The sequence below is a fragment of the Cupriavidus gilardii genome (assembly GCF_017598945.1).
In the GTDB taxonomy this organism is placed as follows: Bacteria; Pseudomonadota; Gammaproteobacteria; order Burkholderiales; family Burkholderiaceae; genus Cupriavidus; species Cupriavidus gilardii_E.
In genome coordinates this window covers 56450-114120 of record NZ_JAGFTW010000003.1, presented here as the reverse complement: position 1 = coordinate 114120, position 57671 = coordinate 56450, and the positions used below count along the sequence as shown (strand labels likewise).

Below are 57671 nucleotides of genomic sequence, written 5' to 3'. Positions count from 1 at the left end.
CCGGCCTTCAGCGTGGCGAAGTGCACCTGCGCGATCGAGGCGCTGGCCACCGGCTGGTGCTCGAAGGTCTCGAACAGGTGCGTCAGCGGCCGGCCCAGCGAGCGTTCGATGATGGCGACCGCGACGGCCGGATCGAACGGCGGCACCTGGTCCTGCAGCAGCGCCAGTTCATCGGCGATATCGGCGGGCAGCAGATCGCGCCGGGTCGACAGCACCTGGCCGAACTTGACGAAGATCGGTCCCAGCCGGGTCAGCGCCAGCCGCAGCCGCACGCCGCGCGGCACCGTGTCGAGCTTGCGGCCGATGGTGATGACCCTGACCAGCAGGCGGATATGCCGGTTCTGGAAACCGGACAGCACCAGCTCGTCCAGGCCGTAATAGAAGATGACAAAGGCGATCTTGCAAAGGCGCAGGAAACGGGTCATGCAGGTCTTTTTGGTAAGCCGGCCGGATCGGGGCGCGCTGTTTGCGCGGCCTCGCCGCCGGCCAGGCGGATTCGTTCAGCGGTTCGGCGGTTCGGCGGCTCAGCGATGCGCGGACGGCAACCTGGCCTGGCCTGGACCCGCGCCGCGCTCCAGCTTCTCCAGCCGCTTCTCCAGCCGTGCCAGATCGTCACGCAACGCGGCCACATCGGCGCGGAAATCGTCCAGCGCGGCATGGCGGACCAGCGTCGGCTGTTCGTCGAGCAGATATTCGGTCACGTTGTCGACCAGCGCCCGTCCGACCCGGAGCGCGCCGGCATGGGCCTGCTGCGCGCCGTCGACCAGCCGCTGCGCGACGCTGTCGCCGACGGTGCCGCCCATCACGGCACGCAAGGCCCGGGCCAGATCCTCCGCGGCATCCCAGCGCAGGCTGCGCGCCAGCGTCGACACGGTATTGGCCAGCTCGGCATCGCCCTCGAGCCGCACATGGCGCATCGCGGCGGCCTGTCCGCCGGCGGCGACGTCGGCCACCACCAGCGGCCACTGCTGCAGCGGCACGGCGATGGTCACCGCGGGCGGCGGCGCATCGGCGGCGGCCAGCGCCACCATGCCTTGCGCGTCGATCCGCAAGGCCATCGCGAAGGCGGCGGCATCGAAGCCGATCACGCGGCCGGCATAGGGCGTCAGCAGCTTGCGCGCCCACGGCTCCTGTTCCAGCAGATGATTGAGCGCGGCGACGATGGGGCCGGCCAGCGCGGAAGGAAGAGTGTTCATGGCGTGATGGGGCGGACCACGCCGGCCAGGCCGGCGCCAATGAAAAAGGCCCACGCGCGTTGGCGCGTGGGCCTCCATTCTAAGCCAGCGCCGGGCACATCACGCCGCACCCGGGCATCGGCTCTCAGCAGCGCATCGGCGAACTCAGGATTCCTGCTGGATCCCCGCCAGCACCCAACCGCCGGCGCCGCTGGCCGGCTTGGCCAGGTTCCACACCTCGGCGAACGGCTGGGCGGCCTCGCCTTCGTTCTCGCGGATCATGCCGCTGAAGCGCACGCTGGCCACATGCTGGCTGTCGGTGGTTTCGATGCCCAGCAGCGTCGCGTCGAGCGTGACCACGTCGGTGTGGTTGCCCTGCGCGCCGCGATCGCCCAGATCCATCTTGATCTCGGCAAACATTTCCGGCGTGGTGAACTCGCGGATGTCGTCGAGGTTGCCGGCGTCCCAGGCGGCCTGCAGACGCACGAAGTACACCTTGGCGTTGCGCAGGAAGGCTTCGGTATCGAAGTCGGCGGGCACGCCCCAGGGCTGGACGCCCTGCGGCTGCTGTTCGGCGGCCGGCTGCAGCGCTGCCTGGGTCGACGGTTGCGCCGACGGTTGCAGCACCGGCTCGCGCATCATCGGCTCCTGGCCGCGGTCGAAGCCGCTGCGGCCGAGATCGGCCCGGCCGGCGCCCGGCGCGGCACCCGCACCGGCACCCGCATACGCCGGCTGCGGACGCTTGGCGCCGCCGCGGAACTTGCGGATCAGCCAGATCGCGATAAAGGCCAGCGCCGCGATCAGGATCAGGTTGGACAGGAAGGTCAGCGCGGCGCCGCCCAGGCCGAACTGCGACAGCAGCCAGCCGATACCCAGGCCGGCGGCGATGCCGCCGAGGATGCCGCCCCAGTTGCGGCGCGGCGCGGCGGCTGCGGCGGCGCCGGCACCGGCCGTGGCCGGCGCCGCCTGCTGCGCCGGCTGCTGTGCCTGTTGCTGAGCCGGCGTCTGCGGCGCCTGCTGGCGCTGCTGGGTCACGTTGGACGACTGCTTGCCGAAGCTGCGCGAACCGCCCATGCGCTTGGCTTCCGCATCGAAGACCATCCCGAAGGCCAGCATGCCGGCCAGCGACCCCGCCAGGAATTTTCCGCGAATATTGGACATGATTCCTTATCCCCTTTTATTGCGCCGCAATTGGCGCTGATTCAGTACTTCCTGCCGACGTGCAAAGCCACGACGCCAGCCGTCAGGTTGAAGTATTCGACGTTTTCCAGCCCCGCTTGTTCCATCAACCGCACAAGAGAATCCTGGTCGGGGTGCATGCGGATCGACTCGGCCAGGTAGCGGTAGCTGTGGGCGTCGCCCGCGACACGCTGGCCCAGCCACGGCAGCACCTTGAACGAGTAGACATCGTACGCCTTCTCCAGCGGCTTCCAGACCTTGGAGAATTCCAGCACCATCACCTTGCCGCCCGGCTTGGTGACGCGCCGCATCTCGGCCAGCGCCCGCTCCTTGTGCGTCATGTTGCGCAGGCCGAAAGCCACGGTGACCAGGTCGAAATGGTTGTCGGGAAACGGGATCCGCTCGGCGTCGCACAGGCAGGTCGGCGTCACGATGCCGTCGTTCAGCAGCCGGTCGCGGCCGACGCGCAGCATCGATTCGTTGATGTCGGTCAGCCAGACCTCGCCGCTCGGGCCCGCCTGGCGGGCGAAGGCCTTGGCCAGGTCGCCGGTGCCGCCGGCGATGTCGAGCACCTTGTAGCCCGGGCGCACGCCCGCCTGGGCGATCGTGAACAGCTTCCACAGCCGGTGCATGCCGCCCGACATCAGGTCGTTCATCAGGTCGTACTTCGACGCGACCGAGTGGAACACGCCGGCAACCTTGCTCGCCTTCTCGGTCTCGTCGACCTTCTCGAACCCGAAGTGGGTCTCGCTCATCGCTGGGCTCCAGAAATCCAGTGTGGGGCAGTGGGGGACGGCCGGCGGCTCAGTGATGGCCGCAGCCGTGGCCGTGTGCCGCGGCGGGCGCCATCGGCGTGTCGCGATCGGCGCCGGCGGCCTCCAGCCGCCGCAGATAGTCCTGCCACAGCGCGTCCTGCTCGGCGCCGAGGCGGTACAGGAGGTCCCACGAATAGATGCCGCTGTCGTGGCCGTCGGAGAAGCGGATCAGGATCGCATAGTTGCCCACCGGCTCGACCGCGGTCACGGTGACATCGCGCTTGCCGGTCTGCAGCACCTCCTGGCCCGGGCCGTGGCCCTGCACTTCGGCGGACGGCGAGTAGACCCGCAGGTATTCGAACGGCAGCCGGAAGCTGGCGCCATTGTCGAAGCCGATTTCCAGCACGCGCGATTGCGTGTGGACCGTCAGCGCGGTGGGATGCGGGGTATCTTTTTCCAGTCCTGCCATGATTGTCGGCGCTAGCCGTGTTGGCGCAGACCCGGGCCGAGCGAGGGGCTCACGCGCCGAGTTCACGCTTCTTGTACGACCCGATAGCTTACCGCACGCGACCCGCCTTGCCCATCCTCGAGCGCCGGACGGGGCGCGCCGGCCTCTGCCGCCCGGTCATCGGGCTGCACGCTCCCGCGCTCGGGCAGGTAGCGCAGCCGGCGGTTGTGGAAGGCCGCGACCGTGCTCCGATGCGCGATGCTGACGATCGCCGCGCCGGGCAGCGCATCGACCATCAGCTGGTACATCGCGCGCTCGGTCTCCTCGTCCAGCGCGCTGGTGGCCTCGTCGAGGAACAGGAAATCGGGCTTGCACAGCAGCGCGCGCGCAAACGCCAGCCGCTGCTGCTCGCCGGGCGAGAGCCGCAGCGCCCAGTTGTCGAATACATCGAGCTGGTTGGCCAGCGCGCCGAGCTGGGCCTGGCGCAGCGCGTCGCGCAACGCCTCGGCCGGGTACGCGTCGCCGGCCTGCGGATAGGACAGCGCGTCGGCCAGCGTGCCGATCGGCAGATAGCTGCGCTGCGGCAGGAACAGCGTGCGCGAGGCCGGCGGCATCGACACCGTGCCGCTGCCGTACGGCCAGATCCCGGCCAGCGCGCGGAACAGCACGCTCTTGCCGCAGCCCGACGGGCCGGTCACCAGCCAGCGCTCGCCGCGCGCGATCGTCAGCGAGAACGCCGACACCAGCGGCCGCTTGACCACCGGCAGGCCCGGGCCGCCGATGACCGGCAGCGCCAGCGCGAGCGCATCGATCTCGATCCGGTCGCGCTCGCCGGCGCGCGCGTCGCCGACGTTGACCTGAATATCGTGCTCGCCGTCGTGCAGCCGCTCCTGCCGCTGCGCCTCGCGAATCGCGTGCTGGAAATCGATCAGACGGTTCGACGCGGCCTTCCAGCCGACCAGCGTCGCGTAGTTGTCGACGAACCAGGACAGCGCGCCCTGGACCTGGGCGAACGCGGTCGACATCTGCATCAGCCCGCCCAGCGTCATCTTGCCGGCGAAATAGCGCGGCGCGGCCACCAGGATCGGGAAGATGATGGCGAACTGGCCGTAGCCGGAACTGATGAAGGTCAGCCGCCGCGTATAGAACATCAGCTGGTTCCAGTTGACGCGGATCTGCTCGAAGCGCGCGCGCAGCCCGGCCTGCTCGGTCGGCTCGCCGCGATAGAGCGCGACCGGCTCGGCGTTTTCGCGCAGCCGCACCAGCGAGAAACGGAAGTTCGCCTCGTATTGCTCCTGCTGGAAGTTCAGGCCGATCAGCGGGCGGCCGATCCAGTGCGTCAGCAGCGAGCCCAGCACCGCGTAGCCGCCGGCGAACCAGACCATATAGCCGGAAATCGTCATCGTCGAGCCGCCCAGCGCGAAGCTGATCGGCCCGGACACGGCCCACAGGATGCCGACGAAGGACACCAGCGTGACCACCGAATTGAGCAGGCCGAGCGACAGCGACAGCGCGCCGTCGGTAAACAGCCGCAGATCGTCGGCCAGGCGCTGGTCGGGGTTGTCGGTCGCGTGGGTCTGTTCGATGCGGTAGTAGGCCTGCCAGGCCAGCCACTTGCCGAGGAACTGGTTGGTCATCCAGGTCCGCCAGCGCATCTGCAGCATCATCGTGTAGTACTGGCGGAAGATCGCCGCGACGATGAAGCAGGCCGCGATCATGCTGAACCGCAGCAGCAGCTCCTTGAAGGAGGCGTAGTCGCGCTGCTCCAGCGCGTTGTAGAACACGCGGTTCCACTCGTTGAGCAGCACGTTGATGTAGACGATGCCCAGGTTCAGCGCCACCAGCAGCAGCAACAGCCCGAGCCCGGCCTTGCGGTCCTCGGATTTCCAGTAGGGCTTGATCAGCGCCCAGGTCGCGCGAAAGCGCAGGCGGCTCTGGATCTGCAGCTCGCGGGCCGGAACGGCCGGACCGGGCACGGTGGCGGTGGTAGGCGTGGACATGAATGACGGCAGGCGTTAGGAACAACAGGCATCAGACGGCGGCGAAACCGCCCGGGTTCCGCGCGGCGGACCGGCGGGCATTCAGGGCCCAATCAGCACGCAGTCACCACGCAAGCAGAACGCGTCGCCTGCTCACTCGGCTGACAGCGCGGCCAGCGCGGCGCGCAGCGCCGGCAGGCGCGCCTGCAGCGCCGCGATGCGGCCGGCGTCGGGCTCGCGCTGCGGCGCGGCCCAGACCGCCTCGGGGAAATGGGTGTCCCAGCGATAGCGCGGAATGATATGCCAGTGCAGGTGCGGCACCATATTGCCGAAGGCGGCCAGATTGATCTTGTCGGGCGCCATCGCGTCGCGCACGGTGCGCTCGACCCGGGCCACCAGCCGCATCAGCCAGGCCTGGTCGGCCTCGGACAGATCGGTCTGCTCGGCCACGTGGTCCTGCCAGACCACGCGGCAGAAGCCGGGAAAGCGCTCGTGCTCGACCAGGATCACGCGAGCGCGCTGGGCCGGATCCTGCCAGACCAGCTCGCCGCCCTCGCCTTCGCACAGCGGGCAGCCCGCCACGCGAGCCGGGCCCTGCCCCACGGCGCTCACACCAGAACCCGTTCGATGCCGCCCGCGTTGGCCGCGGCGACGTAGTCGGGCATCCAGTTCTCGCCCAGCAGATGGCGCGCCATCTCGACCACGATGTAGTCGGCCTGCACCGAGGCGTCCTCGTTGTAGCGCGACAGCCCCTGCAGGCACGACGGGCAGCTGGTCAGGATCTTGACGTCGCCGTCGAAGCCGTCGGCGCGCAGCTTGCCGGCGCCCTTGCGCATTTCCTCTTCCTTGCGGAAGCGGACCTGCGTGGAAACGTCCGGACGCGTGACCGCCAGCGTGCCCGATTCCCCGCAGCAGCGCTCGTTCTTCTCGATGTTGCCGGCCTCGCCGTTGCCGCCCATCAGCTGGTTGACCAGCCTGGTCGGGTCCATCGTCTTGATCGGCGTGTGGCAGGGGTCGTGATACATGTAGCGCGCCCCGGTCACGCCCTCGAGCTTGACGCCCTTCTCCAGCAGATATTCGTGGATATCGACGATGCGGCAGCCCGGGAAGATCTTCTCGAATTCATAGCCGGCGAGCTGGTCGTAGCAGGTGCCGCAGCTGACCACCACCGTCTTGATGTCGAGGTAGTTCAGCGTGTTGGCGACCCGGTGGAACAGCACGCGGTTGTCGGTGACGATCTTCTCGGCCTTGTCGAACTGGCCGGTGCCGCGCTGCGGATAGCCGCAGCACAGATAGCCCGGCGGCAGCACGGTCTGCACGCCGACGTGCCACAGCATCGCCTGCGTGGCCAGCCCCACCTGCGAGAACAGCCGCTCCGAACCGCAGCCCGGGAAGTAGAACACCGCCTCGCTCTCGACCGACGTGGCCTTCGGATTGCGGATGATCGGCACGATCTCGTTGTCTTCGATATCGAGCAGCGCGCGCGCGGTCTTCTTGGGCAGGTTGCCCGGCATCTTCTTGTTGACGAAGTGGATCACCTGCTCGCGCACCGGCGGCTTGCCGACCGTGGCGGGCGGATGCGCGGTCTGCTTGCGCGCCAGCGTCTTCATCAGCTCGTTGCCGGCGCGCTGCGCCTTGTAGCCCCAGTCCATCATGACCTTGCGGGTCATGTTGATGGTCTGCGGATTGGTCGCGTTCAGGAAGAACATCGCCGCCGCGGTGCCGGGGTTGAACTTCTTCTGCCCCATCTTGCGCAGCAGGTTGCGCATGTTCATCGACACGTCGCCGAAGTCGATCTTGACCGGGCACGGCGTCACGCACTTGTGGCAGACGGTGCAGTGGTCGGCCACGTCCGAGAACTCGTCCCAGTGCTTGATCGACACGCCGCGGCGGGTCTGCTCCTCGTACAGGAAGGCCTCGATCAGCAGCGAGGTCGCCAGGATCTTGTTGCGCGGGCTGTACAGCAGATTGGCGCGCGGCACGTGGGTCGCGCACACCGGCTTGCACTTGCCGCAGCGCAGGCAGTCCTTGACGCTGTCCGCGATCGCGCCGATGTCGCTCTGCTGCATGATCAGCGACTCGTGCCCCATCAGGCCGAACGACGGCGTGTAGGCATTGCGCAGGTCGGCGCCGGGCAGCAGCTTGCCCTTGTTGAAGCGGCCCTGCGGATCGACGCGCTGCTTGTACTGGCGGAAGTCGCCGATCTCTTCCTCGGTCAGGAACTCGAGCTTGGTGATGCCGATGCCGTGCTCGCCGGAAATCACGCCGTCGAGCGAACGCGCCAGCGCCATGATGCGGGCCACCGCCTTGTGGGCGTCCTGCAGCATGTCGTAGTCGTCGGAGTTGACCGGGATGTTGGTGTGCACGTTGCCGTCGCCGGCGTGCATGTGCAGCGCGACGAAGACGCGGCCGCGCAGCACCTGCTTGTGGATCTTCTGCGCCTCGTCGAGGATCGGCTTGAACTCGCCGCCGTTGAAGATCTTGCGCAGCTCCGCGCGCAGCTCGTTCTTCCACGACACGCGGATCGTGCGGTCCTGCAGCAGATGGAACACCGCGGCATCGGGCTGCTGCGCCAGGCGCGCCTCGAAGGCCGGTCCCAGCAGGCCCAGGCCGTGGCCGATCAGCGCGGCGCGCGCCTGCGTCAGCGGCGTGTCGAGGTTGTCGCGCAGATACATCCAGCGCGCGCGCACGTCGCGCAGCAGCGTCAGCGCCTGCTGCACGCGGTCTTCCAGCAGCTCGGCGCTCGGGATCTCGTTGGCGTCGTCGCTGCGGCCCAGCGGCAGGTTGCCGCGCGCGAAGAACGTTTCGAGCTCGTCGGCGAGCTTGAGCTTGTTCTTGATCGACAGCTCGATGTTGATGCGCTCGATGCCGTCGGTGTATTCGCCCATCCGGTTCAGCGGAATCACCACGTCTTCGTTGATCTTGAAGGCATTGGTGTGCCGCGCGATCGCGGCGGTGCGCGAACGGTCCAGCCAGAACTTCTTGCGCGCCTCGGGGCTGATCGCGACGAAGCCCTCGCCGCTCTTGCCGTTGGCCATGCGAATCACTTCCGAGGTGGCGCGCGCGACCGCGTTCTCGTCGTCGCCGACGATATCGCCGATCAGCACCATCTTCGGGAAGGCGTTGCGCTTGCTCTTGGTGGCATAGCCGACCGCGCGCAGATAGCGCTCGTCCAGATGCTCGAGGCCGGCGAGAATCGCGCCGCCCGGCGTCTTCGACTCGATATCGAGGAAGTCCTTGATCTCGACGATGCTCGGAATCGCGTCGCGGGCCTGGCCGAAGAACTCCAGGCAAACGGTGCGGATATGGCGCGGCATCCGATGCAGGATCCAGCGGGCGCTGGTGATGATGCCGTCGCAGCCCTCCTTCTGCACGCCCGGCAGGCCGGCCAGGAACTTGTCGGTGACGTCCTTGCCCAGCCCTTCCTTGCGGAACTTGCGGCCCTCGATCGCCAGCGTCTCGCTGCGCAGCAGCTTCTCGCCCGGCGCGCGATTGCCGTCGAACCACTTCAGCTCGAAGGTGGCGACCGGCACGTCGTGGATCTTGCCCAGGTTGTGGTCCACGCGCGTGACCTCGAGCCAGTTGCCCTCGGGATCCACCATGCGCCACCAGGCCAGGTTGTCCAGCGCGGTGCCCCACAGCACGGCCTTCTTGCCGCCGGCGTTCATCGCGACGTTGCCGCCGATGCAGGACGCGTCGATCGAGGTCGGATCGACCGCGAACACCAGGCCGGCCTTGTCGGCGGCATCGGCGACGCGGCGCGTCACCACGCCGGCGCCCGAGAAGATGGTGGCGACCTTGCCCTGCACGCCAGGCAGCTCGGTCTCTTCGACCGGCCCCAGCTGCTCGAGCTTCTCGGTATTGATCACCGCGGACAGCGGCGTCAGCGGCACGGCGCCGCCGGTATAGCCGGTGCCGCCTCCGCGCGGAATGATGGTCAGGCCCAGTTCGAAGCAGCCCTTGACCAGCCCGGCGATCTCTTCCTCGGTGTCGGGGGTCAGCACCACGAACGGGTATTCGACGCGCCAGTCGGTGGCGTCGGTCACGTGCGACACGCGCGAGAGCCCGTCGAACTTGATGTTGTCCTTCTGCGTGACGCGGCCCAGCACGCGCAGCGCGCGCTTGCGCAGCTCGTAGGCGTCGGTGAACTCGCGCTTGAATTCGTCGATCGCCTGGCGGGCGAAGGTGACCAGCTGCTCGACGCGATGCGAGCGGTCCTCGGCGGCCGGCTCGGCATGTTCGGCGCGGTCGGCGGCGCGGCGCTTCTCGATCTCGGCCAGGCGGTGATGCAGCGCGGAGATCAGCATCTCGCGGCGCTTGGGGTTCTCGAGCAGGTCGTCCTGCAGATACGGGTTGCGGCGTACCACCCAGATATCGCCCAGCACCTCGTACAGCATCCGCGCCGAACGGCCGGTGCGGCGCTCGCCGCGCAGCTCGTCCAGAATCCGCCAGGCCTCCTCGCCCAGCAGGCGGATCACGATCTCGCGGTCGGAAAAGGAGGTGTAGTTATAGGGGATCTCGCGCAGGCGCGGAGGGGCGTCCTGCGCGGCGAGCTTGGCGTCGAGCACGAGTGGGGCATTCATGGGCGGGACCGCGGCATGCGGCGCACGGGGACGGTGCGCCTGTCGTCAACTAAAGCGCGATTGTACTGCAAGGGGCCGTTTTGCCGCGGCGCAGCAATCCCATACCCGCGCTGGGGACAGGGCTGGCGGCCGCCCGTGGCGCCGCGCGGTCAGAACCAGGTCTTCATGCTGTCGCCCAGCCGCTGCCAGAAACTGTCCGGAATCCACAGCAGCGCGCTGGTCATCGCCAGATAGCGCAACAGCTTGCCGACCGCCATGTAGCCAAGGCTCCGCCAGAACGGCAGCCGCAGCCAACCGGCCAATGTGCATAGTGGATCACCTAACATCGGCAACCACGACAGCAGCAGCGTCTTCGGGCCGAGCCGGCGCATCCACCGGAAGTAGCGCGCGTCCAACGGCGGCTTGCGCGGCTTGCGCGGGTGCTTGCGATGCTCGGCATGCTCGCGCTCGTGCTCGCGGTGCTGGCGCCGCAGGTGGTAGCGCACCAGCGCCAGCTTGGCCGCATAGCCGAGCCACCAGTCGATGGCGCCGCCGGCCGTGTTGCCGGCGGTGGCCACCAGCAGGGCCGGCCAGAACATGTCGGGGTTGAGCTTGATATAGCCGAACACCGCGGGCTCGGAGCCGACCGGCAGCAGCGTCGCCGACAGCAGGCTGACGAGGAAGATCGCGCTCAGTCCTACCTTGGGCAGCGCGGCGGTTTCGAACAGCCAGTCGATCAGGCCTTCCATCAATGCGGTCGTTCGTTGGTGGGGTTCGAGACGGAGATGGCGGCCGGCGCGAACGAACGCGGCGGCGCGGATGTCCGCGGCTGCGTGCGGTCCCGCTCGCGGCCGGCCATTCTAGCAAGGCCCGGCGGGGCAACCCGCATGGCACACCCCATTGATTTGTGATTTACTGTTAGAGCCTTTGCCAGCCTATGGTTCACTGGCCGGCAGGTGCGACGGATCGCCCGTCGCCCGCAGTCGCCTGCAGTCGCTCTGGCACTCGATCGAGCAGTCGATCTGCCTGGACCGCTGCACGATCGCTGCACCAATCGCTGCACCAAAATCGCTGCACCACTATCACGAAATAGCCGCGTCCCAACAAGCGGCAGCCACGCGCCGTAGCCTGTTCCGGGCAGCCATCGCGCATTTTCGGGATACACGCGGGATGTTCGGAGCCGGCCATGTGCGTCCACCCACATGGAGACCAGCATGGCGATTCCGATCCGCCTGACCGTCAACGGCAAGTCCGTCGACGCCCAGGTAGAACCCCACACCCTTCTCGTCCAATTCCTGCGTGAACAGCTGCGCCTGACCGGCACCCATGTCGGCTGCGACACCGCGCAATGCGGCGCCTGCACCGTGCATCTGGACGGCCGGGCGGTGAAGTCGTGCAACCTGCTGGCGGTGCAGGCGGAAGGTAGCAAGGTGACCACCATCGAAGGGCTGGCCCCCGACGGTGAACTGCATCCGATGCAGGCCGCCTTCCGCGACTGCCACGGCCTGCAATGCGGTTTCTGCACGCCGGGCATGGTGATGAGCGCCACCGCGCTGGTGCAGGAGCGGCCGAACGCCGACGCCGCGACGATCCGCGCGCATCTGGACGGCAATCTGTGCCGCTGCACCGGCTACCACAACATCGTGCGCGCGGTGCAGCAGGGCCAGGCCGCGATGGCCGGCGCCCCCGCCGTCCCCGCGCCCGCCGCCGCTTCCGCCGAGTAAGGACGAGCCCGCCATGAACGCACCCGAGACCCCACGGCTGGTCGGCGCCTCCGTCAAGCGCAAGGAAGACTACCGCTACCTGACCGGCATCGGCCAGTACACCGACGACATCGTGCAGCCGCAGCAGAGCTACGGCTATTTCGTCCGCTCGCCCTATGCGCACGCGCGCATCCGTTCGATCGACACGCGCGAGGCGATGGCCTCGCCGGGCGTGATCGGCGTCTTCACCGGCGACGACATGGCGGCCGACAAGGTCGGCGGCCTGCCCTGCGGCTGGCTGATCCACAGCATCGACGGCTCGCCGATGAAGGAGCCCCCGCATCCGGTGCTGGCCCAGGGCAAGGTCCGCCATGTCGGCGACCAGGTCGCGCTGGTGGTGGCCGAAACGCTGCAGCAGGCGCGCGACGCCGCCGAGAAGATCGAGGTCGATTACGAAGAGCTGCCGGCGGTGGTACGCACCGCCGACGCGACCTCGGCCACCACGCTGGTGCACGACGACGTGCCGGCCAATACCTGCTACGTCTGGGGCCACGGCGACCGCGCCGCCACGGACGCCGCCTTCGAGAAGGCCGCGCACGTGACCACGCTGGAGATCGTCAACAACCGGCTGGTACCCAACGCGATCGAGCCGCGCGCGGTCAACGCCAGCTACAACCGCCAGGACGACAGCTACACGCTGTACGTCGCCAGCCAGAACCCGCACGTCGAGCGGCTGCTGATGGGCGCCTTCGTGCTCGGTCTGCCGGAATCGCGGCTGCGCGTGATCGCGCCCGACGTCGGCGGCGGCTTTGGCTCGAAGATCTTCCTGTATCCGGAGGACGTCGCGCTGACCTGGGCCGCGAAGAAGGTCAAGCGGCCGATCAAGTGGACCGCCGAGCGTTCCGAGTCCTTCCTGACCGATGCCCACGGCCGCGACCATGTCACGCGCGCCGAGCTGGCGCTCGATGCCGACGGCAAGTTCCTGGCGATGCGGGTCCATACGACCGCCAATATGGGCGCCTACCTGTCGACCTTCGCCTCCAGCGTGCCGACCATCCTGTACGCGACGCTGCTGGCCGGCCAGTACGCGACGCCGGCGATCTACGCCGAGGTCACCGCGGTGTTCACCAATACCGCGCCGGTCGACGCCTATCGCGGCGCCGGGCGTCCCGAGGCGACCTATGTGGTCGAGCGGCTGGTCGAGACCGCGGCGCGCGAGCTCGGCATCGATCCGGCCGAACTGCGCCGCCGCAATTTCATCCGCAGCTTCCCCTATGCCACCCCGGTCGGCCTGACCTACGACACCGGCGACTACGAGCCCTGCCTGCAGCGCGCGCAGGAACTGGCCGACGTGGCCGGCTTCCCGGCGCGGCGCGACGAGGCTCAGCGGCGCGGCAAGCTGCGCGGCCTCGGCTATTCGTGCTACATCGAAGCATGCGGGCTGGCGCCGTCGAATATCGCCGGCGCGCTCGGCGCGCGCGCCGGCCTGTTCGAGGTCGGCGAAATCCGCGTGCATCCGACCGGCACCGTCACGGTCTTCACCGGCTCCCACAGCCACGGGCAGGGACACGAGACCACCTTCGCGCAGGTGGTGGCCGACCGGCTCGGCATCCCGCTCGACGCGGTCGAGGTGGTGCACGGCGACACCGGCCGCGTGCCGTTCGGCATGGGCACCTATGGCTCGCGTTCGCTGGCAGTGGGCGGCTCGGCCATCGTCAAGGCGCTCGACAAGATCGAGGCCAAGGCAAAGCAGATCGCTGCGCATCTGCTCGAAGCGTCGGCCGATGACATCGAGTTCGGCAACGGCGTGTTCCGCGTGGCCGGCACCGACCGCAGCAAGACCTTCGGCGAGGTCGCGCTGTCGGCCTATGTGCCGCACAACTACCCGCTGGACCGTCTCGAGCCCGGCCTGAACGAGAACGCCTTCTACGACCCGACCAACTTCACCTATCCGTCCGGCGCCTACGTCTGCGAGGTCGAGGTCGACCCGGACACCGGCGAGACGCAGGTGGTCAAGTTCACCGCGGTCGACGACTTCGGCAACATCATCAATCCGATGATCGTCGAGGGCCAGGTCCACGGCGGCATCGGCCAGGGTCTGGGACAGGCGATGCTGGAGCAGTGCGTCTACGACGGCGACAGCGGCCAGCTGCTGACCGGCTCGTACATGGACTACGCGATGCCGCGCGCGGCCGACCTGCCCGACTTCACCGTCGAGACCGCGCAGGGCACGCCGTGCACGCACAACCCGCTGGGCGTCAAGGGCTGCGGCGAGGCCGGCGCGATCGGCTCGCCGCCGGCCTTCATCAACGCGCTGATCGACGCACTGTCGCCGCTCGGCGTGCGCGACCTGCAGATGCCGGCCACCCCGCACCGGGTCTGGCAGGCGATTCACGCGGCTGGGCAGAACGCGGGAACGCAGGCAGGCACGCAGCCCACCCAGGCCCGGACCATCTGACGCGCGAGGAGACTTCCATGTACGCATTCCAGTTCCAACGCGCGACCGATGCCCAGGCCGCGGCCGCGCTGCTGCGCAGCGACCCCGACGCCAAGATCGTGGCCGGCGGGCAGAGCCTGATCGCCGCGATGAAGCTGCGCCTGGCCGCGCCATCGACGCTGGTCGATATCAACCGCATTCCCGGCATCCGCGACATCCGCGTCGAGGGCGACACGCTGGTGATCGGCGCCGGCGCGCGGCACGCCGATGTCGAGGCGCACCCCGAGGTGAAACGCCGGCTGCCGGCGCTGGCGTCGCTGGCCGGCGGCATCGGCGACCGCCAGGTGCGCGCGCTCGGCACGCTCGGCGGCTCGATCGCCAACAACGATCCGGCCGCCTGCTATCCGGCCGCGGTGCTCGCGCTGAACGCCACCGTCGTGACCGACCGCCGCAGCATCGCCGCCGACGACTTCTTCGTCGGCATGTACGAGACCGCGCTCGAGCCCGACGAGCTGATCACCGCGGTGCGCTTTCCCTGTCCGCGCGAGGCGGCCTACGTCAAGTTCCGCAATCCCGCCTCGCGCTTTGCGCTGGTCGGCGTGATGGTGGCGCGTGGCTTCGGCGCAGCCGGGGGCGCAGGCGGCAATGGCAGCGGCGGCGGCGACGTGCGCGTTGCCGTGACCGGTGCCGCCGACGCGGTGTTCCGCTGCGAGCCGCTGGAGCGGGCGCTGTCGGCCGACTTCAGCGCGGCGGCGGCGCGCGCCGTGACGATCCCGACCGAGGGCTTGAACGACGATCTGCACGGCTCGGCCGAGTACCGGGCGCATCTGATCCCGGTGCTGGCCGCGCGCGCGGTCGAGCAGGCGCTGGGGCAGTCGCAGACGTCCTGAGGATGGACGGCGGGCCGGCTCGCCGGTCCGCCGTCTCGCCACGGCGTCCTGTCCGCGCCCCGTTCTCGCCCTGCCGCCCGGCTCCGCCCGCCTGCCACGTCGAACCTCGCCTTCATGCTGCCCGAATCGATCGACCAGACCCTGACGCTGCTCCAGCGCGAGCAATACTTCGCCGACCGCGAGACCGCGACCGTGCTGTTCCTCGCGCTGAAGATGCAGCGCCCGCTGTTTCTCGAGGGCGAGCCCGGCGTCGGCAAGACCGCGCTGGCGCAGGCGATCGCCGCGGGCCTCGGCACGAAGCTGTTGCGGCTGCAGTGCTACGAGGGGCTCGATGCGGCCAGCGCGCTGTACGAGTGGGACTATCCGCGCCAGATCATGGCGCTGCGGCTGGCGGAGGCGCGCGGCGAGCGGCCCGAGGCGCAATCGCTGTACCGCGACGAATTCCTGCTCAAGCGCCCGCTGCTGGAGGCGCTGCTGCCCGACCCGGCCGCGCCCGCGGTGCCGCGCGTGCTGCTGATCGACGAGATCGACCGCGCCGACGAACCGTTCGAGGCCTTTCTGCTCGAGGTGCTGTCCGAATACCAGGTGTCGATTCCCGAGATCGGGCGCATCGCCGCACAGCGCCCGCCGCTGATCGTGATCACGTCGAACCGCACGCGCGAGGTGCACGACGCGCTCAAGCGCCGCTGCCTCTATCGCTGGATCGGCTATCCCGAGCGCCAGCGCGAGCTCGATATCGTCGCGGCGCGCGCCCCGGAAGCGGCCGCGGCGCTGCAGACGCAGGCGATCGACTTCGTGCACCGGCTGCGGGGCATCGATCTGTTCAAGGCCCCCGGCATCGCCGAGGCGATCGACTGGTGCCGCGCACTGGCCGCGCTCGGCGTGACCGAGCTCGATCCCGATTCGGTACGCGACACGCTCGGGGTCCTGCTCAAGTATCAGGACGATCTCGCGCGCGTCGACGGGCCCACCGTGGCCGAACTGCTGGCCGGCACGCCGACGGAGCCGGCCGGGGAGCGCTGAGTGACGCCGCGCCCGCCAGCCGATGCGAAGCCTTCGGTGCCGATGCCGGCCCGGCCCGCAACGGGACCGGACGGCCCGACGGCGCTGCCGGTGCTCCCGGTGCTCCCGGTGCTGGCGCGCAATATCACCCATTTCGTACGGCTGCTGCGCGGGGCCGGCCTGCCGCTGTCGCCGGCGCAGGCGGTCGACGCGCTGCAGGCGCTGCGGCATGTCGATCTGGGCCGGCGCGACGAGGTGCGCGCCACGCTGGCCGCGCTGATGCTGTCCGGCCCCGATCAACGGCCGCTGTTCGACGCCGCCTTCGATCTGTTCTGGCGCGATCCCGACTGGGAGGGCAAGCTGCGCGCGCTGCTGCTGCCGCGCGTCGAGGCCGGCGCGCCGCCGCCCCGCCGCAGCAACCGGCTCGCCGATGCGCTGGCCGCGCGCGAGCCGCCTGCAGCGAAATCTGCGGCCGATGAGCCGGCCGTCGAGCGGATCGGCGCGGTGCTGACCTTCTCCGCGCAGGAACGGCTGGCGCAGCGCGACTTCGACACGCTGTCCGCCGATGAATGGCGCGCGCTGCAGCACCTGATCCGCTCGCGCCGCACCCATCTGGCCACCGAACGCACGCGCCGGCTGCGCGCCGCCACCCACGGCACCCATGCGGACCTGCGCGCCAGCGCGCGGCTGGCGGTGCGCCAGCACGGCGAATGGCTGCGCTGGAAATACCGCCGTCATGCCGAGCGCCGTCCGCCGCTGGTGCTGCTGCTCGATATCTCGGGATCGATGAGCCAGTATTCGCGCGCGGTGCTGTACTTCTGTCATGCCCTGATGCAATCGCGCGAGCGGCTGTCGGTCTTCCTGTTCGGCACGCGGCTGACCAATATCAGCCGCGCGCTGCGCGAACGCGATCCCGACGATGCGGTCGAGGCGATCGCGCAGCAGGTGCGCGACTGGGCCGGCGGCACGCGCATCGGCGCGGCGCTGGCGACCTTCAATCGCCAGTGGGCGCGCCGCACGCTGGCGGGCCGCGCCACCGTGCTGCTGGTCACCGACGGGCTCGACCACGAACGGATCGATCTGCTCGGCGACGAGATGGCGCGTCTTCGGCGTTTCGCCCATCGGATCGTCTGGCTGAACCCGCTGCTGCGCTACGCCGGCTTCACGCCGCAGGCGCGCGGCGTGCAGGCGATCCTGCCGCATGTCGACGCGCTGCGCCCCGCCCACAATCTGGCCAGCCTGTTCGCGCTGGAATCGCTGCTCACGGCGCCTTTGGCCCGCCGAGCCGCCAACACCAAGGAGAACCCCGCACCATGGAAATGACCCAAACCCACCGGCTGCCGGTGCCGCAGCAGGTCGCCTGGGAGGCGCTGAACGACACGGCCCTGCTCCAGCATTGCATTCCGGGATGTGAGAGTATCGAGCCCGATGGCGACAACGCCTATCTGCTGAGCATGACGGCCGCGGTCGGGCCGGTGAAGGCGAAGTTCAAGGGCCGGATGGCGCTGCAGGACATCCAGGCGCCGGACAGCTATACCATCGCGTTCGACGGCCAGGGCGGCGCGGCCGGCTTCGGCAAGGGCACCGCGAAGGTGCGGCTGGACCCCGATGGCGACGAGACGGTGCTGTCGTACACGGTGCAGGCGCAGGTCGGCGGCAAAATCGCGCAGATCGGCTCGCGTCTGGTCGATGGCGCGGCGCGCAAGATGGCGGACACCTTCTTCACGCGCTTTTCCGAGGCGGTCAGCGGCGGGCAGGCAGCCGACGGTGAACCTTCGGCGGGTGAGCCGACCCAAGCCACTGCCGCGGGCGCCGAACAGGCGGGCGAACAGACAAGCGAACAAGCAGGCGAACAAACGAAACGGAAGCGATCATGGACAGCGTGGATCTCGAAGTCCTGAAAAGCAGTGTGCGCTGGACCGCCGAAGGCCACCGCACGCTGCTGGTCACGGTAGTCAGGACCTGGGGCTCGTCGCCCCGCCCCGAGGGCGCGATGCTGGCGGTGCGCGACGACGGGCTGGTGGTCGGCTCGGTGTCGGGCGGCTGCATCGAGGACGACATCATCGACCGCGTCCGGCGCGAGGGCATCGCGGCCCGCGCCCCGGAGGCGATCAAGTACGGCATCAGCGCCGAGGAGGCGCACCGCTTCGGTCTGCCGTGCGGCGGCACTATCGAGCTGGTGGCGGAGCCGGTCTCCGCCGACAGCGGTCTGGCCGAGCTGCTCGACGCGGTCGAGAACGGCAAGCTGGTGACCCGCACGCTCGACATGGCGACCGGCAGGGCCACGCTGGGCCCGGCCGAGGCCACCGACGGCCTGACCTTCGACGGCCGCACGCTGGCGACCATCCACGGGCCGCGCTACCGGATGCTGGTGATCGGCGCCGGGCAACTCTCCAAGTACCTGTGCCAGATCGCGGTGGGCCTGGGCTTCCAGGTCACGGTCTGCGATCCGCGCGAGGAATACACCGAGACCTGGGACATTCCCGGCGTCACCATGGTGCGCACGATGCCGGACGACACCGTGATCGAGATGAAGCTGGACGAGCGCAGCGCGGTGATCGCGCTGACGCATGATCCGAAGCTCGACGATCTGGCGTTGATGGAGGCGCTGCGCACGCGCGCCTTCTATGTCGGCGCGCTGGGCTCGCGCCGCAACAACCAGGCGCGGCGCGAGCGGCTCAAGGAATTCGATCTGAACGACGCGCAGCTGGCGCGGCTGCATGGCCCCGTCGGCATCTACATCGGCAGCCGCACGCCGCCCGAGATCGCGATCTCGATCCTGGCCGAGGTGGTGGCGGCCAAGAACCACGTGTCGTTGCCCGACATCCTGCAGGTCGAAGGCGCCAAGGCCGCGCGCGAACTGGCGGCCAACGAGGCCAGCGCATGCAGTCCGGGCCGCTGATCGATTCCGATCTGCCGGCCGGCATTCTGCTGGCCGCGGGCTACGGCCGGCGCTTCGACCCGAGCGGCGCGCGCAACAAGCTGCTGCAGACGCTGCCGGACGGCCGCACCGTGGCCTGGCACAGCGCCCGCGCGCTGGCCACCGCGCTGCCCGGCGCGCTCGCCGTGGTGCGGCCCGGGATGGCGGATCTGGAACGGGAACTGACCGACGGCGGCTGCAAGGTGCTGGTGTCGGCGAGCGCCGAGGCCGGCATGGGCGCCGCGCTGGCGGCGGCGGTGCAGGACAGCGCGCAGGCGCGCGGCTGGCTGGTGGCGCTGGCGGACATGCCGTGGCTGCCGGTCGAACTGATACGCGCGGTGGCCCTGAGCATCGCCACGCCGGGGACCGCCGCCGACGCGATCGCCGCGCCGTGGCGCGACGGCCGCCGCGGCCATCCGGTCGCCTTCGGCCCGGCCTGGCGCGATGCGCTGCTGCGGCTCGACGGCGACGAGGGCGCGCGCGCCCTGCTGCAGGGCCAGGCGGTAACGCGCATCCTGACCGATCACGACGGCGCTTTCCGGGATATCGATACGCCAGAGGATCTGGGTTGACAGGTAGCGGCTGAACGCGCCGCCTGCCCTCTCCCCCAACCCCTCTCCCGCAAGCGGGAGAGGGGAGAAATGCCGTGGAACGTCCGCTTACCCCTGATCGCTCTCAGCAAGACTCCGCAGGTATTCCCGGCTCCACCAGTGCACATCCTGTGCGCGGATGTTCTCGAGCAGCTTCTGATGCCGGCTCTGCCGCTCGGCCAGCGGCATGTGCAACGCCTGCTGGATCGCCTGCGCGGTGCCCTGGATATCGTACGGATTGACCATCAGCGCTTCCTTCAGCTGCTCGGCCGCGCCGGCGAAGCGCGACAGCACCAGCACGCCCGGATCGTCGGGGTCCTGCGCGGCGATGTACTCCTTGGCCACCAGATTCATGCCGTCGCGCAGCGGCGTCACCAGTGCGACGCGCGCGGCGCGGCACAGGCCGGGCAGGCGCCGGCGCGACGTGGTGCGGTGGATATAGCGGATCGGCATCCAGTCGAGTTCGCCGTACTCGCCATTGATCGACCCCGACATGCCCTCGAGCTGGCGGCGCAGGTCGGCATAGGCGTCGACGGATTCGCGCGACGGCGCGGCGATCTGGATCAGCGTGGCGCTCGAGCGGTTCTCGGGATACTGCGCGAGCAGCGCCTGGAACGCCTTGAGCCGCTCCGGCAGGCCCTTCGAATAGTCCATCCGGTCCACCCCCAGCAGCAGCCGCCGGCGCGCGTACTGGGCCATCATCATCTCGTAGGTTTCCTGGGCCTCGTGGCCCTTGCCCAGCGACACGAACTCGTCGACGTCGATGCCGATCGGGAACGCCTGCGCCCGCACGGTGCGATGGAAGGCGCGGTAGCGATGGTCGCCCATCGGCTCGGCGCCGGCCTCGGACTGCGCGTAGCGCGCGAAGTGCTCGAGGTCCGCCTGGCTCTGGAAGCCGATCAGGTCGTAGGCGAACAGCGCGCGCATCAGCCATTCGTGCTGCGGAATGGTGGTCAGGATCGGCGGCGGCGGCAGCGGGATATGGAGGAAGAACCCGATGCGCTGGCCACATCCCATCGCCCGCAATTCCGCAGCCAGCGGAATCAGGTGATAGTCGTGGATCCAGATCATGTCGTCCGGCCGCAGCAGCGGTGCGAGCTTGCGCGCGAACAGCTGGTTGACGCGGCGGTAGACGTTCAGATGGCCGGCATCGAAATCGGCCAGGTCGACGCGGTAGTGGAACACCGGCCACAGCACGCCATTGCTGTAGCCGAGATAGTAGGCGTCGTGGTCCTCACGGCTCAGATCGACCGTGGCCAGCGTCACGTCGCCGGCATGCTGCAGATGCAGTTCGCCTTCTCCGGGCGTGCCACCCTGCGCGGTCTCCAGGACCCGGCCGCTCCAGCCGAACCACAGTCCGCCGGTGGCATTCAGCGTTTCGCCGAGCGCCACCGCCAGGCCGCCGGCGGCGGCATTGCGGGGGTCGGCGACGCGGTTGGATACCGCTACCAGTCTTGACATAGGCCTCCTGTGTGGCGGCGCGCCGGCGCGCGCCGCCCGGTGAATCGGGGCCGGCTCAGATCACCGCGTCCCATGGCGACGACAGGCGCATCGCGCCGTTGATCAGGCCGACCATCGAATAGGTCTGCGGGAAATTGCCCCACATTTCGCCGGTGACCGGATGCGTGTCTTCGGACAGCAGGCCGAGCGGATTGCGCGCGGCCAGCATCGCCTCGAAGATCTCGCGTGCCTGTTCCTTGCGGCCGATGCGCGCGAGCGCGTCGATCCGCCAGAAGGTGCAGATGTTGAAGGCGGTCTCGGGCTTGCCGAAATCGTCGGGTGCCTCGTAGCGGCGCATGTAGGGACCGTCGCACAGCACCTCTTCCAGCCGGTCGATCGTCGCGACGAAGCGCGCGTCGCGCGGATCGATGAAGCCGACCTCGGCCATCAGCAGCACACTGGCGTCGAGCTCCCGCCCGCCGAAGCTCTCGGCGAAGGCCTGCCGTTCCTCGCTCCACGACTCGCGCAGGATGCGCTCGCGCATCGTGTCGGCGTGCTTGCGCCAGTAGGCCGCGCGCGCCGGCAGCTGCAGCTTGTCGCCGATCTTGGCGAGCCGGTCGCAGGCCGCCCAGCTCATCAGCGCGGACGAGGTATGGACGCGCGCACGCGTGCGCAGCTCCCACATGCCGGCATCAGGCGTGCCGAACACGCGCACCGCCTGCTCGCCGACCTGCTCCAGCACGCGATACTCGGCCGGGCCGCCGCGATGCAGCAGCCGATGATCGTGGAAGGCCTGCGCGGCGCCGAGCACCACGTTGCCGTAGACGTCGTGCTGGAAGTGTTCCTGCGCCTGATTGCCGACCCGCACCGGCCCCATGCCGCGGTAGCCGGCGACATGGTCCAGCACGCTCTCGGGCAGCTCGCGCTCGAGGCCGATGCCGTACAGCGGCTGGATATGGCCGTCCTTGGACTGCATCACCACGTTGGACATCCAGCGCAGATAGTCCTCCATGGTGCCGACTTCCGACAGGCTGTTGAGCGCGCGGATCACGAAGAAGGCATCGCGCAGCCAGCAGAAGCGATAGTCCCAGTTGCGGCCGCTGTGCGGCGCTTCGGGAATGCTGGTGGTCATCGCGGCGACGATCGCGCCGGTCTCCTCGTACAGCGACATCTTCAGCGTGATGGCCGCGCGGATCACCGCGTCCTGCCATTCGCGCGGCACCGCCAGCCGCCGCGTCCACAGCTTCCAGTAGGCGATCGTCTCCTGCTCGAAGTCGCGCGCGGTCTCGTCGACGCCGTGCTGCAGCGTCTCGTCCGGACCGAGGATGAAGTTCATGCCCTGCGTGACCAGGAACGGCGTGTTGCCCATCACGTAGGTCAGCGGCGCGTCGGTCGTCATGCGCAGCGTCATGTCGTCGCCGATGAAGCGCACATGGCTGCTGCCGCGCGTGGTCTGCGGCACCGTGCGGCCCCAGTTGAAGCGCGGCGCGATGCAGACCCGCACGCGCGGCGCACCCTTGATCGGGCGGATGCGCCGCACCAGCGTCAGCGGCCGGAAATAGCGGCCGAGGCGGAAAAAGCGCGGCGCGAAATCGGTGATCTCGAGGCAGTTGCCGTGGCGGTCGGTCAGGCGCGTGCGCAGCACCGCGGTGTTGGGCTCGTACCATTGGCGCGATTCGGCGAAGTCCTCGATCTCGATCGAGAAATGGCCGGCGTTCTCGCTTGGATCGAGCAGCGCGTTGAAGACCGGATCGCCGTCGAAGCGCGGCAGGCAGCACCAGACGATGCGGCCGCGCGAATCGACCAGCGCCGAGAACGCGCAATTGCCGATCATGCCCAGCGATAGCGAAGGCGGGCAATATCGCCCGCCCTGGTGTGTGCCGTCGCTGTTGATCTCGTCGGCGCGGTTGCGCGCTACGCCGGATTCAGGCTGACTCACAAACTTCCCCCTTGTCAGGATGAGGTGGTGGACGCGGATGGATTGGGGCCGGTGGCGGCCGGGCCCGAGGAGACCGAGGCGGCGGACGCGGCAGAGGCGGCGGTGGCCGCAGGCACGGTATCGGACCCGGCGGCATGCCCGTCCGGCGCCGGCGCTTCGCCCGCGTCCAGCGCCCTGGCGCTGCGATGCAGCCAGGCGCGCAGGTCCGACGGCGTGGGCACGCTGACGGTGGCGGCGCTGGGCCGCTGTCCGACCAGCACGCCGACGCCGCCCAGATGGGCCACCATCGCAAAGCCGTCCTCGTCGGTCACGTCGTCGCCGGCAAAGATCGGCATGCGGCCGGCAAACGGCGGCGAGCGCATGATCAGCTCGACCGCGCTGCCCTTGGTGACACCGGCCGGCTTGACCTCGACCACCATCTTGCCGTGGAGCATTTCCAGTCCGCTGACGTCGCCCAGGGCCTGGGCAACCTGTTCGCGCACCAGCGTTTCGAGCTCGGGCACCGCGCGGTAATGCACCGCCAGCGCCATCGGCTTGCGTTCGAGCCGCAGCCCGGGATGGCCTGCCGCGAAGTCTTCGAGGCGGCGGTGCAGCCGATCCAGGTCGGGCGCGGGCACCTCGAGCCGCCGCCCTTCGGCGTCGCGCAGTTCGGCGCCGTGCACGCCTGCGGTAGGCAGCTGCAGCGGGGCCAGGAAGGCGTCGAGTTCGGCGATGGTGCGCCCCGATACGATCGCGACCGCGCCGCCCAGCTGCCGGTGCAGCGCGCGCAGCGTTCCCACCAGTCCCGCCTCGACCTGCACGAGCTCCGGGCGTGGCGCCAGGTCGGCCAGCGTGCCGTCGAAGTCCAGGAACAGCGCGTTATCGGGATCGATCAGCGGAAGGGATGACATCGCCGCACACCGTAACACGATCACTTGACGAGCGTCCACCGGACGGCGTCCTACAAGGCGGATGCGTCACCAGGGCAGCCGCGCGGCCTGGGCCCGCACTGGCACGGTGCGGCGCGACGGTCTGTCTGCACCATTGGCGGCAACATCGTCCGCACCATTGCCCGGCAGCGGCACCATGCGGACCCGACGCCGCCCGATCCTTTATCATTAGCGGTTTCCCGAACGCCAAAGCCGATGCCAGGGCGGCGCAAAGCATGGTCCGCCGCGACCCCGCGCCGGCCGTCGACATGACCCGCAAGACCGCCAGCAAACCCGACTATCTGAAGAAGATCCTGACCGCCAAGGTGTACGACGTGGCGCAGGAGACCGAGCTGACCTACGCCCACGAACTGTCGGCGCGAATTGGCAACGGGGTCTGGTTCAAGCGCGAGGACACCCAGCCGGTGTTCTCGTTCAAGCTGCGCGGCGCCTACAACAAGATGGCCTCGCTGACGGCCGACGAACTCAAGCGCGGCGTGATCGCGGCCTCGGCCGGCAACCACGCCCAGGGCGTCGCGCTGGCCGCAGCGCGGATGGAGTGCAAGGCCATCATCGCGATGCCGGTGACCACGCCGCAGGTCAAGATCGACGCGGTGCGCAAGCACGGCGGCAAGTGGGTGCAGGTGGTGCTGCACGGCGAGTCGTACAGCGACGCCTACCAGCACGCCGCCGAACTGCAGCGCAAGCACAAGCTGACCTTCATCCATCCGTTCGACGACCCCGAGGTGATCGCCGGCCAGGGCACCGTCGCGATGGAGATCCTGCGCCAGCACCCGGGCCCGATCCACGCCGTGTTCGTCGCCATCGGCGGCGGCGGGCTGATCGCCGGGGTGGCGTCGTACATCAAGGCGGTGCGGCCCGAGATCAAGGTGATCGGCGTGCAGACGGTGGACTCGGACGCGATGAAGCGCTCGATCGAGGCCGGCAAGCGCGTCGAACTGAAGGACGTGGGCCTGTTCTCGGACGGCACCGCCGTCAAGCTGGCCGGCAAGGAAACCTTCCGCATCGCGCGCGAGCTGGTCGACGAAATCGTGCTGGTCGATACCGACGCGCTGTGCGCCGGCGTCAAGGACGTGTTCCAGGACACCCGCAGCATCCTCGAGCCGTCGGGCGCGCTGGCCGTGGCCGGCCTGAAGGCGTATGCCGAGCGCGAGAAGCTCAAGGGCAAGAACCTGGTGGCGATCGCCTCGGGCGCCAACATGAACTTCGACCGCCTGCGCTTCGTCGCCGAGCGGGCCGAGGTCGGCGAGGCGCGCGAGGCGGTGTTCGCCGTGACGATCCCCGAGGAGCGCGGCAGCTTCCGCCGCTTCTGCGAGCAGCTGGGCACGCGCAACGTGACCGAGTTCAACTACCGGATCGCCGACAACCAGCTCGCGCACATCTTCGTCGGCGTGCAGATCGGCAGCCGCGTCGAGAGCGACAAGCTGGCCGCGGGCTTTCGCCGCCACGGCTTTGCCACGCTGGACCTGTCCAACGACGAACTGGCCAAGCAGCACATCCGCTATATGGTCGGCGGGCATTCGCCGCTGGCGCAGGACGAACTGCTGTACCGCTTCGAATTCCCCGAGCGTCCCGGCGCGCTGATGAAATTCCTGTCGAGCATGAGCCCGAACTGGAACATCAGCCTGTTCCACTACCGCAATCAGGGCGCGGACACGTCCAACATCCTGGTCGGCATCCAGGTACCGAAGAACGAGAAGCGCGCGTTCCGAGACTTCCTTGCCACGCTCGGTTACTTACACTGGGAAGAAACCGACAATCCCGTCTACAAGCTGTTCCTGGCGTGACGGTGCCTGCCCGCCGCTGAACCGCAAATTGGAGTGCTCATGACCCTGCCCGAACATTCGCCGCTGGGCAAAGTCTCGGCCTACAAGACCGAGTACGACGCCAGCCTGCTGTTCCCGATCCCGCGCGCGCCCAAGCGCGCCGAGATCGGCCTGCCCGATGGCCGCGCGGTGCCGTTCTTCGGCGTGGACATCTGGAATGCCTACGAGCTGTCGTGGCTCAATCTCAAGGGCAAGCCCCAGGTCGCGCTGGCCAGCTTCATCATTCCGGCCGATACGCCGAACATCGTCGAATCGAAGTCGTTCAAGCTGTACCTGAACAGCTTCAACCAGACCAGACTGGAATCGCCCGAGGCGCTGCAGCAGCTGCTGCGCCAGGACCTGTCCGAGGCGACCGGCGGCGCGGTGCAGGTGCGGCTGACCGCCGAGCCCGACTTCGCCCGCCAGCAGATGGGCGAGCTCGACGGCCTGCTGCTGGACCGGCTCGATATCGAGACCGATATCTACGAGCCGGCGCCGCAGCTGCTGCGCGCCGACCAGGAAGAAACCCCGGTCGAGGAGACGCTGGTCTCGCATCTGCTGAAGTCGAACTGCCTGGTCACCGGCCAACCCGACTGGGGCAGCGTGCAGATCCGCTATGTCGGCGCGCCGATCGACCAGGAAGGGCTGCTGAAGTACCTGATCTCGTTCCGCAACCACAACGAGTTCCACGAGCAATGCGTCGAGCGCATCTTCATGGACGTGCTGCGTCAGTGCAAGCCGGTCAAGCTGGCGGTCTACGCGCGCTATACGCGGCGCGGCGGACTCGACATCAACCCGTTCCGCACCAACTTCAACACGCCGTGGCCGGATAACCGGCGCAACGCCCGGCAGTAGGGCCGCCAGTTCGGCGGCGCCCTTCGGGGGCAAGGCAAGGCCGGCATGCGCGCGACAGCGGCACGCCGGCTTTTTTGTAACGGCCCTTGAATTAATTAATGTGCAAATTAATATCCAGCGGACACGACCCAACCCCATGCCTGCCAATCGTTCCCGCTCCTCCGCTTCCGCCCCTGCCCTGTCGCCTGCGGCCCAGGAGACGGCGCCCCGCCGTCCCGGCCGCCCGGGTCGCGCTGATGGCCGCCCGCAAACCGGCAAACTCCCCAGCAGCGCCGCGCCGCGCAGTCCGGGCCGAGCCCTGGGCGCCGAAGATCAGCGCGAGCGGCTGCTCGACGCCGCCGTCGCGCTGTTCGCCGAGCACGGTGTCGCGGCGACCCAGGTCAAGGCGATCGCCGCCCGTGCCGGCGTCACGCCCGCGCTGGTCCACTACTACTTCGGCGACCGTGGCCGGCTGCTCGACGCGGTGGCGGAGGAGCGGCTCGGCCCGCTGGTCGACCGGGTCTTCGCGCCAATGGACGGAGACGATGGCGATGCCGACCCCGCCGACGCCGCGGACGCAGTCGACCCCGCCACGCTGCTGGCCGGCATCGCCGAACGGCTGATTCGCGCGGCGGTCGCCACGCCGTGGTTCCCGGCGCTGTGGGTGCGCGAGATCGTCACCGGCGAGGGGCAGTTGCGCGAACGCGTGATGCAGCGCTTCGGCCTGCAGCGCGTCGGCGGCGTGGTGACAGCACTGAGCGCCGCACGCACGCGCGGCCAGATCGATGCCGCGCTGGCGCCGCCGCTACTGATGGTGTCGGTGATCGGCCTGGCGCTGCTGCCGCTGGCCACCGGCCATATCTGGCGACGCCTGCCCGGAGCGGATGCGGTCGACGTCGACGCGATGGTCGCGCATGCGCGCGCGCTGCTGACGCACGGCATCCGTGCCGGCGACCCTGGCACAGGCGGCCGCCGGGACCGGCCCACCACGCGCCGCTGAGCGCCACCGATCGATCGAACCGCCATGCCCGACGCCGACTCCCCTGCCAACGACCTCCGCCCGCGCCGCCGGCATGGCGCAGTTCGGCGATTACCGGGGCCGAGCTTCGCCCTGGTTGCGGCGGTGCTTCTCTCTGGCTGCGGCGACTCGGCGCCGGCCCGCTGGCAAGGCTATGTCGAAGGCGAATTCGTCCACCTCGCCTCCCCCTTCGCTGGACGGCTGGAACGCCTGACCGTCGAACGCGGCCAGCAGGTCGCCGCCGGCGCGCCGCTGTTCGCGCTGGAGACCGAGGAAGAATCGACGGCCCGCGCGCAGGCGGTCGCGCAGCTGGAGGCGGCCCAGGCCGAACTGACCGATCTGCAGACCGGCCGGCGGCCGCCGGAGATCGACGCGATCCGGGCGCAACTGGCACAGGCCGAGGCCGCCGCGCAGCGCAGCGCCGCCGCGCTGGCGCGCGATGAGGCGCAGCTGCGCATCGGCGCGATCCCACAGGCCCAGCTCGAACAGAGCCGCGCCACCGCGCAGGCCGACGCCGCCCGTGTGCGCGAGCTGCGCAGCGATCTGACCGTGGCGCGCCTGCCCGGACGCGAGGCGCGGCGAGGCGCGCAGCAGGCGCAGGTCGAAGCCGCGCGCGCCGCATTGGCACAGGCCGACTGGCGGCTCTCGCGCAAGGCCATCGCCGCGCCGCAGGGCAGCCTGGTCTACGACACGCTGTACCGGCTGGGCGAATGGGTGCCGGCCGGCAGTCCGGTGGTGCGGCTGCTGCCGCCGGGCAACGTCAAGGTCCGCTTCTTCGTGCCCGAAGCCGCGGTCGGCACGCTGCGCGCGGGGCAGACCGTGCGCCTGACCTGCGACGGCTGCGGCGCCGCGATTCCGGCCACCATCCGCTACGTGTCCAGCCAGGCCGAATACACGCCGCCGGTGATCTACAGCAACGAGACCCGGCGCAAGCTGGTCTTCCTGGTCGAGGCGCGGCCGGCGCCGGCGGACGCCGCGCGGCTGCATCCGGGCCAGCCGGTCGAAGTGGAAGCAGTAGTGCAAGCAGAAGTGGGAGCCGCGTCGGCAGTACCGGCGAGCGGAGTGCGGCCATGAATGCCGCCGAACTGGCGATCGACGTGCACGACCTCGGCAAGCGCTTCGGCGACAAGCAGGTGGTCGACGGGCTGACGCTGCAGGTACGCCGCGGCGAGATCTTCGGCTTCCTCGGCCCTAACGGCAGCGGCAAGACCACCTCGATCCGCATGATGTGCGGGCTGCTGACGCCCGACGCCGGCAGCGGCACCTGCCTGGGCTACGACATCCTGCGCGACAGCGCGCAGATCAAGCGCCGCGTCGGCTATATGACGCAGAAGTTCTCGTACTGGGAAGACCTGTCGATCCGCGAGAACCTCGACTTCGTCGCGCGCGTCTATGGCGTGCCCGACCGCAAGGCGGCGGTCGAGCGCGCCCTCGAGGGGCTCGGCCTGGCCAGCCGCGCGCGGCAACTGGCCGGTGCGCTGTCGGGCGGCTGGAAGCAGCGGCTGGCGCTGGCGGCCTGCCTGCTGCACGAACCCGAACTGCTGCTGCTCGACGAACCGACTGCCGGCGTCGATCCGAAGGCGCGCCGGGACTTCTGGGAACAGCTGCATCGGCTGGCCGCGCGCGGCATTTCGGTGCTGGTCAGCACGCACTACATGGACGAGGCCGAGCGCTGCCACAAGCTCGCCTATATCGCCTACGGCAAGCTGCTGGCGCAGGGCACCGCCGAGCAGGTGGTGGCGGCGCAGGGCCTGTCGACCTGGTCGGTCGAGGGCGGCGACCTCAACGCGCTGTCGCGCCAGCTGGCCGACGAAGCCGCGGTCGAGCAGACCGTGGTGTTCGGCAACGTGCTGCACGTGACGGGACGCGATGCCGCCGCGCTCGAAGCCACGTTGCGGCGGCTGTCCGAACAGGGCCGTCATCGCATGGCGCCGGTCGACCCCAGCCTGGAAGACGTCTTCATCCACATGATGAATCGCGCGGACGACAACATGCGCGCCGATGCCAACGCGGCCCGTTCCACCGGTAGCGCGACTGTCGGCAGGAGCGGCAGGCCATGAAGGGCGAGGCGCGCGCCGGCGACGAGCGCCTCGGCTTCTCGCTGCGGCGCTGGTGGAGCATCGTGCTGAAGGAATTCCTGCAGCTGCGCCGCGACCGCGTGACGTTCGGCATGATCGTCGGGCTGCCGGTGCTGCAGCTGCTGCTGTTCGGCTTCGCCATCAATACCGATCCGCGCCAGTTGCCCACCGCGGTGATCGCCGCCGACCACAGCGAGTTCACCCGCTCGCTGATCGCCAGCATGCAGGCCTCGCGCTATTTCCGCGTGGTCGGCACGTTGCCCGACGAGGCCGCGGGACGCGAGGCGCTGATGCGCGGCGAGCTGCAGTTCGTCGTCAGCATCCCGCCCGACTTCACGCGCCGGCTGCTGCGCGGCGAACGCCCGGCCGTGCTGGTCGAGGCCGATGCCACCGATCCGTCGGCAACGGGCGCCGCGCTGGCGGCGCTGTCGCGGATGCCGCTCGCGGTGGCCGACAAGGACCTGAAGGGCCCGCTGGCGCCGCTCGCGAGCGGCAAGCCGGCCTTCGACGTGCAGGTGCACCGGCTCTACAACCCCGAGGGACTGACCGCCTACAACATCGTGCCGGGCCTGATGGGTGTGATCCTGTCGATGACGATGGTGATGATGACGGGCCTGGCGATGACGCGCGAGCGCGAGCGCGGCACGATGGAGAATCTGCTGGCCACGCCGGTGCGTCCGCTCGAGGTGATGAGCGGCAAGATCGTGCCCTATGTCTTCATCGGGCTGATCCAGAGCACCATCATCCTGCTGGCGGCGCGCTGGGTCTTCGGCGTGCCCTTCGTCGGCTCGGTGATCGCGGTCTATCTGGCCGCGCTGCTGTTCATCGCCGCCAATCTGACGGTGGGCATCACGCTGTCGTCGCTGGCGCAGAACCAGCTGCAGGCAATGCAGCTGACCTTCTTCTACTTCCTGCCGGGCATCCTGCTGTCGGGCTTCATGTTCCCCTTTCAGGGCATGCCGGGCTGGGCGCAGGCGATCGGCAACCTGCTGCCGATGACGTACTTCCACCGGATGATCCGCGGCATCCTGCTCAAGGGCAGCGGCTGGGCGGAGCTCTGGCCCAATGTGTGGCCGCTGCTGCTGTTCACCGCGGTGGTGATGGCCATCGCGGTGCGGTTCTATCGTCGTACGCTCGATTGACGGCCGACCGATGGCCTCGCCGAACGTCGATGCCTGCAAGGAGATCGTGATGACCCTGCCCGCGTTCCGATGCAGACGGCTGGCGCCGCTGGCGGGTGCCGCCGCGCTGCTGGCCGGCTGCGCCGTCGGCCCGGATTTCGTCGCGCCGCCCGCGCCCGACAGCGCCCGCTATGGGGCCGCGCCCTTGCCTTCGGCGACGACTTCCGCGCCGACGTCCGCGTCGATACGGCACGGCCAGGCGCAGCACCTTGTCGATGGCGCCGACGTGCCGGCCCAGTGGTGGTCGCTGTTCGGCAGCGCCGCGCTCGACTCCGCGATCCGCACCGCATTGGCCAACAGCCCGACGCTGGCCGAGGCACAGGCCAGTCTGGAACGCGCCCGGCACGACTATGCCGCGGCCGCCGGCATCGCCCAGTGGCCCGCCATCGACGCGCGGCTCGACGCGGCCCGTCAGCAGGTCAATATCGAATCGATGGGCATCACCGCGTTCCCCAGTCCTGCGCCCTTCACGCTGTACGGCGCCTCGGTGCGGGTCTCCTATGTGCTCGACCTGTTCGGCGCACAGCGGCGGGAACTGGAGGGCCTGCGCGCAGCGGTCGACTTCCAGCGCTACGAGCTCGAGGCCGCGCGGCTGTCGCTGGCCGCCAATGTCGCCACCGCGGCCATTCGCGAGGCCAGCCTGCGCGCGCAGATCGAAGACACCGAGGCGCTGATCGACGCGCAGCGGCGGCAGCTGGCGATCGTCGAGCAAGGCGTCGCGCTCGGCGGCACCGCCGGGGTCGAGGCACAGCGGCAACGCGGCGAACTGGCGCAGACCGAGGCGCTGCTGCCGGGCCTGTCGCGGCAGTTGGCGGCGACGCGCCATCAGCTGGCGATCTATCTGGGATTGCCGCCGGAAGCGGCGGCCGAGCCGGAGCAGCAGAGCGCTGCGGGACAGGCGGCATCGACGGCGCCTGCCACCGCCGTGCCGGTGTTCCGCCTCTCCGAACTGAGACTGCCCGACACCTTGCCGGTCAGCCTGCCCTCGACGCTGGCGCGCCGGCGGCCGGATATCCGCGCCGCCGAGGCGCTGCTGCATCGGGCCAGCGCCGATATCGGTATGGCCACCGCCAACCTGTATCCGAGCCTGACGCTGTCGGCCAGTGCCGGCACGCAATCGCGCACGGGCGGTGATCTGTTCGATCACCTCAATGTGTGGAATATCGCCGCGGGACTGGTGCAGCCGGTGTTTCGCGGCGGCGCGCTGCGGGCCCGGCAACGCGCCGCGGAAGCGGCCTATCGCCAGGCGCTGGCGGCGCACCGGCAGGCGGTGCTGCAGGGGCTGCGCGAAGTCGCCGATGCGCTGCAGGCGGTGCACAGCGATGCCGCGACACTGCGGGCGCGGGCCGAAGCGGCCCAACGCGCCGCCGCCACGCTGGCCATCGTCACCGAGCAATACCGGCTCGGCGGCGTCAGCCAGTTGGCGCTGATCGATGCGCAACGCCAGCATCGCGAGACCACGCTGGCGCTGACGCGGGCCAGTGCCGATCGTCTGGCCGATTCGGCCGCCCTGCTGCAGGCGCTCGGCGGCGGCTGGTGGCAAGCCGAAGCCGACGCCGAGGCCGACGATACGCCGCGGGACCGGGCCGGCCGCCAGGCGACGACGGCCTCGCGCTGATCGGCCGGCTCGGCGGGCATGTTCCGGTCGCGGCCGGGGCTCTTGTTCAGTGGGTTTTCGTTCAGTTCGATGCCGGCGCCGCCTCGGCCAGCAGCGCCGCGACTTCGCGCCGGCCCGCCGCCTGCGCCAGCGTCAGCGCCGTGTGGCCCTTCGCATTGCGCAGCAGCGCATTGGCGCCGGCCTCGAGCAGCAGCCTGACCACGGCAGCGTCGCCGGCCCGTGCCGCCAGCATCAGCGCCGTCATGCCCTGCTGATCCGCGGCGTCGACACCGGCGCCGGCCCGCAGCAACAGGTCCACGGTGCGCGTGCGCAGCCCCGTCGATCGTCCGAGCTCGTCGCTGCCGGCTGCCAGCAGCAAGGGTGTGCGCATCGCGGCGTTGCGCTGGTGCAGGCCATCGGCGGCGCCATGCGTCAGCAGCGTTGCCACCACCTCGGGGTGCAGCGCCGCGGCCGCGTAGCCGAGCGGCGTCCAGCCCTCGGCCTGGCGCGCCAGCGGATCGGCGCCGGCCGCCAGCAGCGTGGCGGCGACCTCGGCATGGCCGTAGACCGCGGCCCGCATCAGCGGCGTCCGGCGCGCGGCGTCGCGGCCGTCGACCGCCGCGCCATGCGCGAGCAGCAGCGCCACGGCCTCCCGCTGCCCGAAGGTGGCGGCGCGCGCCAGCGGCGTCTCGCCATCCGGAAACGAAGCCAGATCGATCAGCCAGGCGCCATGCGGCTGCGCGGCAGCGATCAGCTCGCGCATCGCCGCCAGATGGCCGCGTCCGGCGGCGATGGCCAGCGCCCCGTGTCCGCGCGGCGACAGCGGCAGCGACAACGACTCGGCGCGCGCCAGCCAGGGCTGCAGTTGCGCCACGTCGCCGCTGCCGGCGGCATGGGCCAGCTCGTCGGTGCCGCTGCGTCCCAGCCAGCCGAGATAGTCGGACACCAGTTCGCCGATCGTGGCGGTCAGGGCCGCATCGCCAGCCAGCGTGTCCGCAGCCAGCGCCACCGGCGGCTGGCGGTCGGCATTGCGGGCGGACAGCGCGAGCCTGGCGGCGTGGGTGCCCTGGTATTCCAGCTGGCGCAGCAGCGCGCGGACCAGTTGCGGGGCGGCCGGGCGCAACTGGAAGGCCAGATGCAGGGCGGTATCGCCGTTGGCGTTGGTCAGCGCCGGATCGGCGCCGTGCTGCAGCAGCCGTTCGACGGCCTTCCATTCGCCGCCGGCCAGCAGCGCCAGGTGCAGCGCGGTATTGCCATCGCGGTCCGGCAGCCGCAGCAGTGCGGGCTGGCCGGCGGCGAGCGTGTCGATGGCGGCCGCATCGCCGCGGGCGATGGCGGCATGCAAGGCGGCGACCGCCGCCCCTTCCACGGTAGATGCGCCGCCCGGCGCACCGGCAGGTTTGGCGTCGACGAAACTCCTGGTTGGTAGCACCATGCCTGTTCTCCTGGCGTTGGGGATAGGGCCGCCGCGGAAGGCGGTGGCGCTGGTTGCCAGCGGAGCGCCGAGGGGGCGGGCTGGCAGCGTGGGGCCGGCGGTGGTTACTTGGAGGAATGCGGCCGGCCGAGGGGTATGCCGCTCGACCGGTCGCAGCCACCGCCGGCGCCGCCATCCTATGGGGCCCGGCAGGCGGAATCTATTGAAAACACCCGGAATCTGTGCAAAGGAGCGCGCTGGTGTCGCAGCGTGGTCGGTGCGGCGCCCCACCTTCGGTGCCCCTGGCGGGCTGCCAGGCGGCGTTGGCGTGGCATCCGGACGCGCCGGCGGGACTTTTGCTAAAGTTTACGCCCGACTTTCCACCGCCCCCGCCTCGGGGAGCGGTGCGCCCACCGAAAGGATTCCTCCCCATGTCTTCCGGCGTCATCCGCATCCGCGGCGCCCGTCAGCACAATCTCAAGCAAGTCGATCTGGACCTGCGCACCGGCGAAATGACGGTGGTGACGGGACCGTCCGGCTCGGGCAAATCGAGCCTGGTCTTCGACACCCTCTATGCCGAAGGGCAGCGGCGCTATGTCGAGACCTTCAGCGCCTACGCCCGCCAGTTCCTCGACCGCATGGACCGGCCCCAGGTCGAGCGCGTCGAAGGCGTGCCGCCGGCGATCGCGATCGACCAGACCAATCCGGTGCGCAGCTCGCGCTCGACGGTCGGCACCATGACCGAGCTGAACGACCATCTGAAGCTGCTGTTTGCGCGCGCCGCCCAGCTGTTCGATCGCGAGACCGCGCTGCCGGTGCGCCACGACACCCCCGAGACCATCTACGCCGAACTGCTCGAACGCACCCGCGCCGACGATCCGCGCCTGGCGGTGACCTTCCCGGTCGAGCTGCCGGAGTCGGCCACCGAGGACGAGATCGCGCAATGGCTGTCGGTCAGCGGCTATACCCGCGTGCAGGCGCAGCGCGTGGTGAACTCGCCGACGGGCCCGCGCAAGATGCTGGACGTGGTCGCCGACCGTTTTCGCCTGCAGCGCGCCGACAAGGCACGCGTGGTCGAGGCAATCGAGTCGTCGCTCAAGCGCGGCGCCGGCCGGGTCAATATCTACGTGCTGCCCGAAGGCGACGCCGCCTCGGCGGAAACGGCCGACGCCGAGGCGACCATCTGGCGCTTCTCCACCGGCCTGCACTGCCCCGAGAGCGACCTGCGCTACGCCGATCCGCAGCCGGCGCTGTTCTCGTTCAATTCCGCCTATGGCGCTTGCGAGGCCTGCCGCGGCTTCGGCCGCGTGATCGGCGTCGATCTCGGCCTGGTGATTCCCGACGGGCGCAAGACGCTGCGCGAGGGCGCGATCAAGCCGATGCAGACGCCGGCATGGAAGGAGTGCCAGGACGATCTGATGCGCTACGCCGCGCGCGCCGGCATTCCGCGCGACACGCCCTGGGCCGAGCTGACGCAGGACCAGCGGGACTGGGTCATCGACGGCGACCCCGCCTGGAACGGCAAGTGGAACAGCCAGTGGTACGGCGTGCGCCGCTTCTTCGACTATCTGGAGTCGAAGGCCTACAAGATGCATATCCGCGTGCTGCTGTCGAAGTACCGCAGCTACACGCTGTGCGAGACCTGCGGCGGCGCCCGCCTGAAGACCGAGGCGATGCTGTGGCGCCTGGGCTCGCGCGAGAACGCCGATGCCGTGCTCGATCCCGCCCGCCGCGTGATGCCGCGCGGCGTGGCCTGGCGCCGCGAACAGCTCGAGGCCCTGCCCGGCCTGACCGTGCACGACCTGATGCTGCTGCCGATCGACCGCATCCGCCGTTTCTTCGACACGCTGACGCTGCCCAGCGTGCTGCTCGACGACGCCCTGAAGCTGCTGCTGACCGAGGTGCGCACGCGGCTGAAGTACCTGTGCGACGTGGGCATCGGCTACCTGACGCTGGACCGGCAGAGCCGCACGCTGTCCGGCGGCGAGGTGCAGCGGATCAACCTGACGACCGCGCTCGGCACCTCGCTGGTCAACACGCTGTTCGTGCTCGACGAGCCCAGCATCGGCCTGCATCCGCGCGATCTGAACCGGATCGTCGAGGCGATGCGGCGGCTGCGCGATGCCGGCAATACGCTGGTAGTGGTCGAACACGATCCCTCGGTGATGCTGGCCGCCGACCGCCTGATCGACATGGGCCCCGGCCCCGGCGAGCGCGGCGGCGAGATCGTCTACGACGGCACGCCGGCCGAGATCCGCCACGCCGGCACGCTGACCGGCCAATATCTCGCCGGCCAGCGCCGCGTCGCCGATGCATCGGACTGGGTCCGCCGGCCCGTCGACGAGGCCACGCCGCGGCTGGTGCTCGAAGGCGCCAGCGAGCACAACCTGCAGGACGTCACCGTGTCGATCCCGCTGCAGCGCCTGGTCTGCATGACCGGTGTGTCCGGCTCGGGCAAGTCGACGCTGATACAGGACGTGCTGCACCCCGCGCTGGCCCGCCATTTCGGCCGCGCCACCGAGACACCCGGCGCGCACCGCGCACTCATCGGCGCCGAGCAGATCGGCGATGCGGTCTTTGTCGACCAGTCGCCGATCGGCAAGACCGCGCGCTCCAATCCGGCCAGCTATGTCGGCGCCTTCGACGAGATCCGCAAGCTGTTCGCCAAGGCGCCGTTGGCCAAGCAGCGCGGCTACACCGCCGGCACCTTCAGCTTCAACTCGGGCGACGGACGCTGCCCGACCTGCGGCGGCTCGGGCTTCGAGCACGTCGAGATGCAGTTCCTGTCCGACGTCTACCTGCGCTGCCCGGATTGCGACGGCACGCGCTATCGCCCCGAAATCCTCGAGGTCAGGATCGAACGCGGCGGCCGCGCGCTGGGCATCGCCGACGTGCTGGAGCTGACCGTCAGCGAGGCGGTGGCGCTGTTTGCCGCCGACGCCGAGGTGCTGCGCGTGCTGCAGCCGATCGTCGATGTCGGCCTCGAATACGTGAAGCTGGGCCAGCCGGTGCCGACGCTGTCGGGCGGCGAGGCGCAGCGCCTGAAGCTGGCCGGCTTCCTCGCCGAGACCGCGCAGGCGGCGCGCAAGCGCGTCGCGCCGGACGCCAGCGAGGGGCGGCTCTTCATGTTCGACGAGCCGACCACCGGCCTGCACTTCGACGACATCGCCAAGCTGATGCGCGCCTTCGGCAAGCTGCTGGACGGCGGGCATTCGCTGATCGTGATCGAGCACAACCTCGACGTGATCCGCGCCGCCGACTGGCTGATCGACCTCGGTCCCGAAGGCGGCGACGCCGGCGGCCAGCTGGTGTGCGCGGGGACGCCGGACGACGTCAAGCGTTGCGAGCAGTCGCATACCGGCGCGGCGCTGCTGCAGTACGAGAACCAGATCGGGCGCAGCGACGCGCAGGCCGAGCACGACGCGCTGCGGCTGCAGTCGGCGCACGGCTCGCCGGCGGCACGCCGCGCGCGGCGCGCGCTGGCCGAGGTCCAGGGCGAGAACGTGGTGCGCATCGTCAACGCGCACGAGCACAACCTGAAGTCGCTGAACGTCGATATCCCGCACAACAAGTTCAACGTCGTGACCGGCGTATCGGGCTCGGGCAAGTCGACGCTGGCCTTCGACATCCTGTTCCACGAGGGCCAGCGGCGCTATCTGGAGTCGCTGAACGCCTATGCGCGCTCGATCGTGCAGCCGGCGGGCCGGCCCGAGGTCGACGCGGTGTTCGGCATTCCGCCGACCGTGGCGATCGAGCAGCGCCTGTCGCGCGGCGGCCGCAAGAGCACGGTGGCGACCACCTCCGAGGTCTGGCACTTCCTGCGGCTGCTGTACGTCAAGCTCGGGCTGCAGCACTGCGTGCACGACGGCACGCCGGTGAGCGCGCAGAGCCCCGAATCGATCGTCGCGCAGCTGCTGCGCGAATACCGCGGCCAGCATGTCGGCCTGCTGGCGCCGCTGGTGGTCAACCGCAAGGGCGTCTATACCGATCTGGCCAAATGGGCCAAGGCGCGCGGCCATACGCATCTGCGCGTCGATGGCGCCTTCCTGCCGGTCGATCCGTGGCCGCGGCTGGACCGCTTCCGCGAACACACGATCGAACTGCCGGTCGGCGACGTGGTGGTCTCGCCCGATAACGAGGCGGCGCTGCGCGCGCTGCTGGAGCAGGCGCTTGAGCACGGCAAGGGGGTGATGCACCTGCTGGCGCCCCTCGATGGCCTACGCGAAGCCTTCGGCAACGGCCACAACGGCGACGGCGTCGGCCAGACCAAGGTCTTCTCGACCAAGCGCGCCTGCCCGACCTGCGGCACCAGCTATCCCGAGCTGGACCCGCGCATGTTCTCGTACAACAGCAAGCACGGCTGGTGCGAGAGCTGCGTCGGCACCGGCCTGGCGCTGACCGGGGAACAACGCGCCGCCTATGACGACAGCGTGATCGGCGGCGACGAACGCGGCCGCGAGCAGACGCTGCCGTCGGAGGAGATCGAACCCGAAGGCGTCGGCCACTCGGCCTGCCCGTCGTGCCACGGCACGCGGCTGAACTCGGCCGCGCGCGCGGTCAGCTTCGCCGGCCGCTCGATCGTCGACATCGCGCAGTGGACGGTGTCGCAGACGCGCGCGTGGATCGAGCAGCTGACGCTGAGCGGCCGCGACGCCGAGATCGCGCGCGACGTGGTCAGCGAGATCCGCAGCCGGCTCGAATTCCTTGAGGAGGTGGGCCTGGGCTACCTGAGCCTGGACCGGGCCGCGCCCAGCCTGTCGGGCGGCGAGGCGCAGCGGATCCGGCTGGCGGCGCAGCTGGGCAGCAATCTGCAGGGCGTCTGCTATGTGCTGGACGAACCGACCATCGGCCTGCATCCGCGCGACAACCGCATCCTGCTCGACGCGCTGCGCAAGCTCGGCGACAAGGGCAACACGCTGGTGGTGGTCGAGCACGACGAGGACACCATCCGCCGCGCCGACCACATCATCGACATCGGCCCCGGCGCGGGCAAGCGCGGCGGCCACGTGGTCGCGCAGGGCGGCGTCGCCGACCTGGCGGCGCAGCCCTCGTCGCTGACCGGCCAGTTCCTGGCCCGGCCGATCGTCCATCCGCTGCAGGCACGCCGGCCCGTCACGGCGGCTGTGCGCGGCAAGGCGGGCGCCGCCGACACGGCAGTGCCCGAGCGCTGGCTGACCGTGCACGGCGCCACGCTGCACAACCTGCGCAACGTCACCGCGAGCCTGCCGCTGTCGCGGCTGGTGGCGATCACCGGCGTCAGCGGCTCGGGCAAGTCCACGCTGGCGCGCGATGTGCTGATGACCAATCTGCTCGATGCGGTCGGCCGCTCGGTGCTGTCGTCGCCGGCGACGCGCCGCGCGCGCAAGTCGGCGCAGGCTAGCGAGCCGGCCGCGAGTGCCGGCAAGGGCTTCAAGACGCTCGATGTCCAGCATGTCTGGCAGGGCTGCGAGTCGGTGACCGGCTGGGAGGCGATCGATCGCGTGCTCGAGGTCGACCAGACCCCGATCGGCAAGACGCCGCGCTCGTGCCCGGCCACCTATATCGGCGTCTGGGACGCGATCCGCCGGCTGTTCGCCGATACGCTGGAGGCACGCGCGCGGGGCTATACCGCGTCCCGCTTCTCGTTCAACACCGGCGACGGCCGCTGCCCGGCCTGCGAGGGCCAGGGCGTGCGCACCATCGGCATGAGCTTCCTGCCGGACGTCAAGGTGCTGTGCGATGTCTGCCACGGCCAGCGCTTCAACGCCGAGACGCTGGCGGTGTCCTGGCGCGGCCGCAATATCGGCGAGGTGCTGACGATGGAGATCGACGAGGCAGTGGAGTTCTTCGCCGCGCAGTCGAACATCGCGCATCCGCTGCAGCTGCTCAAGGACGTGGGGCTCGGCTATCTGACGCTCGGCCAGCCGTCGCCGACACTGTCGGGCGGCGAGGCGCAGCGGATCAAGCTGGTCACCGAACTGGCCAAGGTGCGCGACGACATCACGCGCCGCGGCCAGAAGCCGCCGCATACGCTGTACGTGCTGGACGAACCGACCGTGGGCCTGCATATGGCCGACGTCGCCAGGCTGATCCGCGTGCTGCACCGTCTGGTCGACGGCGGCCACAGCGTGGTGGTGATCGAGCACGACCTCGACGTGATCGCCGAAGCCGACTGGGTCATCGACCTGGGTCCGGAAGGCGGCGACGGCGGCGGCACCATCGTCGCGGCCGCGCCGCCGGACGTGCTGGCACGCACACCGGGCAGCCATACCGGGGCGGCGCTGGTGCCGGTGCTGGCGCGCACGGCGGCGGTGGCGGCCAACGAGGTCGGGCCGAAGGTGGTGCGCGGGGCGGTGGCGTAGCGGGCGACATGTGCCCTCGGACTCGCCCCTGACGCAGGCCGATGGTGTTCTCCCCTCTCCCGCTTGCGGGAGAGGGGCGGGGGAGAGGGAAAACGGGCGCAGCCAACGCTGCAGCGGCTTCAACCACCCCCTCTCCCCAACCCTCTCCCCCTGAGGGGGAGAGGGAGAACACACGCGCAGAGGCACGACGCGCACGCGGCAGCCGGGCGCGCATGCGGGAGCCGCTTATAAGCCGACTTACGCAGCCACCGCTCCCGCATCCGGCACCACCAGCGCCACCAGATCGTTCAGCTCCGTCAGCGCGGTGCGATGCACCACCGCGGCCGGCACCACCTCGCCATTGACCGGATCGGGCAGATCGCGCGTCGCGCAGGCGGCGGCGACCACCGTGGTGGTGTAGCCGAGATCGAGCGCCGCGCGCGCCGTCGCGCTGACGCACATATGGGTCATGAAGCCGGCGATCACCAGCTGCTTGCGGCCGGTCTTGCCGAGCGTGTCGGCGAGCGCCGTGCCGGCAAAGGCGTTCGGCAGATGCTTGACGATCACGGACTCGCCTTGCGCCGGCGCCAGTTCGGCAACCAACTCGACATAAGGCCCCTGCGGATCGAAGATCGCGCCGCCCGGCTGACCGTGGTGCTGGATATGCACCACCGGTGCGCCGGCCTTGCGGGCGGCGGCCAGCAGGCGCTGGCATTCGGCCACGGCCTCGGCCATGCCCGACAGCGGCAGGCTGCCATCGACATATTCGCGTTGATGGTCGATCAGTACCAGGCTGGCTTGCTGCCAGTCGGCCGGCTTGCGCGTCGCGCCGGCGAAATCCATCAGGGTCTTGGCTTGCGGCATGGGGTCTCTCCCTCATCGAATGCACGACATCGTGCGATGCCGCCATGATAGGGTTCGGGCTGCCGATCCACCATGCCAAATTCCGACGACTGACTGTGCAAAAAAGAACAGCTGCGACCACCCATTGGGACGATCTGCTGACGCTGGCCGTACTGGCCCGCTCGGGCAGCTATGCCGCCTGCGCGCGCGAACTCGGCCTGACGCACGCAACTGTGATTCGCCGGCTGCGGCGGCTGGAAACGGCGCTGGGCGCGCCGGTGGCCGAATCGATGCAGGGCCGGATCGAACTGTCGCCGGCCGGGCGCATCGCGCTGGCCGCCGCCGAGCAGATGGAGCGGCATGCCGCCCGGATCGGCCGCGAGCTCGAGGCGCGCCGCGCGAGCCCCGGCAGCGTGTCGGGCACGGTCAAGCTGACCGCCACCGAAGGCGTGGCCACGCTGTTCATTGCCGAACGGCTGCCGGCGCTGCGCGATAGGCATCCCGGCCTGACGGTGGAGCTGATCGTCGAGGCGCGGCGCGCCAGCCTTGCCCGCCGCGAGGCGCATCTGGCCATCCGGCTCAATCGCCCGGTCGAGGAACAGGTGGTGGCGCGCCGCATCGGCACGATGCATTACGGCGTCTACGGCAACGCGAGCATGCGGCGGCGCTACGCCGACGAGGGCCTGGCCGCGCTGCCGTTCTGCCAGCTCGCGCTGTCGCTGGCGCCGGGCGTGACGCTGCCGGAAATCCGCTGGGTCGACAAGCAGATCGCGCGCGACGCCATCGTGCTGTCGAGCAACAGCGTCGATACGCTGCTCAGGGCCGCGGCGGCCGGCACCGGTGCCGCGCTGCTGCCGCACTTCGCCGCGCAGACGCAGCCGTCGCTGCATCTGCTGCAGGACTGTCCCGAGGTGCGGCGCGAGGTCTGGCTGGCCTATCCGTCCGAATACCGGCGCCAGCCGCGCTTCCGCGCCGTGGCCGACTGGCTGGCCGAGTGCTTCGCCGACATGCCATAGGCGAGGCGTCCCGGTCCGCCGTCCGCTACGGCAACTACGGTACCTGCCGCTGCACCGGCGCGCCGATGCCGGCGTCTGTCACCGGGGCGATCACCAGAAAGCGCCGCGCGTCCTGGCGTTCGCCGCCGCCGGCGACCACCTGCCGGATCGGCCCGACCGTATTGACGATCGCCGAACCCGCCGGATTGGCCAAGAAGCGCGCCAGCGGCTCGATGCGGCCGCCGCCGTCCGCTCGCTCCGCCAGCCCGAGCACATAGGCCTGCTTCGGCTGCAGGCCGGTGACCGAGGCCTGCAGCACCTGCACCAGTCCCTGGTCGAACAGCGCGACGCTGGTCGGCGCCTGTTGTCCCGCGTCCCGCTCGCCCGCGCCGACCGGCACCAGCGCCAGCTGCGTGGCCCGCGCGATGCTGCCGGCAGGCTGCAGGTTCTGCCGGCCATCGCCCTGCCTGACCGCGTCCGGCACGTAGACCACCGCCTGCGGCGCCTGCCCGATCGGAATCGTCGCGACCACGCGCTGGCTCAGCGTGTCGATCGCCGCCAGCGCGTCCTCGTTTTCCAGCCCCACATAGATGCGGCTGCCGTCGCCGGAGGGCCACAGGCCGTGCGGCAGCTTGCCGACCGGAATGGTCGTCACTTGCGCGAAGTCGTCGGTGCGGAACACCTTGACCTCGTTGGTGCCGCCGACCGTCACATAGGCGAACTGGCCGTTGCGGTTGCGCACGAAATTGACGTGGTTGGTGATCGGCCCGGTATCGATGGTGCGGATCGGCGCAAACGGCGGCCGCGCATCGAAGACCTGAACCTTGCCGATGTCCTTCAGCGTGAACCAGACCTGCCTGCCGTCGGGCGTGGCGGCGATATTCGGGCAAAAGGCGCTGGCCTGTTCGATGGTGGCGATCACCTTGTGCTCGGCCACGGAAACCACGCTGGTGCGCGGCTGGAACGACGAGCAGACGTAGCCGTACTTGCCGTCCGGCGAGAAGATCTGCATGCCCGGGCCGGCCGGCACGGTGATTCGCGTTGTCTCGCGGTAGGTCGCCGCGTCGATCACGGCGACATAGTCCTCGCCGCGCACGGTGACCCAGACCTCCTTGCCGTCCGGCGTGTAGAACGCCTCGTGCGGCGAGCGGCCGAGATAGGTCACGTGCCTGACCGCATTGGTCTGCGTGTCGATGAAGGACACCGAATTCGAGCCGATCGACACCACCGCCAGCGTACGGCCGTCAGGCGAGAAACCCAGCCCGTGCACCAGCAGTTGCCCCTTGTACAAGGGACTGAAATTGGCCGGTGTCGGCTCGCCGAGCCGGATCATGCCGAGCACCTCGTTGGAGGCGGGGTCGGTGACGGACACCGTGTTGGAGAACTGCTCGGCGGCGTAGATGCGGTCGCGATGGCTGATCGGCCGATCGGGATCTCCGGCCGCGCGCGGCGGCTGGCCAGCCTGCGTGGTGGCGGGCAAGGCCGCCGCCAATGCCGTCGTCAGCGCGGCGAAGACTGCGGTCAGGGTCGGCTTCATCGTGGCTCCTTGTGCGAATGGCGGGCGGTGGCCGGCGCCGCGGCGGCGCCTTGGCGATCGACGGCACTATCCGAGGGCGGCTCGGCGGCGGCATCCGGCGGCAGCCCGATCGCCAGATGCATCGCCGCGATCTCCTGCTGCTGCGTGGCGATGATTTCCTGCGCGATCCGGCGCAGCTGCGGATTGCGCCCGTGACGCAGCTGCGCCATCGCCATCTCGATCGCGCCGCGGTGGTGCGGCACCATCATGCGGACGAAGTCACGGTCGACGTCGCCGCTGGGCGCGATCGCCATGTCCTTCATCATCCGTTCCATCGCACGGTCGTTCTCGGCGAGGAAGGCGGCGTGGTTGGCGGCATCGGCGGACGGCTCCGCCGCGGCCGCCGGCGCCAGCACCGCTGCCAGCGTCACGCCAATGGCCACGGCCATGATCGGCGGCAAGGCCCGGGACATGGCGCACCCAGCCCGCGCGGCACCGCGACCGCGACCGCGCCATTGGAAACGGGAAGGCATGCTGAACTCCTCGAGGTCCGTACCACAAGGTGAACAGCGGTCCCGGCCTGCTTATTCCCATCGGCCGGCAAAAAATCCGGACGAGGGCCGGCGTCGGCGGGAATAAAATCGCCCCGATGGTGTTCACGCTGTAAGGACGGACCGGACGACAACCCCGGCACCGTCCGCCGACCGACAAAGGAACAGCGATGGGGGTTCGTGAAGAACTGATCGACCACGTGCCGCGGCTGCGCCGCTATGCGCGCGCGCTGGTCCACAACCGCGAGCTGGCCGACGACCTGGTGCAGGACACGCTGGAGCGCGCGCTGCGCCATGCGCGGCAATACCACGACGGCACCGATCTGCGGGCCTGGCTATTCACGATCATGCATAACGCCTTCGTCAACCAGATGCGCGGCGCCGGCATGCGCGCCACGCATGTGCCGATGGACGACGACACGCTGTCCGACGGCCTGTCCGGCACCGACTGGCAAAGCGCCGCCAATCCCGCCGGCTCGCTGGAAGTGCGCGACCTCGATTACGCGCTGCAGCGGCTGCCGGCCGAACAGCGCGAGGTGGTGCTGCTGGTCGGACTCGAATCGATGAGCTACGCCGAGGTGGCACTGGCGCTCGGCATTCCGGTCGGCACCGTGATGTCGCGGCTGTCGCGTGGACGCGAGCGCCTGCGCAGCCTGATGGCCGGTGTCAAACCCGAAGCCCGACTCAGGGTGGTGCGATGAGCAACGACGCATTCGCGATCAGCGAGGAAGAGATCCACGCCTATGTCGACGGCATGCTGCCCGACGCGCGGCGCGCCGAAATCGAGCAGCGGCTCGAGCACGACCCCCAGCTTGCCCAGCGGATCAGCCAGTACTACGCGCTGAACCACATGCTGCACGCCCGCTACGACCGCGTGCTGAACGAACCGCTGCCGTCGCGGCTGCGCGGCGACCCGGGCCGGCGCGGCGCGTGGCTGCGGCGGCTGGAGTGGAAACGGCTGAGCGGCATGGCCGCGGCGCTGGTGGTGGGCATCGGCATCGGCGCCAGCGCGGACAACTGGCGCCCTGCGCTGCCGACCTTCGGCGGCGACATGGCCCGGCGCGCGCCGTCCGGCCTCGATACCGGCGAGTCGTTCGCGCGCCAATCGGCGATCGCGCACGTGATCTACGCCCCCGAGGTGCGTCGACCGGTCGAGGTCGGCGCCGATCGCGAGCAGGAACTGGTCAAGTGGGTATCGAACCGGCTGGGCGCCGATGTCCGCCCGCCGATCCTGACCCGTACCGGCTTCTCGCTGATGGGCGGACGGCTGCTGCCGAGCAACCACGGCCCGGTCGCGCAGTTCATGTACCACGACGCCAACGGCGAGCGCATCACGCTGTGTATTTCGCATCGCGACCTCGCCGCCGACGTGACGGCGTTCCGGCTGTATCAGGACGGGCCCGTCAATGTCTTCTACTGGATCGACGGCAAGTTCGGCTACGCGGTATCGGGCGGCATCGACCGAAAGCGGCTGCTGGAGCTGGCGCACGACGTGCACGCGCAGGTCGCCCCGCAATAGGGCCCGCCGCCCGCGAGGGCGGCGCCCCTCAGAACGTCTTCGTCAGCGACGCCCAGGCCGTGCCGCGGCCCATGTAGCGGCCGCCGGCATTGGTGTAGACGGTCCTGTCCGCGTTGGTGTCGATATAGGCCACGGCCAGCGCGAAGCCGTTGCCCAGATCCCTGGTCAGGCCGATCTTCCAGTCGACATACGAGGCATTGGCCACCTGCACCTTCTGGTAGCCGACGTGCGCGTTCAGCGTCAGGCCCCAGACATCGAGCGGCACATTGGCCGACAGGTCCGCATACCAGCTGTGCTTGCTGTCGGCGAAGCCGAACAGATTGGTCGGCGCGTACGAGTACTTGAAGGACACGGGGCCGTAGCCGACGCCCGCGTAGATCTCGGTGGTGTACGGCCGGGTGAAGTTGGCCGGGTAATCGCCCGGGTAGTAGTACTGCAACACGCCGAGGTCGTAGCTCCATCTGCCGTCGGCGCCGAAGGTGTTCTTCAAGCCCGCATAGAAGTCCATCTCGATCGGCGCCGACACCGCGTCGTTGCTGTCGCTCAGCCAGCTGATGCTCGAATTCCAGTTGCCGAAATAGAAGCCGCTGGCGTGGCTGTAATCGAAGCCGCCCTGGATCGCCGGGCGGCGGTCGGTCTGCGTGATGCCGCGATAGCGGTAGTCGGTGGCCAGCGACAGATTGCCGGTCAAGGTGTGTTCAGCGGTCTGCGCGGCCGCCGGCAAGGCGGAAACCAGGGCGATGGCAGGCATGGAGGCGGCCATCAGGATGGCCGCGGCAAGGCGCGATAGGGTCATGAGGTTCGTGACGAAGTCAATGAAGGGGTCCCGATGGGGACCTCGCCACGATAGAACTCGGCGTCTAAAAACGGTATCAAGACCCGGCGGCGCCGTATGCGAAGGGCATAAAGGCGCGCGGCATGCGGCCGCTCATGCCGCGAAGCGATAGCCGATCCCGGTCTCGGTCAGCAGATGCACGGGCTGCGCGGGATCGCGCTCGAGCTTGTGGCGCAGATGGCCCATATAGACGCGCAGATACTGGCTGCTCTCCGACTGCGACGGCCCCCACACCTCGCGCAGCAGTTCGCGATGGGTCATCACCTTGCCGCGGTGGGCGATCAGCACCGACAGCAGCCGATACTCGATCGGCGTCAGATGCACCGGCTGCCCGGCGCGCGTGATCACGCGATTGGCGAGGTCCACCTGCACGTCGCCGAACGCGATCCGGTGGCTGCCCTGCGGATTGGCCTTGGCGTGCCGGCGCAGCAGCACGCGTACGCGTGCGACCAGCTCTCCGACGCCGAACGGCTTGGTCAGGTAGTCGTCGGCGCCGCCGTCGAGCGCGACGATCTTGTCCGCTTCGTCGCTGCGCGCGGACAGCACGAGAATCGGCACCTCGGTCCAGGTGCGCATCTCTCGGATCAGCTGGACGCCATCGCCGTCGGGCAGGCCGAGATCGAGGATCACCAGATCGGGTTGGCGCGTGCCGGCATCGATCAGCCCGCGCTTCAGCGTCTCGGCCTCATGCACGGTGCAGCCCTCGGCTTCGAGCGTCGCGCGTACGAAGCGGCGGATATGCGGTTCGTCTTCGACCAGCAGCACCGTGGGAGAGAATTCGAATGGCATGACGGCTGATTTTCCTTCCGATCGATCGGGTGCGCCAGTTCAGGGGCGCGGCGCCTCGGGCTCGGCCTCCACGGCCGGCGGATTGCCGCGCGGCAAGGCGACCACGAAGCGGGCTCCGGTTCCGTGCACGTGCTGCCGCTGCGGCGAGCGCGCCGGCTCGACCCAGATCCGGCCGCCGTGGGCGCGCACGATGGCCTCGCAGACGGCAAGCCCGAGTCCGACGCCGGCCGTGGCCGACTCGCGCTGTCCGCGCGTGAACTTCTCGAAGATCTGCCGCTCCTTGCCGGCCGGCACGCCCGGCCCCTCGTCCTCGACGACGATACGGATCTCGTCCTCGATGGCTTCGGCGGACACGCCGATCGCGGTCCCTGCGGGCGTGTACTTGGCCGCATTCTCCAGCAGATTGCACAGCACGCGCTCGATCAGCACGGCGTCGCATTCGACCAGCGGCACGCTCGACAGGTCGGCCACCACGATACGGTGCCGCGACAGCGCCTCGCGCATCGCGGCCAGACTCGATCCGACCAGCTCCTCGACCGACTGCCACGCGCGGTTCATCCGCACGTCGTGGCTTTGCAGCCGCGCCATGTCGAGCAGATTGACCACCATGGTTCGCATCCGCTGCGCCTGCTCGAGCATCGCGCCGACGGTGTCGGCGACCGGCGGCGCCAGCGGCGGCTCGCCGCGCCGCAGCGTCTCGGCCATGCCGATCAGGCTCGTCAGCGGCGTGCGCAGGTCGTGCGAGACGGCGGCCAGCAGCGAACTGCGCAGCCGCTCCGATTCCATCGACAGCAGCGCCTGCTGCGCGACCTCGACATAGTGCAGCCGCTCGATGGCGATCGCGATCAGCGTGCAGAAGGCGTCCACCTGACGCCGCAGCGCCGGCTGCGCAAATGCGCGCCACGCGGCCGGCTCCACCGCCAGCACGCCGCGCGTGCGCATCGGCGCCTTCAGCGGCAGATAGAGCACGGTGCTGCCCGGCAGCGTGTGCGTTCCCGTGCCGGCGGGCTGACCATGATCGAACACCCATTGCGCGAGCACGCGGTCGATCGAATCGGTGCGCGCGGCCGCGTCCTGCTGTTCGGGGTCGGTCACCGGCGGCAGCAGCTTGCCTTCGGGCGACGTCAGAAAGAACGCCGAGTTGGCGTCGAAGGCCGCGCGCAAAAAACGGCTGCCGATCGGCACGATCTGGTCCAGCGTCAGCGCCGACGACAACTCGCGGGCGAGCTCGTACAGCGTGCGCGCATCGGTCTCGCGCTGCACCGCGACCTGCGCCTGCTCGCGCAGGCCGGCGGTCAGCTGCCCGATCACCAGACCGACCGACAGCAGCACCACGAAGGTCAGCAGGTACTGCACATCGCTGACGGCGAACGACAGGCGCGGCGGCACGAAGAAGAAGTCGAACGCGGCCACCGACAGCACCGACGCCAATGCGGCCGGGCCACGGCCATGCCGCAGCGCGACGCCCATCACCGCGGCAAGAAACAGCATCGCGATATTGACCACGTCGAACCACGGCGTGGCCAGCGCAGACAGCGCCGAGGCGCCGGCACACCAAACCATTGCCCACAGATAGTCGCGCCGCCCGGCGCCATCGGTGCCGGCTTCGCCCTGCCGGTCGGCGGCGTCGTGGCGCGGCCGCAGGTCGGCGCGCGTGGTATCGGCGGCCACGCGGATGATGTCGATCTCGGGACAGCCGATGGCCAGCGCGTCGGCGAAGCTGCGCCGGCCGAACCATGCCGCCGGCGCGCCGATCAGCGGCGACAGGCCCAGGCCCAGCAGCGAACGCGCGCGCGCGGCCAGCGAGGCGCCGCCACGGCGCCACTCGCCCGGCGCGCGCCCGATCACCACCTTGGTCAGATTGTGGCGCCGTACATAGCCGGCCACCGCCTGTACCATGTCGGCGCCGGCGAGCGTCTCGGTGCGCGCGCCCAGCTGCTCGGCCATCCGCATCGCCTCCTCGAGCCGGGCCCGCGCCCGCTCCGATGGCGGCGCCAGCCGCGGCGTGGCGACCGTCACCACATGCCAGTCGCAATCGAGCTGCCCTGCGAGCCGGCGCGCGCTCTTGACGACCTGCGCGGCATCGTCGCCGCTGCCGATGCAGGCAAGCACCGCCTCGCGCGTGCGCCATACCGGCTGCAGCGGTTCGGCCTCGCGCCACGCGCGCACGTCGTGATCGACGCGCTCGGCGGTGCGGCGCAGCGCGAGCTCGCGCAGCGCGATCAGGTTGCCCTTGCGGAAAAAATGACGCGCGGCATGGCGCGCCTGCTCGGGCAGGTAGACCCTGCCCTCCTTCAGCCGGCGCAGCAATTCGTCGGCCGGCAGGTCCACCAGCACGACCTCGTCGGCGCCGTCGAACACGGCGTCCGGCACGGTTTCCCAGACGCGGATTCCGGTGATGCCGCCGACCGCTTCGTTCAGGCTGTCCAGGTGCTGGACGTTGACCGTGGTCCAGACGTCGATGCCGGCGGCACGCAACTCCTGGATGTCCTGCCAGCGCTTGGGGTGCCGGCTGCCCGGCGCATTCGAATGCGCCAGCTCGTCGACCAGGATCAGCCCGGGATGGCGCGCCAGCGCGCCGTCGAGATCGAATTCCTGCAGCGCGCGGCCGCGGTAGAGCACCTCGCGCATCGGCAGCCGCTCCAGGCCGGCCAGCAGCGCCTCGGTCTCGGCGCGGCCATGCGTCTCGACGACGCCGATGACCACATCGGCGCCCTGGGCCATGGCCGCCTTCGCCGCGGTCAGCATCGCGAACGTCTTGCCGACACCGGCCGACGCACCGAAATAGACGCGCAGCCTGCCGCGCGCCGCCCGCTCGCCCTCCTGCTGCACCATCTGCAGCAGCGCATCGGGATCGGCGCGGGCACCGGCATCGCGCAATTCGGTTTCGGTCATCGGCAAATCAATCGCGCTGGGCACAAGGCAGGCAAAAAGGCGGCAAACGCTGGGCGGTCAAAGGCTCGGCAAACCGGCGGGGCCAGCGGAAGGCCATTCTGCCACGGCCCGCGCGGCACTACCTGGCACTCAGCGCATCGAGCGCCAGGTTCAGCCGCAGCACGTTGACGCCGGCGTCGCCCAGCAGCGCGAGCGCGGGCCGCTCGGTGTGCGCGGCGATCAGCTGGCGCACCCGCTCCAGCGGCAGCCCGCGCTCGCGCGCGACCCGCGCCGCCTGATACTCGGCCGCGGCCGGGCTGATATGCGGATCGAGGCCGCTGCCCGATGCGGTGACCAGATCGACCGGCACCGGCGCCGTGTTGCCCGGATCGGCCGCGCGCAGCGCATCGATGCGCGCGCGCGCCGCTTCGGCCAGCGCCGGATTGCTCGGGCCGAGGTTGGAGCCGCCCGAGGCCGCCGCGTTGTAGGGCATCGGCGCCGTGGCGGACAGGCGGCCCCAGAAATAGCGCGGCTCGGAGAACGGCTGCCCGATCAGCGCGGAACCGATGGTCCTGCCGTCCTTGACGATCGGCGAGCCGGCCGCCTGATGGGGAAACAAGCCCTGGGCGAGGCCGGTGACGACGGCCGGGTACAGCAGCCCCGTCAGCACCGATAGTGCGACGAAGACGGTCAGCAACGGGCGCAGCAGGCCCGGTTGCGATGCCGGGACGGGTGCCGCTTGCAGCGATGCGTTGGGATTCATGATGGTTCCGTGTTCCTCTTGATGTCTGCCGATATGTCCGGCGATGTGGCCGCCGATGTTTCCGCCGATGTGGCCGCAGGTCAGACCCAGCCCAGCAGCGTCAGCAGCATGTCGATCCCCTTGATGCCGACGAACGGCACCAGGATGCCGCCGAGTCCGTAGACCAGCAGGTTCCGGCGCAGCAGCGCCGCGGCGCCCAGCGGCCGGTAGGCGACGCCCTTCAGCGCGAGCGGAATCAGCACGACGATGATCAGCGCGTTGAAGATCACGGCGGACAGGATCGCCGACGCCGGCGTGGCCAGCCCCATCACGTTCAGCAGCGCCAGCTGCGGATAGGTCGAGGCAAAGGCGGCCGGAATGATGGCGAAGTACTTGGCGATGTCGTTTGCCACGCTGAAGGTGGTCAGCGAACCGCGCGTCATCAGCATCTGCTTGCCGATCTCGACGATCTCGATCAGCTTGGTCGGATTGCTGTCGAGATCGACCATGTTGCCGGCCTCCTTGGCCGCCTGCGTGCCGGTGTTCATCGCCACCGCCACGTCGGCCTGGGCCAGCGCGGGCGCGTCGTTGGTGCCGTCGCCGGTCATCGCCACCAGCCGCCCTTCGGCCTGGTACTGGCGGATCAGCTTGAGCTTGGCCTCGGGCGTGGCCTCGGCCAGGTAGTCGTCGACGCCCGCCTCGGCAGCGATCGACGCCGCGGTCAGGCGGTTGTCGCCGGTGATCATCACGGTCTTGATCCCCATCCTGCGCAGCTCGCCGAAACGCTCGCGGATGCCGGTCTTGACGACGTCCTTCAGTTCGATCACGCCCAGCACGCGGACTTCGTCACCTTGCTCGCCGCCTTGCTCGCTACCGTGCGCGTCCGCCACCACCAGCGGCGTGCTGCCGGCACGCGCGACCTCCTCCACCGCCTGCGCCACCGCATCGGGAAACGTGCCGGCGCGCTCGGCCACGTAGCGGCGCACCGCATCGGCGGCGCCCTTGCGGACGTGGCGCGGCACGCCGTTCTCGTGCAGGTCCACGCCGCTCATGCGCGTCTGCGCGGTGAAGGGCACGAAGCTGGCATTGCGCTGCGCCACGTCCGACGTGCGCAACTCCGCCTGCTGGCGGGCCAGTGCCACGATACTGCGCCCTTCCGGCGTGTCGTCGGCCAGCGACGACAGCCACGCTGCCTCCGCCAGCCGGGCCGGGGCCACGCCCGGTGCGGCGATGAAACGCGACGCCTGGCGGTTGCCATGCGTGATGGTGCCGGTCTTGTCGAGCAGCAGCACGTCGACGTCGCCCGCCGCTTCGACCGCGCGACCCGAGGTGGCAATCACGTTCGCCGCCATCATCCGGCTCATGCCGGCCACGCCGATCGCGGACAGCAGGCCGCCGATCGTGGTCGGGATCAGGCAGACCAGCAGCGCCACCAGCACCGTGACGGTCACGGGCACGCCGGCCCTGGCCACCAGCGCGCTGTAGACGGAGAACGGCTGCAGCGTGGCGGTGGCGAGCAGCAGCACGATGGTCAGGCCCACCAGCAGGATGGTCAGCGCCAGCTCGTTCGGCGTCTTCTGGCGCTTCGCGCCTTCGACCATCGTGATCATCCGGTCGATGAAGCTTTCCCCCGGATTCGCGGTGATGCGCACCACGATCCAGTCGGACAGCACGCGCGTGCCGCCGGTCACCGACGAGAAGTCGCCGCCCGATTCGCGGATCACCGGCGCCGATTCGCCGGTGATCGCACTTTCGTCGACCGACGCGACCCCATCGATCACCTCGCCATCGCCGGGAATCATGTCGCCGGCCTCGACCAGCACCACATCGCCGCGGCGCAGCGCTGTGGCCGCGCGCGGCTCGGTTGCGCCGCCGCGCCGGCCGTCCTTCAGCACACGGGCGGTCACCGTCGTGCGCAGGCCGCGCAGCGCCGCCGCCTGCTGCTTGCTGCGCCCTTCGGCCAGCGCCTCGGCAAAGTTGGCGAACAGCACCGTGAACCAGAGCCAGACCGACACGGCAAGGATGAAGCCGGCGCTTTCGCCGCCGGAGGACGCCGGCGCAAAGGCGGCGCGCAGGAACAGCACCGTGGTCAGGATGCTGCCGGCGTAGACGACGAACATCACCGGGTTGCGCAGCTGCTGGCGCGGCGACAGCTTCAGCAAGGCCGCGATCAGCGCCGGCTTCAGCAGTTGCGGCGCGAGCATGCCGCGTGCCGGGGCGCGCTCGGGAAGGGTCGGATGGCGTTCGGCCTGCGGCGCGCCGGCCGCGGGACTGCCAATCTTGGCCACATTGGCCGTCGATTCTTGTTGCATGAGGATCTCCGCAGTGCGCTAGAGAAAATGGGGGGACGCCTGCGCGGCCAGCATCGGCGCGGCGTCCATTGTCATGACGGGAACGGATGGCTCATCGAACGGCGGCGCCCTGCAGCTGCTCGGCAACCGGCCCGAGGGCGAGCGACGGCACATAGGTCAGGGCACCGACCAGCAGCACCGTGCCGACCAGCAGCACGACGAACAGCGGCCCGTGCGTGGGCATGGTGCCGGTGCCCGCGGGCACGCGCTTCTTCGCCGCCAGGGTGCCGGCCATCGCCAGGACGGGGATGATGATCCAGAAGCGGCCGAACCACATCGCCACCGCGAGCAGCGTGTTGTAGAACGGCGTGTTCGCGGACAGCCCGGCGAACGCGCTGCCGTTGTTGTTCGCGGCCGAGGACAGCGCGTACAGGATCTCCGAGAAGCCGTGCGTGCCGGGGTTCAGCACGCCGGCGCGGCCGGCATCGACCATCACCGCCACCGCGGTGCCCAGCAACACCAGCAACGGCGTGACCAGGATCACGACCGCCGCCATCTTGATCTCGTAGGCCTCGATCTTCTTGCCGAGATACTCGGGCGTGCGGCCGATCATCAGGCCCGCGATGAACACGGCCAGCACCGCATACACCAGCATGCCGTACAGTCCCGAGCCGACGCCGCCGAACACGACTTCGCCAAGCTGCATCAGCAGCATCGGCACCAGCCCGCCGATGGCGGTGAACGAGTCGTGCATCGCATTGACCGCGCCGCAGGAGGCGGCCGTGGTAATCGTGGCAAACAGCGCCGATGCCGCCAGGCCGAAGCGCGTTTCCTTGCCTTCCATATTGCCGCCGTCCTGCCAGGCCGACGCCAGGCTGTCCACCGGCAAGCCGGCCAGCGCGGGGTTGGCCTGATGCTCGGACAGCGCCGCCACGCAGGCCATCGCGACGAAGATCACCGTCATCGACGCGAGCACGGCAATGCCCTGGCGGCGGTCGCCGACCATCTCGCCGAAGGTGAAACACAGCGCAGCCGGAATCAGGAAGATCGCCAGCATCTCGATCAGATTGGCGAGCGCGGTCGGGTTCTCGAACGGATGCGCGGAGTTGGCGTTGAAGAAGCCGCCGCCGTTGGTGCCGAGCATCTTGATCGCTTCCTGCGAAGCGACCGGGCCCATCGCCAGCGTCTGCTGGTCCGTGCGGACCGGCTCGGCGACCGGCTTGCCCGCGGCGTCCAGCACCGGCTGCCCCGCGGCATCGGTCTTCGGTGCGGTGTACTCGACCGCCGACACCATCGACACCGTCTTGTAGGCATCGAAATTCTGGATCACGCCCTGGCTGACCAGCGCGACCGCAATCACGGTGGCGATCGGCACCAGCACATAAAGCGTGATGCGTGTGATGTCGACCCAGAAATTGCCGATGGTCGCCGCGCTCTGGCGGGCAAAGCCGCGGATCAGCGCGAATACGACCGCGATGCCGGTGGCGGCGGACACGAAGTTCTGCACGGTCAGCCCCAGCATCTGCGTCAGATAGGCCATCGTCGACTCGCCGGCATAACCCTGCCAGTTGGTGTTCGTGACAAAGCTGATCGCCGTGTTGAACGCGGAATCTGGCGATACCGCGCCGAACCCCTGGGGGTTGAGCGGCAGCATGCCCTGCAGACGCTGCAGGCCGTAGACCACCACCACGCCCAGCACGTTGAACGCCAGCACCGCGATGGCATACCGCTTCCAGCCCATCTCCGCATCGGCACGTACGCCCCCGACGCGATAGAGCAGACGCTCGACGGGCCGGCCCCATGCGGTCAACGCGTAGCGGCCGTCCTCGACCGCACGGCGCAGATAGCGCCCCACCATCGGCGCGATCGCCATCAGGATGGCAAGAAACAGGGCCAGCAGGCCCATGAACTGCGTGGTCATCAGAATTTCTCCGGGCGCAGCAGCGCGATCAGCAGATAGACGAAGACGGCTGCAGCCATTGCCGCGGCCAGCAGATCGGTCCAGTTCATCGTTGCCCCCTGCCCGGGGTCGCGCTGTCCGGAGGCAGCGTGCCGTTCGCCGGACCGTGAGGCCCCGTATGGGCTGCAGCGCGCGGCGCCAGCACGGCGCATAGCCGCAGCAGCGCGGCACAGAGACCGGCGAAGCCGGCCAGTACGATCAGGAATATCCCGTCCATGGCAAATACCGAGAGTGATACTGGCCTGCAGATTAGGGACGGCCGGCTAAAAACGGGGTAGAAAGGGGAAGGGGTGGCGTAAAGAAGGTATAAAGATGCGGCAGCCGGTATCCGTCAATGGATTTGCCGCATTGTTTTGACAGCCCGGCGCATGACCTGTATAACGGGAACCGCAGGATCTTCAAGCAAGCACGTCGATTACCGAGTTGGCCGCCCCCGGCTCCGCCACTTCTTCTCCATGTTTCTTCTTGATCGTCATGCCCCTCGGGACATTCGTCCGATGGGAACAATCCAGGAGATACACATGGATACTGGTACCGTAAAGTGGTTTAACGATTCCAAGGGCTTCGGCTTCATTACGCCGGACGCCGGCGGCGACGATCTGTTCGCACATTTCTCGGAAATCCAGGGCAGCGGTTTCAAGTCGCTGCAGGAAGGACAGAAGGTGCAGTACGTGCGCGGCGTCGGCCAGAAGGGCCCGGCCGCCACGAAGATCCAGCCGATCTGACGTTTGCCAAGAAAACCCCGCGCCTGCGGGGTTTTTTATTGCCGGTGGCTTTTTTGCTGATTGCAGCAAGCCGGCGTCCACGTTGTTCAACAGGAGCGATGCATGGACTCCCTTCCGACCGCCAGCTACAAGGGCTACGAGCTCTATCCCCTGGTCTACCGGCGCACCCCGGTGCAGACATGGCCGCGCACCAAGCCTGAGCTTGCTTTCGATGTTTCGGTGATGATCTGCATCGAAGGCCAGCCCCCCGGCAACGAGCAATCCCGCCTGTACCGCCTGACCAGCGGCTCGTGCGAGAACGTCGGCACCGCCCGACGCGCCGCCGTCGACTACGGCCGCGCCATCATCGACGGCCTGGTCCCGACCGAAACGCTGCCTACGGCCTGAAACGCCAAAGCGAGCCCGCCATGAGCGAAGCCGTCAGTTACCTCTGTACGTTGCCATGGGCCGGATCGAGCCTCGCCTACCATGTCAGCGTCAATTTCGCCGGTTCCGGCGATTGCGATTGCGTCCGCTTTACCAGCTTCGTCGGCGTGGGCCGACGCTCGTTCGCGATCCGCGCCGATGCGGCGGCGGACCTGCGCGCGCTGACGCGCGACGGCGAAGCGCTGTGCCGGATGGCCATCGGCCAGGCACTACGCGACGCGCTGCACGACAAGACCGTCGTCGGCGACCATCTTCTCGATGTGCTGGCCGCACCGTGGCAAGGGGAACTGCGCCCGGTACGATCGCGCGACGCCAGCCGACCGGCCCGCTCGCGGCTGCAATCGTTCGGCGTCTGAGGGTTGGCGCTTGAATGTCGGCGTATAAGGGTCGGCGTACAGGCTGACCCGTCGATCTCGATCAGCGCTCCCGCTGCTCGGCATCGAGGGCCGCCTGCACCGATTCGGCGCCCAGGCGCACCACTTCGATACGATCGATGCGCCGCTCGGTAGCCTCGACCACCGTGAAGCGATAGCCGTCCAGATCGATCGCACTGCCCGCCGGCGGCACGATGCCGAAGCGGTCCAGCAGCAGCCCGCCCAGCGAGGCATAGCGCCCCTGCGATTGCGTCCACGGTTCGCCCAGCTCCAGCACATGGGCGACCGCATGCAGATCGGCGCTGCCGTCGATCAGCCAGCGTCCCTCCCCTGCCTCCGCGATGGTCGGATGTTCGTCCTCGTCGGGGAATTCGCCCGCGATCGCCTCCAGCACATCGACCGGCGTGACCACGCCCAGCACCGCGCCATATTCGTCCGTCACCAGCACCAACTGGCCGCGCGAGGCGCGCAGCGTTTCCATCAGCGGCAGAATGCGGATCGATTCGGGCACCACGATCGGCGGGCGCAGGCTCGCTTCATCGATGCGGCCCTGCTCGGCCAGCGTGCCGATCAGGTCCTTGCCGCGCGCCACGCCCAGGATATCGTCCAGCTGCCCGCGGCAGACGGGAAAGAAGCTGTGCGGCGTCGCCAGGATCTGCCGGCGCAGCGTGTCGGCGTCCTGCTCGATGTCGATCCACGACAGCTCCGAGCGCGGCGTCATGATCGAGCGGACCGAGCGCTCGGCCAGCGACAGCACGCCGCTGACCATGGTGCGCTCCTCCGGTGCGAAGGTGGCCGGCGCGGCGGTGTCGGGCCTGACCGGCTCGCCGGCCTCGCCCTCGGCCGCCCGCCGCGCCCCAAGCAAACGCAGCACCGCATCGGCAGTGCGCTGCCGCATCGGCCGGCGCGCCTCGTAGCGCAGCAAGTTGCGGCGCGCCAGCTGGTTCAGCGCCTCGATGGCCACCGAGAACCCGATGGCCGCGTACAGATAGCCCTTCGGAATATGGAAGCCCAGGCCATCGGCGACCAGGCTCAG

At 69.6% G+C, this 57671-nt stretch carries 47 protein-coding genes (2 of these 47 running past the window's edge); 22 read left to right on the top strand and 25 right to left on the bottom strand.

What is annotated here, in order from left to right; genetic code table 11:
* The 9 genes from ubiB to J5T34_RS01725 form a co-directional block, all read right to left on the bottom strand.
* On the bottom strand, positions 1-425 hold the beginning of the coding sequence (gene ubiB / locus J5T34_RS01765; protein WP_208578094.1) for a ubiquinone biosynthesis regulatory protein kinase UbiB. Its footprint begins 1150 nt before the window's first position; 425 of the gene's 1575 nt are visible here — the first part of the coding sequence; the start codon lies at positions 423-425; the stop codon falls past the left edge of the window.
* A 99-nt stretch (positions 426-524) separates the two neighbouring features.
* A complete protein-coding gene (locus J5T34_RS01760) occupies positions 525-1196 on the bottom strand; it encodes a ubiquinone biosynthesis accessory factor UbiJ (protein WP_208578085.1) in 672 nt (223 codons plus the stop codon).
* 144 nt (positions 1197-1340) lie between these two features.
* Positions 1341-2336, bottom strand: a complete 996-nt coding sequence (locus J5T34_RS01755; protein WP_208578082.1) for a Tim44 domain-containing protein — start codon at positions 2334-2336, stop codon at positions 1341-1343.
* A 41-nt stretch (positions 2337-2377) separates the two neighbouring features.
* A complete protein-coding gene (ubiE, locus tag J5T34_RS01750) occupies positions 2378-3109 on the bottom strand; it encodes a bifunctional demethylmenaquinone methyltransferase/2-methoxy-6-polyprenyl-1,4-benzoquinol methylase UbiE (protein WP_208578080.1) in 732 nt (243 codons plus the stop codon).
* A 49-nt stretch (positions 3110-3158) separates the two neighbouring features.
* A complete protein-coding gene (locus J5T34_RS01745; protein WP_208578078.1) occupies positions 3159-3578 on the bottom strand; it encodes a gamma-butyrobetaine hydroxylase-like domain-containing protein in 420 nt (139 codons plus the stop codon).
* 62 nt (positions 3579-3640) lie between these two features.
* A complete protein-coding gene (locus J5T34_RS01740) occupies positions 3641-5557 on the bottom strand; it encodes an ABC transporter ATP-binding protein/permease (protein WP_208578076.1) in 1917 nt (638 codons plus the stop codon).
* Positions 5558-5689: 132 nt separating this feature from the next.
* A complete protein-coding gene (locus J5T34_RS01735) occupies positions 5690-6148 on the bottom strand; it encodes an HIT family protein (RefSeq protein WP_347880627.1) in 459 nt (152 codons plus the stop codon).
* A complete protein-coding gene (locus J5T34_RS01730; RefSeq protein WP_208578074.1) occupies positions 6145-10119 on the bottom strand; it encodes a DUF3683 domain-containing protein in 3975 nt (1324 codons plus the stop codon). Before J5T34_RS01730 ends, J5T34_RS01735 begins: the two co-directional genes overlap by 4 nt.
* 149 nt (positions 10120-10268) lie before the next feature.
* Positions 10269-10847 (bottom strand): YqaA family protein, encoded by a 579-nt coding sequence (locus J5T34_RS01725; RefSeq protein ID WP_208578072.1) that lies wholly within the window; start codon positions 10845-10847, stop codon positions 10269-10271.
* A gap of 465 nt (positions 10848-11312) precedes the next feature.
* On the opposite strand from J5T34_RS01725, the gene J5T34_RS01720 reads away from it, so the two are divergent.
* From J5T34_RS01720 to J5T34_RS01685, 8 genes are all read left to right on the top strand, one after another.
* Positions 11313-11822, top strand: coding sequence for a (2Fe-2S)-binding protein (locus tag J5T34_RS01720; protein ID WP_208578070.1), 510 nt, complete (start codon positions 11313-11315; stop codon positions 11820-11822).
* 13 nt (positions 11823-11835) lie between these two features.
* Positions 11836-14259 carry a xanthine dehydrogenase family protein molybdopterin-binding subunit gene (locus J5T34_RS01715; protein ID WP_208578067.1) on the top strand — a complete coding sequence of 808 codons (2424 nt, stop codon included), beginning with the start codon at positions 11836-11838 and terminating at the stop codon, positions 14257-14259.
* 17 nt (positions 14260-14276) lie between these two features.
* Positions 14277-15128 (top strand): FAD binding domain-containing protein, encoded by an 852-nt coding sequence (locus tag J5T34_RS01710; RefSeq protein WP_208578065.1) that lies wholly within the window; start codon positions 14277-14279, stop codon positions 15126-15128.
* Between the two features lie 114 nt (positions 15129-15242).
* A complete protein-coding gene (locus J5T34_RS01705; RefSeq protein ID WP_208578063.1) occupies positions 15243-16151 on the top strand; it encodes an AAA family ATPase in 909 nt (302 codons plus the stop codon).
* A 42-nt stretch (positions 16152-16193) separates the two neighbouring features.
* Entirely contained in the window at positions 16194-17453 is a 1260-nt protein-coding gene (locus J5T34_RS01700) for a vWA domain-containing protein (protein ID WP_208578135.1), read from the top strand.
* Complete coding sequence (locus tag J5T34_RS01695) at positions 17444-18031, top strand: CoxG family protein (protein WP_208578061.1); 588 nt, start codon at positions 17444-17446, stop codon at positions 18029-18031. The genes J5T34_RS01700 and J5T34_RS01695 overlap by 10 nt, the downstream gene beginning before the upstream one ends.
* Positions 18004-19032, top strand: coding sequence for an XdhC family protein (locus J5T34_RS01690; protein ID WP_208578059.1), 1029 nt, complete (start codon positions 18004-18006; stop codon positions 19030-19032). Before J5T34_RS01695 ends, J5T34_RS01690 begins: the two co-directional genes overlap by 28 nt.
* The gene (locus J5T34_RS01685) at positions 19014-19622 is read left to right on the top strand and encodes a nucleotidyltransferase family protein (RefSeq protein WP_208578057.1); all 609 of its coding nucleotides are present in this window, start codon (positions 19014-19016) and stop codon (positions 19620-19622) included. Before J5T34_RS01690 ends, J5T34_RS01685 begins: the two co-directional genes overlap by 19 nt.
* An 87-nt stretch (positions 19623-19709) precedes the next feature.
* Here J5T34_RS01685 and otsA read toward each other — a convergent pair whose 3' ends face one another.
* The 3 genes from otsA to otsB all read right to left on the bottom strand — a co-directional run bounded on the left by otsA (position 19710) and on the right by otsB (position 23909).
* Positions 19710-21101 carry an alpha,alpha-trehalose-phosphate synthase (UDP-forming) gene (otsA, locus tag J5T34_RS01680; protein WP_208578055.1) on the bottom strand — a complete coding sequence of 464 codons (1392 nt, stop codon included), beginning with the start codon at positions 21099-21101 and terminating at the stop codon, positions 19710-19712.
* 55 nt (positions 21102-21156) lie between these two features.
* Complete coding sequence (locus J5T34_RS01675) at positions 21157-22914, bottom strand: glycoside hydrolase family 15 protein (RefSeq protein WP_244258645.1); 1758 nt, start codon at positions 22912-22914, stop codon at positions 21157-21159.
* Between the two features lie 119 nt (positions 22915-23033).
* Positions 23034-23909 (bottom strand): trehalose-phosphatase, encoded by an 876-nt coding sequence (gene otsB, locus J5T34_RS01670; RefSeq protein ID WP_208578052.1) that lies wholly within the window; start codon positions 23907-23909, stop codon positions 23034-23036.
* A gap of 287 nt (positions 23910-24196) precedes the next feature.
* Here otsB and ilvA point away from each other — a divergent pair, with 287 nt between their 5' ends.
* The 7 genes from ilvA to J5T34_RS01635 all read left to right on the top strand — a co-directional run bounded on the left by ilvA (position 24197) and on the right by J5T34_RS01635 (position 32482).
* Positions 24197-25735 carry a threonine ammonia-lyase, biosynthetic gene (gene ilvA / locus J5T34_RS01665; RefSeq protein WP_208578131.1) on the top strand — a complete coding sequence of 513 codons (1539 nt, stop codon included), beginning with the start codon at positions 24197-24199 and terminating at the stop codon, positions 25733-25735.
* Between the two features lie 39 nt (positions 25736-25774).
* Positions 25775-26608 carry an NADPH-dependent 7-cyano-7-deazaguanine reductase QueF gene (gene queF / locus J5T34_RS01660; protein WP_208578037.1) on the top strand — a complete coding sequence of 278 codons (834 nt, stop codon included), beginning with the start codon at positions 25775-25777 and terminating at the stop codon, positions 26606-26608.
* A gap of 136 nt (positions 26609-26744) precedes the next feature.
* Positions 26745-27587, top strand: a complete 843-nt coding sequence (locus J5T34_RS01655) for a TetR/AcrR family transcriptional regulator (protein WP_208578035.1) — start codon at positions 26745-26747, stop codon at positions 27585-27587.
* Between the two features lie 24 nt (positions 27588-27611).
* Complete coding sequence (locus tag J5T34_RS01650) at positions 27612-28679, top strand: HlyD family efflux transporter periplasmic adaptor subunit (RefSeq protein WP_208578033.1); 1068 nt, start codon at positions 27612-27614, stop codon at positions 28677-28679.
* Positions 28676-29665 carry an ABC transporter ATP-binding protein gene (locus tag J5T34_RS01645; RefSeq protein ID WP_208578031.1) on the top strand — a complete coding sequence of 330 codons (990 nt, stop codon included), beginning with the start codon at positions 28676-28678 and terminating at the stop codon, positions 29663-29665. Before J5T34_RS01650 ends, J5T34_RS01645 begins: the two co-directional genes overlap by 4 nt.
* Positions 29662-30825: an ABC transporter permease gene (locus tag J5T34_RS01640; RefSeq protein ID WP_208578029.1), complete on the top strand. Its 1164-nt coding sequence runs from the start codon at positions 29662-29664 to the stop codon at positions 30823-30825. The genes J5T34_RS01645 and J5T34_RS01640 overlap by 4 nt, the downstream gene beginning before the upstream one ends.
* A gap of 49 nt (positions 30826-30874) precedes the next feature.
* Positions 30875-32482, top strand: a complete 1608-nt coding sequence (locus tag J5T34_RS01635) for an efflux transporter outer membrane subunit (protein ID WP_208578027.1) — start codon at positions 30875-30877, stop codon at positions 32480-32482.
* Positions 32483-32543: 61 nt separating this feature from the next.
* On the opposite strand, the gene J5T34_RS01630 is transcribed toward J5T34_RS01635, so the two are convergent.
* Positions 32544-33896: an ankyrin repeat domain-containing protein gene (locus J5T34_RS01630; protein ID WP_208578025.1), complete on the bottom strand. Its 1353-nt coding sequence runs from the start codon at positions 33894-33896 to the stop codon at positions 32544-32546.
* Positions 33897-34306: 410 nt separating this feature from the next.
* Between J5T34_RS01630 and uvrA the strand changes: the two genes are divergently transcribed.
* The gene (gene uvrA / locus J5T34_RS01625) at positions 34307-40216 is read left to right on the top strand and encodes an excinuclease ABC subunit UvrA (protein ID WP_208578023.1); all 5910 of its coding nucleotides are present in this window, start codon (positions 34307-34309) and stop codon (positions 40214-40216) included.
* A 237-nt stretch (positions 40217-40453) separates the two neighbouring features.
* Here uvrA and J5T34_RS01620 read toward each other — a convergent pair whose 3' ends face one another.
* Positions 40454-41059 (bottom strand): cysteine hydrolase family protein, encoded by a 606-nt coding sequence (locus tag J5T34_RS01620; RefSeq protein WP_208578021.1) that lies wholly within the window; start codon positions 41057-41059, stop codon positions 40454-40456.
* Positions 41060-41154: 95 nt separating this feature from the next.
* On the opposite strand from J5T34_RS01620, the gene J5T34_RS01615 reads away from it, so the two are divergent.
* Positions 41155-42054 (top strand): LysR family transcriptional regulator, encoded by a 900-nt coding sequence (locus J5T34_RS01615; RefSeq protein ID WP_208578019.1) that lies wholly within the window; start codon positions 41155-41157, stop codon positions 42052-42054.
* A 34-nt stretch (positions 42055-42088) separates the two neighbouring features.
* Here J5T34_RS01615 and J5T34_RS01610 read toward each other — a convergent pair whose 3' ends face one another.
* Positions 42089-43570 carry a YncE family protein gene (locus tag J5T34_RS01610; protein WP_208578017.1) on the bottom strand — a complete coding sequence of 494 codons (1482 nt, stop codon included), beginning with the start codon at positions 43568-43570 and terminating at the stop codon, positions 42089-42091.
* On the bottom strand, positions 43567-43998 hold the full coding sequence (locus tag J5T34_RS01605) for a DUF305 domain-containing protein (RefSeq protein WP_208578008.1): 432 nt from the start codon (positions 43996-43998) through the stop codon (positions 43567-43569). Before J5T34_RS01605 ends, J5T34_RS01610 begins: the two co-directional genes overlap by 4 nt.
* Before the next feature lie 272 nt (positions 43999-44270).
* Between J5T34_RS01605 and J5T34_RS01600 the strand changes: the two genes are divergently transcribed.
* Together J5T34_RS01600 and J5T34_RS01595 are read left to right on the top strand one after the other, a co-directional pair.
* Positions 44271-44801, top strand: coding sequence for an RNA polymerase sigma factor (locus J5T34_RS01600; RefSeq protein WP_208578005.1), 531 nt, complete (start codon positions 44271-44273; stop codon positions 44799-44801).
* Positions 44798-45619: an anti-sigma factor family protein gene (locus tag J5T34_RS01595; protein WP_208578003.1), complete on the top strand. Its 822-nt coding sequence runs from the start codon at positions 44798-44800 to the stop codon at positions 45617-45619. The genes J5T34_RS01600 and J5T34_RS01595 overlap by 4 nt, the downstream gene beginning before the upstream one ends.
* Before the next feature lie 28 nt (positions 45620-45647).
* Here J5T34_RS01595 and J5T34_RS01590 read toward each other — a convergent pair whose 3' ends face one another.
* From J5T34_RS01590 to J5T34_RS01555, 8 genes are all read right to left on the bottom strand, one after another.
* Positions 45648-46415: a TorF family putative porin gene (locus J5T34_RS01590; protein ID WP_208578001.1), complete on the bottom strand. Its 768-nt coding sequence runs from the start codon at positions 46413-46415 to the stop codon at positions 45648-45650.
* A gap of 132 nt (positions 46416-46547) precedes the next feature.
* A complete protein-coding gene (gene kdpE / locus J5T34_RS01585) occupies positions 46548-47243 on the bottom strand; it encodes a two-component system response regulator KdpE (protein ID WP_208577999.1) in 696 nt (231 codons plus the stop codon).
* Positions 47244-47282: 39 nt separating this feature from the next.
* Positions 47283-50138 (bottom strand): sensor histidine kinase, encoded by a 2856-nt coding sequence (locus tag J5T34_RS01580; protein ID WP_208577997.1) that lies wholly within the window; start codon positions 50136-50138, stop codon positions 47283-47285.
* A 118-nt stretch (positions 50139-50256) separates the two neighbouring features.
* Positions 50257-50880, bottom strand: a complete 624-nt coding sequence (gene kdpC / locus J5T34_RS01575) for a potassium-transporting ATPase subunit KdpC (RefSeq protein ID WP_208577995.1) — start codon at positions 50878-50880, stop codon at positions 50257-50259.
* A gap of 80 nt (positions 50881-50960) precedes the next feature.
* Positions 50961-53171 (bottom strand): potassium-transporting ATPase subunit KdpB, encoded by a 2211-nt coding sequence (gene kdpB / locus J5T34_RS01570; RefSeq protein ID WP_208577985.1) that lies wholly within the window; start codon positions 53169-53171, stop codon positions 50961-50963.
* A gap of 91 nt (positions 53172-53262) precedes the next feature.
* Entirely contained in the window at positions 53263-55071 is a 1809-nt protein-coding gene (gene kdpA / locus J5T34_RS01565) for a potassium-transporting ATPase subunit KdpA (protein WP_208577974.1), read from the bottom strand.
* Positions 55071-55160, bottom strand: coding sequence for a K(+)-transporting ATPase subunit F (gene kdpF / locus J5T34_RS01560; protein ID WP_150084696.1), 90 nt, complete (start codon positions 55158-55160; stop codon positions 55071-55073). The genes kdpA and kdpF overlap by 1 nt, the downstream gene beginning before the upstream one ends.
* Positions 55157-55327: a hypothetical protein gene (locus J5T34_RS01555; RefSeq protein WP_208577972.1), complete on the bottom strand. Its 171-nt coding sequence runs from the start codon at positions 55325-55327 to the stop codon at positions 55157-55159. The genes kdpF and J5T34_RS01555 overlap by 4 nt, the downstream gene beginning before the upstream one ends.
* A gap of 304 nt (positions 55328-55631) precedes the next feature.
* On the opposite strand from J5T34_RS01555, the gene J5T34_RS01550 reads away from it, so the two are divergent.
* The 3 genes from J5T34_RS01550 (at position 55632) to J5T34_RS01540 (ending at position 56617) form a co-directional block, all read left to right on the top strand.
* Positions 55632-55835 (top strand): cold-shock protein, encoded by a 204-nt coding sequence (locus J5T34_RS01550; protein ID WP_208577970.1) that lies wholly within the window; start codon positions 55632-55634, stop codon positions 55833-55835.
* Positions 55836-55937: 102 nt separating this feature from the next.
* A complete protein-coding gene (locus J5T34_RS01545; RefSeq protein WP_149320131.1) occupies positions 55938-56222 on the top strand; it encodes a hypothetical protein in 285 nt (94 codons plus the stop codon).
* Between the two features lie 20 nt (positions 56223-56242).
* Complete coding sequence (locus tag J5T34_RS01540) at positions 56243-56617, top strand: hypothetical protein (RefSeq protein ID WP_208577968.1); 375 nt, start codon at positions 56243-56245, stop codon at positions 56615-56617.
* A gap of 61 nt (positions 56618-56678) precedes the next feature.
* On the opposite strand, the gene J5T34_RS01535 is transcribed toward J5T34_RS01540, so the two are convergent.
* On the bottom strand, positions 56679-57671 hold the 3' portion of the coding sequence (locus tag J5T34_RS01535) for a TerC family protein (RefSeq protein WP_208577966.1). 591 nt of this gene lie beyond the right edge of the window; only the last 993 of its 1584 coding nucleotides appear in the window; its start codon lies off the right edge, out of view; it ends in the stop codon at positions 56679-56681.

What these genes read in the sequence shown, in the direction of transcription:
- J5T34_RS01760 (WP_208578085.1), bottom strand. Translation starts at nt 1,196, where the DNA reads ATGAACACTCTTCCTTCCGCGCTGGCCGGCCCCATCGTCGCCGCGCTC.
- J5T34_RS01755 (WP_208578082.1), bottom strand. Translation starts at nt 2,336, where the DNA reads ATGTCCAATATTCGCGGAAAATTCCTGGCGGGGTCGCTGGCCGGCATG.
- ubiE (WP_208578080.1), bottom strand. Translation starts at nt 3,109, where the DNA reads ATGAGCGAGACCCACTTCGGGTTCGAGAAGGTCGACGAGACCGAGAAG.
- J5T34_RS01745 (WP_208578078.1), bottom strand. Translation starts at nt 3,578, where the DNA reads ATGGCAGGACTGGAAAAAGATACCCCGCATCCCACCGCGCTGACGGTC.
- J5T34_RS01740 (WP_208578076.1), bottom strand. Translation starts at nt 5,557, where the DNA reads ATGTCCACGCCTACCACCGCCACCGTGCCCGGTCCGGCCGTTCCGGCC.
- J5T34_RS01730 (WP_208578074.1), bottom strand. Translation starts at nt 10,119, where the DNA reads ATGAATGCCCCACTCGTGCTCGACGCCAAGCTCGCCGCGCAGGACGCC.
- J5T34_RS01725 (WP_208578072.1), bottom strand. Translation starts at nt 10,847, where the DNA reads ATGGAAGGCCTGATCGACTGGCTGTTCGAAACCGCCGCGCTGCCCAAG.
- J5T34_RS01720 (WP_208578070.1), top strand. Translation starts at nt 11,313, where the DNA reads ATGGCGATTCCGATCCGCCTGACCGTCAACGGCAAGTCCGTCGACGCC.
- J5T34_RS01715 (WP_208578067.1), top strand. Translation starts at nt 11,836, where the DNA reads ATGAACGCACCCGAGACCCCACGGCTGGTCGGCGCCTCCGTCAAGCGC.
- J5T34_RS01710 (WP_208578065.1), top strand. Translation starts at nt 14,277, where the DNA reads ATGTACGCATTCCAGTTCCAACGCGCGACCGATGCCCAGGCCGCGGCC.
- J5T34_RS01705 (WP_208578063.1), top strand. Translation starts at nt 15,243, where the DNA reads ATGCTGCCCGAATCGATCGACCAGACCCTGACGCTGCTCCAGCGCGAG.
- J5T34_RS01700 (WP_208578135.1), top strand. Translation starts at nt 16,194, where the DNA reads ATGCCGGCCCGGCCCGCAACGGGACCGGACGGCCCGACGGCGCTGCCG.
- J5T34_RS01695 (WP_208578061.1), top strand. Translation starts at nt 17,444, where the DNA reads ATGGAAATGACCCAAACCCACCGGCTGCCGGTGCCGCAGCAGGTCGCC.
- J5T34_RS01690 (WP_208578059.1), top strand. Translation starts at nt 18,004, where the DNA reads ATGGACAGCGTGGATCTCGAAGTCCTGAAAAGCAGTGTGCGCTGGACC.
- J5T34_RS01685 (WP_208578057.1), top strand. Translation starts at nt 19,014, where the DNA reads ATGCAGTCCGGGCCGCTGATCGATTCCGATCTGCCGGCCGGCATTCTG.
- otsA (WP_208578055.1), bottom strand. Translation starts at nt 21,101, where the DNA reads ATGTCAAGACTGGTAGCGGTATCCAACCGCGTCGCCGACCCCCGCAAT.
- J5T34_RS01675 (WP_244258645.1), bottom strand. Translation starts at nt 22,914, where the DNA reads ATGATCGGCAATTGCGCGTTCTCGGCGCTGGTCGATTCGCGCGGCCGC.
- otsB (WP_208578052.1), bottom strand. Translation starts at nt 23,909, where the DNA reads ATGTCATCCCTTCCGCTGATCGATCCCGATAACGCGCTGTTCCTGGAC.
- ilvA (WP_208578131.1), top strand. Translation starts at nt 24,197, where the DNA reads ATGACCCGCAAGACCGCCAGCAAACCCGACTATCTGAAGAAGATCCTG.
- queF (WP_208578037.1), top strand. Translation starts at nt 25,775, where the DNA reads ATGACCCTGCCCGAACATTCGCCGCTGGGCAAAGTCTCGGCCTACAAG.
- J5T34_RS01655 (WP_208578035.1), top strand. Translation starts at nt 26,745, where the DNA reads ATGCCTGCCAATCGTTCCCGCTCCTCCGCTTCCGCCCCTGCCCTGTCG.
- J5T34_RS01650 (WP_208578033.1), top strand. Translation starts at nt 27,612, where the DNA reads ATGCCCGACGCCGACTCCCCTGCCAACGACCTCCGCCCGCGCCGCCGG.
- J5T34_RS01645 (WP_208578031.1), top strand. Translation starts at nt 28,676, where the DNA reads ATGAATGCCGCCGAACTGGCGATCGACGTGCACGACCTCGGCAAGCGC.
- J5T34_RS01640 (WP_208578029.1), top strand. Translation starts at nt 29,662, where the DNA reads ATGAAGGGCGAGGCGCGCGCCGGCGACGAGCGCCTCGGCTTCTCGCTG.
- J5T34_RS01635 (WP_208578027.1), top strand. Translation starts at nt 30,875, where the DNA reads ATGACCCTGCCCGCGTTCCGATGCAGACGGCTGGCGCCGCTGGCGGGT.
- J5T34_RS01630 (WP_208578025.1), bottom strand. Translation starts at nt 33,896, where the DNA reads ATGGTGCTACCAACCAGGAGTTTCGTCGACGCCAAACCTGCCGGTGCG.
- uvrA (WP_208578023.1), top strand. Translation starts at nt 34,307, where the DNA reads ATGTCTTCCGGCGTCATCCGCATCCGCGGCGCCCGTCAGCACAATCTC.
- J5T34_RS01620 (WP_208578021.1), bottom strand. Translation starts at nt 41,059, where the DNA reads ATGCCGCAAGCCAAGACCCTGATGGATTTCGCCGGCGCGACGCGCAAG.
- J5T34_RS01610 (WP_208578017.1), bottom strand. Translation starts at nt 43,570, where the DNA reads ATGAAGCCGACCCTGACCGCAGTCTTCGCCGCGCTGACGACGGCATTG.
- J5T34_RS01605 (WP_208578008.1), bottom strand. Translation starts at nt 43,998, where the DNA reads ATGGCCGTGGCCATTGGCGTGACGCTGGCAGCGGTGCTGGCGCCGGCG.
- J5T34_RS01600 (WP_208578005.1), top strand. Translation starts at nt 44,271, where the DNA reads ATGGGGGTTCGTGAAGAACTGATCGACCACGTGCCGCGGCTGCGCCGC.
- J5T34_RS01595 (WP_208578003.1), top strand. Translation starts at nt 44,798, where the DNA reads ATGAGCAACGACGCATTCGCGATCAGCGAGGAAGAGATCCACGCCTAT.
- J5T34_RS01590 (WP_208578001.1), bottom strand. Translation starts at nt 46,415, where the DNA reads ATGACCCTATCGCGCCTTGCCGCGGCCATCCTGATGGCCGCCTCCATG.
- kdpE (WP_208577999.1), bottom strand. Translation starts at nt 47,243, where the DNA reads ATGCCATTCGAATTCTCTCCCACGGTGCTGCTGGTCGAAGACGAACCG.
- J5T34_RS01580 (WP_208577997.1), bottom strand. Translation starts at nt 50,138, where the DNA reads ATGACCGAAACCGAATTGCGCGATGCCGGTGCCCGCGCCGATCCCGAT.
- kdpC (WP_208577995.1), bottom strand. Translation starts at nt 50,880, where the DNA reads ATGAATCCCAACGCATCGCTGCAAGCGGCACCCGTCCCGGCATCGCAA.
- kdpB (WP_208577985.1), bottom strand. Translation starts at nt 53,171, where the DNA reads ATGCAACAAGAATCGACGGCCAATGTGGCCAAGATTGGCAGTCCCGCG.
- kdpA (WP_208577974.1), bottom strand. Translation starts at nt 55,071, where the DNA reads ATGACCACGCAGTTCATGGGCCTGCTGGCCCTGTTTCTTGCCATCCTG.
- kdpF (WP_150084696.1), bottom strand. Translation starts at nt 55,160, where the DNA reads ATGAACTGGACCGATCTGCTGGCCGCGGCAATGGCTGCAGCCGTCTTC.
- J5T34_RS01555 (WP_208577972.1), bottom strand. Translation starts at nt 55,327, where the DNA reads ATGGACGGGATATTCCTGATCGTACTGGCCGGCTTCGCCGGTCTCTGT.
- J5T34_RS01550 (WP_208577970.1), top strand. Translation starts at nt 55,632, where the DNA reads ATGGATACTGGTACCGTAAAGTGGTTTAACGATTCCAAGGGCTTCGGC.
- J5T34_RS01545 (WP_149320131.1), top strand. Translation starts at nt 55,938, where the DNA reads ATGGACTCCCTTCCGACCGCCAGCTACAAGGGCTACGAGCTCTATCCC.
- J5T34_RS01540 (WP_208577968.1), top strand. Translation starts at nt 56,243, where the DNA reads ATGAGCGAAGCCGTCAGTTACCTCTGTACGTTGCCATGGGCCGGATCG.